General features: G+C 67.3%; 49 protein-coding genes (2 of these 49 only partly in view). 33 read left to right on the top strand and 16 right to left on the bottom strand.

Going from position 1 to position 55,982, the window contains the following annotated elements; genetic code table 11:
- The 3 genes from J7U46_RS21695 to J7U46_RS21685 all read right to left on the bottom strand — a co-directional run.
- Window positions 1-438, bottom strand: partial view of a transporter substrate-binding domain-containing protein gene (locus tag J7U46_RS21695; protein ID WP_282829314.1) — the 5' portion only. The gene continues 324 nt to the left of window position 1, outside the view; the window shows 438 of its 762 coding nt (coding positions 1-438); the start codon lies at window positions 436-438; the stop codon falls past the left edge of the window.
- A 130-nt stretch (window positions 439-568) separates the two neighbouring features.
- Entirely contained in the window at window positions 569-1,495 is a 927-nt protein-coding gene (locus tag J7U46_RS21690) for an MBL fold metallo-hydrolase (RefSeq protein ID WP_282829313.1), read from the bottom strand.
- Between the two features lie 50 nt (window positions 1,496-1,545).
- Complete coding sequence (locus J7U46_RS21685) at window positions 1,546-3,315, bottom strand: DUF885 domain-containing protein (RefSeq protein WP_282829312.1); 1,770 nt, start codon at window positions 3,313-3,315, stop codon at window positions 1,546-1,548.
- Between the two features lie 270 nt (window positions 3,316-3,585).
- Between J7U46_RS21685 and J7U46_RS21680 the strand changes: the two genes are divergently transcribed.
- The 6 genes from J7U46_RS21680 to J7U46_RS21655 are packed head-to-tail and all read left to right on the top strand — an operon-like array spanning window position 3,586 to window position 9,249.
- Window positions 3,586-4,356: an ABC transporter ATP-binding protein gene (locus tag J7U46_RS21680; protein WP_282829311.1), complete on the top strand. Its 771-nt coding sequence runs from the start codon at window positions 3,586-3,588 to the stop codon at window positions 4,354-4,356.
- Window positions 4,356-5,066 carry an ABC transporter ATP-binding protein gene (locus J7U46_RS21675; RefSeq protein ID WP_282829310.1) on the top strand — a complete coding sequence of 237 codons (711 nt, stop codon included), beginning with the start codon at window positions 4,356-4,358 and terminating at the stop codon, window positions 5,064-5,066. The genes J7U46_RS21680 and J7U46_RS21675 overlap by 1 nt, the downstream gene beginning before the upstream one ends.
- 44 nt (window positions 5,067-5,110) lie before the next feature.
- Entirely contained in the window at window positions 5,111-6,331 is a 1,221-nt protein-coding gene (locus J7U46_RS21670) for an ABC transporter substrate-binding protein (RefSeq protein ID WP_282829309.1), read from the top strand.
- Window positions 6,332-6,355: 24 nt separating this feature from the next.
- On the top strand, window positions 6,356-7,243 hold the full coding sequence (locus J7U46_RS21665) for a branched-chain amino acid ABC transporter permease (protein ID WP_282829308.1): 888 nt from the start codon (window positions 6,356-6,358) through the stop codon (window positions 7,241-7,243).
- Window positions 7,240-8,241 carry a branched-chain amino acid ABC transporter permease gene (locus J7U46_RS21660; protein WP_282829307.1) on the top strand — a complete coding sequence of 334 codons (1,002 nt, stop codon included), beginning with the start codon at window positions 7,240-7,242 and terminating at the stop codon, window positions 8,239-8,241. The genes J7U46_RS21665 and J7U46_RS21660 overlap by 4 nt, the downstream gene beginning before the upstream one ends.
- 3 nt (window positions 8,242-8,244) lie before the next feature.
- Window positions 8,245-9,249 (top strand): catalase, encoded by a 1,005-nt coding sequence (locus J7U46_RS21655; RefSeq protein ID WP_282829306.1) that lies wholly within the window; start codon window positions 8,245-8,247, stop codon window positions 9,247-9,249.
- A 30-nt stretch (window positions 9,250-9,279) separates the two neighbouring features.
- Here J7U46_RS21655 and J7U46_RS21650 read toward each other — a convergent pair whose 3' ends face one another.
- The 7 genes from J7U46_RS21650 to dnaA all read right to left on the bottom strand — a co-directional run bounded on the left by J7U46_RS21650 (window position 9,280) and on the right by dnaA (window position 19,701).
- Entirely contained in the window at window positions 9,280-12,342 is a 3,063-nt protein-coding gene (locus tag J7U46_RS21650; protein ID WP_282829305.1) for a ligand-binding sensor domain-containing diguanylate cyclase, read from the bottom strand.
- A gap of 212 nt (window positions 12,343-12,554) precedes the next feature.
- Window positions 12,555-13,427, bottom strand: coding sequence for a hypothetical protein (locus J7U46_RS21645; RefSeq protein ID WP_282829304.1), 873 nt, complete (start codon window positions 13,425-13,427; stop codon window positions 12,555-12,557).
- A 147-nt stretch (window positions 13,428-13,574) separates the two neighbouring features.
- Window positions 13,575-13,814 (bottom strand): hypothetical protein, encoded by a 240-nt coding sequence (locus tag J7U46_RS21640; protein ID WP_282829303.1) that lies wholly within the window; start codon window positions 13,812-13,814, stop codon window positions 13,575-13,577.
- Entirely contained in the window at window positions 13,811-14,155 is a 345-nt protein-coding gene (locus tag J7U46_RS21635) for a hypothetical protein (RefSeq protein ID WP_282829302.1), read from the bottom strand. The genes J7U46_RS21640 and J7U46_RS21635 overlap by 4 nt, the downstream gene beginning before the upstream one ends.
- Window positions 14,156-14,332: 177 nt before the next feature.
- Window positions 14,333-16,885, bottom strand: a complete 2,553-nt coding sequence (gene gyrB, locus J7U46_RS21630; RefSeq protein ID WP_282829301.1) for a DNA topoisomerase (ATP-hydrolyzing) subunit B — start codon at window positions 16,883-16,885, stop codon at window positions 14,333-14,335.
- 107 nt (window positions 16,886-16,992) lie between these two features.
- Window positions 16,993-18,117, bottom strand: a complete 1,125-nt coding sequence (dnaN, locus tag J7U46_RS21625) for a DNA polymerase III subunit beta (RefSeq protein ID WP_282829300.1) — start codon at window positions 18,115-18,117, stop codon at window positions 16,993-16,995.
- Between the two features lie 135 nt (window positions 18,118-18,252).
- Entirely contained in the window at window positions 18,253-19,701 is a 1,449-nt protein-coding gene (gene dnaA / locus J7U46_RS21620) for a chromosomal replication initiator protein DnaA (RefSeq protein ID WP_282829299.1), read from the bottom strand.
- A 371-nt stretch (window positions 19,702-20,072) separates the two neighbouring features.
- Here dnaA and rpmH point away from each other — a divergent pair, with 371 nt between their 5' ends.
- From rpmH to mnmE, 5 genes are all read left to right on the top strand, one after another.
- Window positions 20,073-20,207, top strand: coding sequence for a 50S ribosomal protein L34 (gene rpmH, locus J7U46_RS21615; RefSeq protein WP_054021782.1), 135 nt, complete (start codon window positions 20,073-20,075; stop codon window positions 20,205-20,207).
- Between the two features lie 18 nt (window positions 20,208-20,225).
- A complete protein-coding gene (locus J7U46_RS21610) occupies window positions 20,226-20,732 on the top strand; it encodes a ribonuclease P protein component (protein WP_282829297.1) in 507 nt (168 codons plus the stop codon).
- A 21-nt stretch (window positions 20,733-20,753) separates the two neighbouring features.
- On the top strand, window positions 20,754-21,068 hold the full coding sequence (gene yidD / locus J7U46_RS21605; protein WP_282829296.1) for a membrane protein insertion efficiency factor YidD: 315 nt from the start codon (window positions 20,754-20,756) through the stop codon (window positions 21,066-21,068).
- On the top strand, window positions 21,065-22,759 hold the full coding sequence (gene yidC / locus J7U46_RS21600; RefSeq protein ID WP_282829295.1) for a membrane protein insertase YidC: 1,695 nt from the start codon (window positions 21,065-21,067) through the stop codon (window positions 22,757-22,759). Before yidD ends, yidC begins: the two co-directional genes overlap by 4 nt.
- Before the next feature lie 219 nt (window positions 22,760-22,978).
- A complete protein-coding gene (mnmE, locus tag J7U46_RS21595; RefSeq protein ID WP_282829294.1) occupies window positions 22,979-24,355 on the top strand; it encodes a tRNA uridine-5-carboxymethylaminomethyl(34) synthesis GTPase MnmE in 1,377 nt (458 codons plus the stop codon).
- Between the two features lie 274 nt (window positions 24,356-24,629).
- Here the strand turns inward: mnmE and J7U46_RS21590 are convergent, their stop codons facing one another.
- A complete protein-coding gene (locus J7U46_RS21590) occupies window positions 24,630-27,242 on the bottom strand; it encodes a TonB-dependent receptor (protein ID WP_282829293.1) in 2,613 nt (870 codons plus the stop codon).
- Window positions 27,243-27,477: 235 nt separating this feature from the next.
- Between J7U46_RS21590 and dgoD the strand changes: the two genes are divergently transcribed.
- The 11 genes from dgoD to J7U46_RS21535 all read left to right on the top strand — a co-directional run bounded on the left by dgoD (window position 27,478) and on the right by J7U46_RS21535 (window position 40,176).
- Window positions 27,478-28,626: a galactonate dehydratase gene (gene dgoD, locus J7U46_RS21585; protein ID WP_282829291.1), complete on the top strand. Its 1,149-nt coding sequence runs from the start codon at window positions 27,478-27,480 to the stop codon at window positions 28,624-28,626.
- Between the two features lie 2 nt (window positions 28,627-28,628).
- Window positions 28,629-29,567: a 2-dehydro-3-deoxygalactonokinase gene (locus J7U46_RS21580; RefSeq protein WP_282829290.1), complete on the top strand. Its 939-nt coding sequence runs from the start codon at window positions 28,629-28,631 to the stop codon at window positions 29,565-29,567.
- Complete coding sequence (locus tag J7U46_RS21575) at window positions 29,567-30,193, top strand: 2-dehydro-3-deoxy-6-phosphogalactonate aldolase (protein WP_282829289.1); 627 nt, start codon at window positions 29,567-29,569, stop codon at window positions 30,191-30,193. The genes J7U46_RS21580 and J7U46_RS21575 overlap by 1 nt, the downstream gene beginning before the upstream one ends.
- Before the next feature lie 30 nt (window positions 30,194-30,223).
- Window positions 30,224-32,689 carry a beta-galactosidase gene (locus tag J7U46_RS21570; RefSeq protein WP_282829288.1) on the top strand — a complete coding sequence of 822 codons (2,466 nt, stop codon included), beginning with the start codon at window positions 30,224-30,226 and terminating at the stop codon, window positions 32,687-32,689.
- Window positions 32,690-32,785: 96 nt separating this feature from the next.
- On the top strand, window positions 32,786-33,721 hold the full coding sequence (locus J7U46_RS21565; protein WP_282829287.1) for an SMP-30/gluconolactonase/LRE family protein: 936 nt from the start codon (window positions 32,786-32,788) through the stop codon (window positions 33,719-33,721).
- 25 nt (window positions 33,722-33,746) lie between these two features.
- A complete protein-coding gene (locus J7U46_RS21560) occupies window positions 33,747-34,730 on the top strand; it encodes an arabinose ABC transporter substrate-binding protein (protein WP_282829286.1) in 984 nt (327 codons plus the stop codon).
- Between the two features lies 1 nt (window position 34,731).
- Entirely contained in the window at window positions 34,732-36,234 is a 1,503-nt protein-coding gene (gene araG / locus J7U46_RS21555) for an L-arabinose ABC transporter ATP-binding protein AraG (protein ID WP_282829285.1), read from the top strand.
- A 1-nt stretch (window position 36,235) separates the two neighbouring features.
- Window positions 36,236-37,225 (top strand): L-arabinose ABC transporter permease AraH, encoded by a 990-nt coding sequence (araH, locus tag J7U46_RS21550; RefSeq protein WP_282829284.1) that lies wholly within the window; start codon window positions 36,236-36,238, stop codon window positions 37,223-37,225.
- 106 nt (window positions 37,226-37,331) lie between these two features.
- Window positions 37,332-38,456: a glycosyl hydrolase 53 family protein gene (locus J7U46_RS21545; RefSeq protein ID WP_282829473.1), complete on the top strand. Its 1,125-nt coding sequence runs from the start codon at window positions 37,332-37,334 to the stop codon at window positions 38,454-38,456.
- Window positions 38,453-39,226 (top strand): SDR family oxidoreductase, encoded by a 774-nt coding sequence (locus J7U46_RS21540; protein WP_282829283.1) that lies wholly within the window; start codon window positions 38,453-38,455, stop codon window positions 39,224-39,226. Before J7U46_RS21545 ends, J7U46_RS21540 begins: the two co-directional genes overlap by 4 nt.
- Window positions 39,223-40,176 (top strand): LysR substrate-binding domain-containing protein, encoded by a 954-nt coding sequence (locus tag J7U46_RS21535; protein WP_282829282.1) that lies wholly within the window; start codon window positions 39,223-39,225, stop codon window positions 40,174-40,176. The genes J7U46_RS21540 and J7U46_RS21535 overlap by 4 nt, the downstream gene beginning before the upstream one ends.
- Before the next feature lies 1 nt (window position 40,177).
- Here the strand turns inward: J7U46_RS21535 and J7U46_RS21530 are convergent, their stop codons facing one another.
- From J7U46_RS21530 to J7U46_RS21520, 3 genes are read right to left on the bottom strand one after another with little or no spacing between them, the layout of a single operon-like run.
- The gene (locus J7U46_RS21530) at window positions 40,178-40,648 is read right to left on the bottom strand and encodes an acyl-CoA thioesterase (RefSeq protein ID WP_282829281.1); all 471 of its coding nucleotides are present in this window, start codon (window positions 40,646-40,648) and stop codon (window positions 40,178-40,180) included.
- Window positions 40,649-40,664: 16 nt separating this feature from the next.
- Window positions 40,665-41,711, bottom strand: a complete 1,047-nt coding sequence (locus J7U46_RS21525) for an aldose epimerase family protein (protein WP_282829279.1) — start codon at window positions 41,709-41,711, stop codon at window positions 40,665-40,667.
- Between the two features lie 5 nt (window positions 41,712-41,716).
- Window positions 41,717-42,481: an SDR family oxidoreductase gene (locus J7U46_RS21520; protein WP_282829278.1), complete on the bottom strand. Its 765-nt coding sequence runs from the start codon at window positions 42,479-42,481 to the stop codon at window positions 41,717-41,719.
- Between the two features lie 164 nt (window positions 42,482-42,645).
- Between J7U46_RS21520 and J7U46_RS21515 the strand changes: the two genes are divergently transcribed.
- The 11 genes from J7U46_RS21515 (at window position 42,646) to J7U46_RS21465 (ending at window position 54,907) form a co-directional block, all read left to right on the top strand.
- Window positions 42,646-43,575: a dihydrodipicolinate synthase family protein gene (locus J7U46_RS21515; RefSeq protein WP_282829277.1), complete on the top strand. Its 930-nt coding sequence runs from the start codon at window positions 42,646-42,648 to the stop codon at window positions 43,573-43,575.
- Window positions 43,576-43,585: 10 nt separating this feature from the next.
- Window positions 43,586-44,506, top strand: a complete 921-nt coding sequence (locus J7U46_RS21510) for an arabinan endo-1,5-alpha-L-arabinosidase (protein WP_282829276.1) — start codon at window positions 43,586-43,588, stop codon at window positions 44,504-44,506.
- Between the two features lie 34 nt (window positions 44,507-44,540).
- Complete coding sequence (gene ugpC, locus J7U46_RS21505) at window positions 44,541-45,629, top strand: sn-glycerol-3-phosphate ABC transporter ATP-binding protein UgpC (RefSeq protein WP_282829275.1); 1,089 nt, start codon at window positions 44,541-44,543, stop codon at window positions 45,627-45,629.
- A complete protein-coding gene (locus J7U46_RS21500; protein ID WP_282829274.1) occupies window positions 45,626-46,510 on the top strand; it encodes a sugar ABC transporter permease in 885 nt (294 codons plus the stop codon). The genes ugpC and J7U46_RS21500 overlap by 4 nt, the downstream gene beginning before the upstream one ends.
- A gap of 85 nt (window positions 46,511-46,595) precedes the next feature.
- Window positions 46,596-47,432, top strand: coding sequence for a carbohydrate ABC transporter permease (locus tag J7U46_RS21495; protein ID WP_282829273.1), 837 nt, complete (start codon window positions 46,596-46,598; stop codon window positions 47,430-47,432).
- A complete protein-coding gene (locus tag J7U46_RS21490) occupies window positions 47,429-48,763 on the top strand; it encodes an extracellular solute-binding protein (protein ID WP_282829272.1) in 1,335 nt (444 codons plus the stop codon). The genes J7U46_RS21495 and J7U46_RS21490 overlap by 4 nt, the downstream gene beginning before the upstream one ends.
- A complete protein-coding gene (locus tag J7U46_RS21485; RefSeq protein ID WP_282829271.1) occupies window positions 48,763-50,286 on the top strand; it encodes an alpha-N-arabinofuranosidase in 1,524 nt (507 codons plus the stop codon). Before J7U46_RS21490 ends, J7U46_RS21485 begins: the two co-directional genes overlap by 1 nt.
- Window positions 50,283-51,230: a glycoside hydrolase family 43 protein gene (locus tag J7U46_RS21480; protein ID WP_282829270.1), complete on the top strand. Its 948-nt coding sequence runs from the start codon at window positions 50,283-50,285 to the stop codon at window positions 51,228-51,230. The genes J7U46_RS21485 and J7U46_RS21480 overlap by 4 nt, the downstream gene beginning before the upstream one ends.
- A 3-nt stretch (window positions 51,231-51,233) precedes the next feature.
- On the top strand, window positions 51,234-53,144 hold the full coding sequence (locus J7U46_RS21475) for a glycoside hydrolase family 97 protein (protein ID WP_282829269.1): 1,911 nt from the start codon (window positions 51,234-51,236) through the stop codon (window positions 53,142-53,144).
- 23 nt (window positions 53,145-53,167) lie between these two features.
- A complete protein-coding gene (locus tag J7U46_RS21470) occupies window positions 53,168-53,920 on the top strand; it encodes a FadR/GntR family transcriptional regulator (RefSeq protein ID WP_282829268.1) in 753 nt (250 codons plus the stop codon).
- 9 nt (window positions 53,921-53,929) lie between these two features.
- Window positions 53,930-54,907, top strand: coding sequence for a LysR family transcriptional regulator (locus J7U46_RS21465; RefSeq protein WP_282829267.1), 978 nt, complete (start codon window positions 53,930-53,932; stop codon window positions 54,905-54,907).
- Between the two features lie 7 nt (window positions 54,908-54,914).
- Here the strand turns inward: J7U46_RS21465 and J7U46_RS21460 are convergent, their stop codons facing one another.
- Together J7U46_RS21460 and J7U46_RS21455 are read right to left on the bottom strand one after the other, a co-directional pair.
- A complete protein-coding gene (locus J7U46_RS21460) occupies window positions 54,915-55,460 on the bottom strand; it encodes a PAS domain-containing protein (protein WP_282829266.1) in 546 nt (181 codons plus the stop codon).
- A gap of 97 nt (window positions 55,461-55,557) precedes the next feature.
- Window positions 55,558-55,982, bottom strand: partial view of a methyltransferase domain-containing protein gene (locus J7U46_RS21455; protein ID WP_282829265.1) — the 3' portion only. 361 nt of this gene lie beyond the right edge of the window; only the last 425 of its 786 coding nucleotides appear in the window; its start codon lies off the right edge, out of view — the gene reads right to left on this strand; the stop codon is at window positions 55,558-55,560.

The following is a 55,982-nucleotide window of genomic DNA, read 5'->3' as shown; positions in this document are numbered from 1 at the left end:
CTGGGCCGAAGGCGAGCCGCGCACCGCGCCTATGCGCAGCTGCCGGCTGCTGGCCGCCTTGGGCTCGAACGCGAGGCCGCTGGTGGCCAGTGCCATCACCACGATGTCGCAGTCGTCCACCGGACCGACCCAGCGGTACTGCGACTCGCGCGCTGGCGTGCGCACGGTCACGTAGAGCAGGCTGTTGGGAAGTTGCTGCACCGTCTGCTGCGCGCGGGCCCAGGGTTGCTGGCTGCGTTGCAGGCGCAGACCGGAGCGCTGCGCGATGCGGTCCAGCAGCTCATTTGCGAGGCCGAGGAAGCGGCCGTTGTCGAGGTAGGCGAAGGGCGGCGCGTCTTCGGACACGGCCAGCAACTCGTCGGCAGCGCGCGCCGCCGGCAGCGGCAGGGCGAGAAGCAGCAGCAGGCAGGTCAGGCAGGCCAGGCCGGGACAGCGCATGGCATTCGCTCCAGTGCAAAGGCCCCCCGCGCTGGACCCTGTGCCGGATCCTCGTTGCTGCTTTATCCCGCGCCCGGCAGGCGCAGTCCGTCCCCTGGACCAGGGGACGGACTGCGCCGCCTCTACCAGCTCAAGGCAGTCGCGTGTAATTCACCGGCTGCCACTGGTAGCCCTTGCCCTCGGCCTTCACGCGGCCGATGCCGGGGAAGGAGACGTGGGTGAAGGCCAGGTAGTAGCCGCCGGCAGCGGCCTCGGCGTAGAGCTTCTGGCGCTCGGGCATGGCCTTGCTGGAATCGCTGTCGAAGCTGATGGTCACCGTCGGGTCGGGGAACTGCACCGAGGCGACGTGCATGGAGTCGCCACCGAACACCATCTTCTGGCCCTTGCTTTCGGCCACGTAGACCGTGTGGCCCGGTGTGTGGCCGTAGGCCGGCTGGGCGCGCACGCCGGGCACCAGCTCGGTGGCGCCATCGAAGGGCTTGATGCGGCCGCTGTCCAGGTAGGGCTTGGCGGCGAGCTGCACGCCGTCGGGCGCCTGGCCGGCGGCCGGGGGTGCGCTCAGGTAGTCGGCATCGCGCTTGTCCAGGCGCACGACAGCATTCGGGAACACCGGTTTGCCGCCGACCGTCAGGCCGCCGATGTGGTCGCCATGGCGGTGGGTGATGTAGATCTCGTCGACCTGCTCGGGCGAGTAGCCGGCGGCCTTCAGGTTGGCCAGCACGCGGCCCAGCGTGGGGCCGAAGACGCTGGCGGCGCCGGTGTCGACCATCACCAGCTTGGCGCCGGTGTTGATCAGGTAGGCGTTGACCGAGGTCTCGAGCGGCAGGCCGAGGTGGGCATGCTTCAGCGCCTCGGCCACCTGGCCCGGGCGGTTCTCCTTCAGCAGCTTGTCTACGGCCAAGTCCAACGTGCCGTCGTTGATGGCGGTGACTTCGAAGTCGCCCAGCATCATGCGGAAGACGCCGGGGGCCTGGCTCTTGACGAAGGGGGCGGCAGCTTGTGCGCCGCCCGCCGCGAAGGCCAGGGCAAGACTCAGGGCAAGGGTGGCTCGTTTCATGGCGTGTCTCCAGGTCGGGAAAGGCAGCGCCGCAGGATAGCCGTTGCGCGCTATTTCTGCTGGGCGGCCACCCATTCATCCACGACCTGGCTCAGCACGGCCAGCGGCACATTGCCGGTCTGCAGCACGAGGTTGTGGAACTTCTTCATCTCGAACTTGGCGCCCAGGGCCTTTTGCGCCTTGGTGCGCTCGGCCAGGATGTGCAGCATGCCCATCTTGTAGGCGCAGGCCTGGCCGGGCATCACCACGTAGCGCTCGACCTCGGCCACCGGGATGCCGTAGTCCAGCGCCTGCTGGCGGGTCCACTTCATCGCATGCAGGCCGGTGTCGACCACCAGGCGCTTGGCGCGGAACAACTCGGCATCGAGCTGGCCGAGGCGGCCGGGGACGTCGCCCCCGTTGTCGTCATACCAGCCGTTCTCGACGGCCAGCTGCTCCGAATACAGGGCCCAGCCCTCGGCGTAAGCCGAGCCGCCGGCGAACACCGAGTCGCGGCGGTAGCGCGGCAGGCTCTCGGTCTCTTGCTGCAGGGCGATCTGGAAATGGTGGCCCGGCACGCCCTCGTGGTAGGTCAGCGTGCGCATGTTCGTCATGCGGAACACCGGCCCCGGCAGCGGCGCCCAGAAGATGCCGGGCAGCGTGCCGTCCTTGGCCGGCGCCGAGTAGTGCGCGGCAGCGGTCTTCTCGGTGAAGGGCGGCTCGCGCTTGACCACCACCGGCGCCTTGGGCGTGATGTCGAAGATCAGCTTGGCGCGCTGCTCGGCATCGCGCAGCAGGCTCTCGTAGCGGGCCAGCAGGGCGGGGCGGGGCTCGGCCTCCTTGGGCTGCAGGTCGGCATCGAGCTTGACCATGCGGGCCATCACCGTGCCGTCCTTGTAGCCGATCTGCTTCAGGAGGCCGTCCATCAGGCCCTCGATGCGCGCCACTTCAGCGAGGCCGATGGCATGGATCTGGGCTGGCGTGTAGTCGGTCGTGGTGTTGCGGCGCAGCTCGAAGGCGTAGGCCTTGTCGCCGCCCGGCAGGCGCCACAGGCCGGCATCGTCGGTGGTCTTGGGGAGTTGCTCCTTCAGCAAGGCCTGGGCGCGGCGGAAGGCCGGGATGACGGACTCGGCCGTGATCTTCTCAGCCTCGGCCAGGGCCTTGGCGCGGGCCTCGGGGGCGAGGCCCGACAGCTTCTCGGCGCGCTGCGCCAGCGAGGCCACCAGCACATTGCGGCCGGCCGGGTCAGCGAGGAAGCGCTCGAACTGTCCGAGCGCCGCCTCGGTGATGAAGCGCGGCATCAGGAAGCCACGCCCGGCCGCCTCCTTGGCGCGGGTGATGCCGTTGTCCATCTGGCCAGCCACCTGCTGCAGGCGCGCCAGGTAGTTGGCGATGTCGCGCTCGTTGCGGATCGGGTGGGTCTGGCTCAGGAAGTTCACCAGGCTGACATGCAGGCCGCGGAACTGGCTGAAGACGAAATCGAAGTCGTCAAACGGCGCGCCGTCCACCGTGCTGCGCAGCGACCACTCGACCACCGCCGCCGAGGTGCGCTGCTGGGGCGTGAGCTGGCTGCGGTCGAAGCCCTGGAGCTGCTGCAGCGCGGCCTTGGCCGCTGCGATGCGGGCGGCGCGCTGCTCGGGCGTGTTGGGCGTGAGCTTGGCGTCGAGCTGCTGCTGCTCCGCCTCGGGCAGGTACTGGCGCACGGTGGCCAGCGTGGGCTCGGCGCGCATGCGATCCAGGGCCAGGCCTTCGGCCCAGCGGTCGAAATCGGGGGCGGCCTGGGCGCACAGGGGCAGCAGGGCGAGCAGGGCGAAGCGCTTGAAGGGCAGGGTGGTCGTCATCGGGAAAGGCTCATGACAAGGAGCGCCGATCCTAGGCCGACGCTGACCGCTTGCCAAAGCCCGTGCACGGCTTTTGTGCGCGTGGCAGGCAGCCCGGCCAGTGCAGACAGGCGCAGGCAAGGGCCCTGACACCTGCCTGACAAAACCGCCCGGGGCAAACCCTTGTGCAAATCTACGTAAAGGGAAGGTCCGGGGAGCGGCCGGGCTGAGAGAGTCCTACATTCATCGGCTGCAGTGCGTGCCCATGCACGAGGAAACAAGTCAGAGCCCATGAGCGAACTGATACTCGAGACAAAAGGCCTCAGCAAGGACTTCAAGGGCTTCACCGCCGTGGACGGCGTGAACCTGCAGGTGCGGCGTGGCCACATCCATGCGCTGATCGGCCCCAATGGCGCCGGCAAGACCACCTGCTTCAACCTGCTGACCAAGTTCCTGACGCCCACGCGCGGCAGCATCCATTTCAACGGCGTCGACATCACCGGCGAGAAGCCGGCCGAGATCGCCCGCCGCGGCGTGATCCGCAGCTTCCAGATCTCGGCCGTGTTCCCGCACCTGACGGTGCTGGAGAACGTGCGCATCGGCCTGCAGCGCTTCACCGGCACCAGCTTCCATTTCTGGAAGGGCCTCTCGGGCCTCTCCAAGCTCGACGAGCGCGTGATGGAGCTGCTGGTAGAGGTCGACCTGCAGGACATGGCCCATCTGCGCGCCGGCGACCTGCCCTATGGCCGCAAGCGGGCACTGGAGATCGCCACCACCATGGCCATGGAGCCCGAGCTGATGCTGCTGGACGAGCCCACCCAGGGCATGGGCCACGAGGACGTGGAGCGCGTGACCGACCTGATCAAGCGGGTGGCTCAGGGCCGCACCGTGCTGATGGTGGAGCACAACATGCGCGTGGTCTCCAAGATCGCCGACCGCCTGACCGTGCTGGCGCGTGGCGCCGTGCTGGCCGAGGGCAATTACGCCGAGGTGTCCAAGCATCCGGCCGTGCTCGAGGCCTACATGGGCAGCGAAGCGACCGAACTGCAGGGAGCCCACTGATGTCGGCGGCGCTGGAAATCAAAGACCTGCACGCCTGGTACGGCGAGAGCCACATCCTGCACGGCATCAACCTGACCGTGAACAAGGGTCAGGTCGTGACCCTGCTGGGCCGCAACGGCGCCGGCCGCACCACCACGCTGCGCGCCATCATGGGCCTGACCGGTGCCCGCAAGGGCTCGATCAAGGTCCATGGCACGGAGACGATTGGCCTGCCGACGCACCGCATCGCCCACCTGGGCCTCGGCTACTGCCCGGAGGAGCGCGGCATCTTTGCCTCGCTGACCACCGAGGAGAACCTGCGCCTGCCGCCGCCGCTGAAGAGCCAGCGCGGCAAGCCGATGAGCGAAGCGCAGATCTACGCCATGTTCCCCAACCTGGCCGAGCGCAAGCACAGCCCCGGCACGCGCCTCTCGGGCGGCGAGCAGCAGATGCTGGCCGTGGCGCGCATCCTGCGCACCGGCGCCGACATCCTCTTGCTGGACGAAATCTCCGAGGGCCTGGCCCCGGTCATCGTCCAGGCCCTGGCCCGCATGATCACGGCGCTCAAGGCCGAGGGCTTCACCATCGTGATGGTGGAGCAGAACTTCCGCTTTGCCGCACCGCTGGCCGACCACTTCATCGTCATCGAGCATGGCGAAGTGGTGGAGTCCTTCCCGGCTGCCGAGCTGGCAGCCAAGCAGTCCAAGCTGGACGAGCTGTTGAGTGTTTGACGTTTGTTTGACCGATTGATTGACCACAAAGTAGGAGACCGTCGATGAAGACCAGCAACCTCAAGCGCATCGCCCTGGCCAGTGCACTCGCCTGCGGCAGCCTGACAACGGGCCTTGCCCAGGCGCAAGTCTCGGGCGACGTGATCAAGATCGGCATCATTACCGACATGTCCAGCGTCTATGCCGACATCGACGGCGCCGGTGGCGTCGAGGCGATCCGCATGGCCATTGCCGACATGAAGGGCATGGCCGCCGGAAAGAAGATCGAGCTGCTGTTCGCCGACCACCAGAACAAGGCCGACGTGGCCTCGGCCAAGGCGCGCGAATGGTTCGACACGCAGGGCCTGGACATGCTGGTGGGCGGCACCAACTCCGGCACGGCCCTCGCGATGGCCACGCTGGCGGCCGAACGCAAGAAGCCCTTCATCGTGATCGGCGCCGGCTCGGCCCGCCTCACGAACGACGCCTGCACGCCGTACACCATCCACTACGCCTACGACACCGTGGCCCTGGCCCGCGGCACCGTGAACCCCATGGTCAAGGCCGGTGGCAAGAGCTGGTACTTCATGACGGCCGACTACGCCTTCGGCGCCTCGCTGCAGGGCGATGCCTCCGAGGTGATCACCAAGGCCGGCGGCAAGGTGGTGGGCGCGGTCAAGCATCCGCTGAACGCCAGCGACTTCTCTTCGTTCCTGCTGCAGGCGCAGAGCAGCGGCGCGCAGATCCTCGGCCTGGCGAATGCCGGCGGCGACACGATCAACTCGATCAAGGCCGCCAACGAGTTCGGCATCACCAAGAGCATGAAGCTGGCCGGCCTGCTGATGTTCATCAACGACGTGCATTCGGTGGGCCTGAAGGCTGCCGAGGGCATGTACGTGACCGACAGCTGGTACTGGAACCAGACGCCCGAGGCGCGCGCCTGGAGCCGCCGCTTCTTCGAGAAGATGAAGCGCATGCCCTCCTCGTTGCAGGCGGCCGACTATTCGTCCGTCATGCACTACCTGAAGGCCGTGGATGCGCTCAAGACCGACGACGGCGACAAGGTCATGGCCAAGATGAAGGCCACGCCGGTCAATGACTTCTACAGCAGCGGCACCATCCGCAAGGAAGACGGCCGCTTCGTCCACGACATGTTCCTGATGCAGGTGAAGTCGCAGAAGGAGTCCACCGAGCCCTGGGACTACTACAAGGTCGTCAGCAAGATCCCCGGTGATGAAGCCTTCACCAAGCTGGCGGACAGCAAGTGCCCGATGGTCAAGAAGTAAGCTGAAGCAATCCCGAGCAGTGTCATGACAGAGTTATTCGGTATCCCGCTCCCTGCCCTGCTCGGGCAGCTGTTGCTCGGCCTGGTGAACGGCTCGTTCTACGCGATCCTGTCGCTGGGCCTGGCCGTCATCTTCGGCATGCTCAACATCATCAACTTCGCCCATGGGGCGCTGTACATGATGGGTGCCTTCCTGGCCTGGATGGGCCTCGAGTACCTGGGCCTCTCCTACTGGGCCATGCTGGTGCTGGCGCCGCTGGTGGTGGGCGTCTTCGGCATCGTGATCGAGCGGCTGCTCCTGCAGTGGCTCTACAAGCTCGACCACATCTACGGCCTCTTGCTGACCTTCGGCATCACGCTCGTGATCGAAGGCGTGTTCCGCAGCTTCTACGGCGTCTCGGGCCAGCCTTATCCGGTGCCCGATGCCTTGCAGGGCGCCACCAACCTCGGCTTCATGATCCTGCCCAACTACCGGGCCTGGGTGGTGGTGGCCTCGCTGACCATGTGCTTCGCGGTCTGGGCCCTGATCGAGAAGACCTCGCTCGGCGCCAAGCTGCGCGCCGGCACCGAGAACCCGAAGCTGGTCCAGGCCTTCGGCGTCAATGTGCCGGCCATGGTCACGCTGACCTATGCCGGCGGCGTGGCGCTCGCGGCCTTTGCCGGCGTGCTGGCCGCGCCCATCCTGCAGGTGACCTCGCTGATGGGCAGCAACCTGATCATCGTGGTGTTCGCCGTCGTGGTGATCGGCGGCATGGGCTCCATCATGGGCTCCATCCTCACCGGCCTCGGCCTCGGCCTGATCGAGGGCCTGACCAAGGTCTTCTACCCCGAGGCCTCCAACACCGTGGTGTTCGTGGTGATGGCCCTGGTGCTGCTGCTGCGCCCCGCCGGCCTGTTTGGAAAAGAGAAATGACGACCACGCGCCTCACCCGCAACCCGCTGCCCGGCTACGCGCTGCTGTTCATCGCGATCGCCCTGCTGCCGGCGCTCGGTGCCTATCCGATCTTCGTGATGAAGGTGCTCTGCTATGCGCTGTTCGCCTGCGCCTTCAATTTGCTGGTGGGCTTCACCGGCCTCCTGAGCTTCGGCCATGCGGCCTTCCTCGGCACGGCCGCCTATGCGGCCGGCCATGCGCTCAAGGTCTGGGGCCTGCCGCCGGTGTTCGGCCTCGCCTTCGGCGCGCTGGCGGCGGCCAGCGTGGGCCTGCTCTTCGGTTTGCTGGCAATCAAGCGTTCGGGCATCTACTTCTCGATGATCACGCTCGCGCTGTCGCAGATGCTGTACTTCTTCTTCCTGCAGGCCTCGTTCACCGGCGGTGAAGACGGCCTGCAGTCGGTGCCGCGCGGCAGCCTGTTCGGCCTGCACCTGGAGAGCGACCTGACGCTCTTCTACGTGGTGCTGGCGATCTTCATCGCGGCGTTCTGGCTGATCTACCGCATCGTGCATTCGCCGTTCGGCCAGGTGCTGACCTCGATCCGCGAGAACGAGGCGCGCGCCACCTCGCTCGGCTATGACGTGGACCGCTTCAAGCTGCTGGCCTTTGTGCTGTCGGCCGGCCTCGCGGGCCTGGCCGGCGCCACCAAGACCCTGGTGCTCGGGTTTGCCACGCTGACCGATGCGATCTGGACCACCTCCGGCCTCGTCATCCTGATGACGCTCGTGGGCGGCATGGGCACGCTGACCGGCCCCATGGTCGGCGCGCTCGTGATCATCGCGCTCGAGAACAAGATCGGCGATCTGGGCCAGGCGATTGCCAACATCACCGGCATCAACTGGTTCAACAGCCTTGGCGAGTCGGTCAGCCTCGTGACCGGCCTGATCTTCATCGTGTGCGTGCTCGCGTTCCGGCGCGGCATCGTCGGCGAGGCGCTGGCGCTTTTCGAACGCTTGAGCAGCAGCAAGAGGACCTAGAGTATGACGAACGCTTCTTCCACCCGTTCAGCATCGGCAGCAAGCACAGGGTGGAAGGAGCGGATCGAGCCCGACGAGGCCGAGCGCTTCGCTGGCTATGTGGAGATCTTCCAGGCCATCCAGGCCCGCAAGTCCAAGAAGTACGGCGCCGGCCGCGCCCTGCACCGCAAGCAGCTGGCCACGGCGCGTGGTGAGCTGCAGGTGCTCGAGGGCCTGCCGGACTTTGCCCGCCATGGGCTGTTCGCCGCACCGGGCAGCTTCGCAGCGGTCGTGCGCCTGTCCAATGGCGGCCTCGATCACCAGGCCGACAGCAAGCCCGACATCCGCGGCCTCGCGCTCAAGGTGCTGGGCCTGGCTGGCCCCTCGGCCTTGGGCGAAGGCCTGCAGGCGAACAGCCAGAGCTTTCTGCTGATCAACCAGACGGCGTTCTCGTTCCAGAGCAGCCGCGAGTTCGTGGGCCTCGTGCAGGCCGCCTCGCAGGGCGGTGGCGCGGTGCTGCGCTTCCTGGTCCATCAATACGGCTGGCTGGCCCTGCCGGCCAAGCTCAAGCTGCTGATACAGACCGCGACACGCCCCTTCGGCGGCTTTGCGACCGAGCCGCTGAGCACCGTGCTGCCGCTGGCCTGCGGGCCCTATGCGGTGCGCGTGCGCCTGCTGCCGGCGCCCGCCAATGGCGGCGCAAAGCCGGGCGCCAAGGCGGACTGGGGCGCCGACTTCATGGGGCGGCTGGCCGAGAGCGAGCTGAGCTGGGAGCTGCAGCTGCAGCCCTTCATCAACGAGCAGCGCACGCCGATCGAGAACCCCTCGGTGGACTGGGACTCACCCTGGACCACGGTGGCGCTGCTGCGCCTGCCGCGCCAGGCGCTCGATGCTGCCTTGGTTCGCGAGAGCGAGGCCGGCGTCTTTGATCTGTGGAATGGGCTGGCCGAGCACCGGCCGTTGGGCGAGATTCAGCGCGCCCGCAAGGCCGTCTACTACGCGAGCCAGCAGCAGCGCGGCGCCGTCTGATGATGCTTGGATGAGGGGAGGGCGCTCGCCTCAGCGCACCACGGTCTTGCCACTGATGCGGGCACTCAGGCGCTGCTCGTCGCGCCAGGCTTCCAGGTCGCGGGGCGATTCGCTCGGGCCGAGACCATCGGCGCTGGTGGCGCCCACATAGCCGTCGCGGCCATTGGCCTTGGCGGCGTAGAGCGCCGAATCTGCGAGGCCGAGGCTGGCATGCCAGTCCCAGGCGCGGGGCTGGCGCGGGTCCAGCGGGAAGGCCACGAAGCCGACCGAGGTGGTGACGTGCAGCACCCGGCCCTCGCCGATCTCGAAGGGCTGCTCGCGCACGGCGGCGCAGACACGCGCCGCCAGCTCGGCTGCATCGTCCCGGTTGGTTTCACGCACCAGCACCAGCACCTCCTCGCCGCCCCAGCGCACCAGCGAATCGGTCTCGCGGAACACGCGGCGCAAGCGCTCGGCCAGTTGCACCAGCACGGCATCGCCGGCCGCATGGCCGTGGGCGTCGTTGATGCGCTTGAAGTGGTCCAGGTCCAGCAGCATCAGCAGCAGGTCGCTGTCGGGGCCGGGCAGGGCGGTGGCCTCGAAGCGGCGCGAGCAAAGGCGCAGGTCGTCGCGCAGCCGCAGCTCCAGGTAGCGGCGGTTGCGCAGACCGGTCAGGGTGTCGGTCAGGCTGGCCTCGCGCAGCTCGGCCGTGCGCTCGTCCACCAGAGCCTGCAGCTCGGCCTCGCGGCGGCGCAGCTGGCGGGTGCGCCAGCGTATCCAGCCGGCGATGGCGAGCACGGCCAGCAGCGCGCCGGCCATCTGGGCCCAGGCGGTTTGCCACCACAGAGGCCGCAGCTCGACCGGCAGTTCCAGCTCGGCCATGTGGCCGCCCGAGAGCTGGGCCGAGGCGCGCACCTGCAGCAGGTAGTGGCCGGGCTTGAGCGGGCCGAAGCTGGGGCTGCGGGCGCTGCCGTCGGCCTGCGTCCAGGGGGCGTCGAGGCCGCGCAGCCGGTACTGGTAACGCAGTCGGCCAGGGTCCGCATAGTCCAGGCCGGCGAACTCCACGCCCAGCGTGCGCGTGCCGGCGGGCAGCACCACGCCTTGCTGCAGGCTGTCGGGATGGAAGGTCTGGCCGTCGGCCCGCACCGCGCTGATCACCAGCGGCGGCTTGACGTTCGCCATTGAATAACGCTCAGGTTGAACGCGCAGCAGGCCGCGGCTGCCGCCGAACAGCAGGCTGCCGTCCTGCAGCGTGGTGCTGGCGAAGAACCAGAAGGTGCCAAAGTCGGCGCCCTCGGCCGGGCCGATGCTGTCGAGCTGGTCGGTCTTCGGGTCGTAGACGTTCAGCTGGCTCCAGATGCGGCCTTGCGCGTCTTCATGCAGATTGCCGCCGAACACGCCCTCGGTGCCATGGCGCTCGCCGATCCGCTCGTAGCGCGCGCGGCCCTGCTCGTCCCAGGCATAGAGGCGGTGCAGGCCGGAGGCCGGCGTGTCCACCCAGAGCTTGCCGTCGTGTGCTTGCAGGAGGCCCATGATGATGGGGTTGCCGAGGCTGTCACGCGGCGATTGCGGCACCGCCGCCAGCTGGCCGACGGCGCCGCGGAACATGCCCTGCTGCCCGCCCACCCATAGCATGCCGGCCTGGGCCCGGTCTTCGATCAGGGCATAGATACCGCCATGCAGCGGGCTGCCATCGGCCAGGTGCTGGCGCTCCAGCGCTGTGGCCTTCTCGTTGGCCAGACGGTAGAGGCCTTCCTGCATGCCGAGCAGCACTTCGCCGCTGGCGAGCAGCAGCAGGCGCTGCGCGCGGCCGCCGTCGAGCGGCCAGTCGCGCAGCAGGCGGCCATCGGCCGCGCGGTGCTCGAGCCGGCCGCCGGCTGCCATCCAGAGGCTGGCATCCGGTGCTTCGGCCAGCGCCTCCACCACGCTGGTGCGCTCGCGCGGCCAGCGGCCCAGCGTGGCCAGCTCGGCCCCGGGGCGGCCGTCGAGGCGCACGATGGCGCCTTTCTGCGTGGGGGCCAGCACCTCGCCGTTCTTCAGCCGCAAGAGCACGCGCACGTCGATCTCTGCCAGCGGGCTGGCCGGGTCGGCATCGGGCCCGCGCACCGCCAGGGCCGGATGCTGCTGATGGCGCTGCAGGCCGAGGCCATAGCCGCTCAGCCACAGGGTGCCGGTGTTGTCGCGCAGCAGGCCGCTGATGTCGTTGCCGGCCAGGCCGGTGCGGCGGCGCGGGTCGTGGCGCAGGTGCAGGGCGATGGCGCCACTCGCCATGTCCACCCATAACAGACCTGACTTGGTGCCGACCCAGAGCTGGCCCGGCTCACCCTCGGCCAGGGCCTGGACCGGCAGCTTGAGCTCGTGCACCCAGCGGATGCGGCCCGCCTCGACCACGCCGAGCCGGCCGTCCTGCGTACCCAGCCAGATCCGGCCGTCGGCTGCTTCGGTCAGCGCCAGCACCGGGCTGTCGGCGCCCATGCCGGCCACAGCTTGCCAGCGCCCGCCCTGCCGCACCGACAGGCCGCGCCAATGGCCGGCCCAGACCCTGCCGTCGCGACTCACGCGCAAGGCCAGCACGCGCGACTCCGGCTCGCCCTGCCAGCGCAGGTCCTGCGCTTCAAAACGCCGCGTGGCGGGCAGGTAGCGGAACAGGCCCTGGCCCACGGTGCCCATCCAGACGGCGCCCTCGGCGTCCTCGGCCACGGCGCGCACCGGCGCTTTGGGCCCGTTCTCGCCCAGGGGGCTCCCATGGGCCTGGACCTGGTCGCGCTCCGGGTCGTAGGCCATCAGGCCCATGAATTCCGTGCCTATCCACATGCGGCCATCGCGGGCCGGCGCCAGTGCGCGCACCCAGCCCAGGCTGCGATGGGCGCGGGTCTCGCCTTCCTTCTCGATGGGGCGCAAGCGGTAGCCGTCGTAACGCGTCAGGCCCTTGCTGGTGGCCACCCAGATGAAGCCCGCCTGGTCCTGGGCGATGGCCGGCACCGTGCTCTCGGGCACGCTGATGCTGCGGAACTGCACCTCCAGGGTGTCACCCGGGCGCGCTTGCGCCGCCGCGCAAGACAGCAGCAGACAGGCGGCAAGGCCGAAGGCGTGGAGACGCAGGGAGCGGCGCATGGGCTGGAGGGTGGCCCGGCGAGGCCTGGGAATGCGGAGCGGCTGAGGCCCGCGTCGTGAGCATGACATCTGCAACGGTCGCGGCGAGGGTGGGTCGGCGTCAGCAGCTGGGAAAGTGGGAGCTTGCGAGGAAATTGTTACATGCGGGCCGGCGGGGCTGTGGCGGGATGGCCGTACGGCCGAGCTTTGTACGGTGTTTGCGGTCTGGCGGATCAGGTCGCATGGGCGCGTGGCGACCACCAGAACTCCGGGCGCTGCAGCGGGGTTTCGGCGGGCAGCGAAGGATTCTTGAGCGCGATCACCTGCCGTTGTGCGAGCCCCAGCGCCATCAAGCGTGCGTGGAAGTGGCGGCGGAACACGCGCTCCAGGCTGCCATCGCGCACCAGCGCCTCCAGCGCCTGCGTCAGCGGCGGCGCGAGCTTGCGCAGCTTGGGGCTCAGGAAGGCGTAGCTGGCCGCCGGATAGCGCAGCACGAAGCCGGGCGCCACGACCAGATTCAAGGGCGCATAGCTTTCCAGCTCGCCCTGCACCTCCAGCACCGAGCGTGGGAAGTAGTCGATGCGGCGCCGGTGCAGCATGTCGAGCAACTGCCGGCCGCTCAAGGCCGTGACCACATCCAGGCCATTGGCGCGCAGGATCTCGGTGTCCGGCCAGTGCAGGCCCTGGCCGGCGCGCCGCAGCGCCAGCGCCGCCAGCGTGGGCGGCTTCAGCCACTGCGCCTGGTCCTCCCGGCGTATCAGGGCCACGCGCCAGCCGAGCAGCCCTCGGTCCAGCGGCACCCGCAGCGGCACGATGGCCTGCTCGCGCGAACGGCTGGTCATGCTCCACACCAGGTCCAGCCGCGAGCTCTCCTGCCCCAGTTCCAGCTCGACGCGGCCTTGGCTGATCTGAAAGCTGGGCATTGCCTGCAGCCGATGCGGCAGGCCACTGCGCTGCAGCGCCAGGCCCATCAGCTCGATCACATAGCGGCCGTAGTCGTCGGCGGGGTGGACTTCGAGGTGGCGCAGGACCGGGGGCTGGGCCGGGCTTGGCCCGGCCACCCCTATGGCGGCGCTGGCTAGCAGGCACTGCCGACGGTTCAGCATTGTTGTTGTGCTCCCTGTGATCGCAGCCCGACGTGGCTTGCGCGTCAATGGATTGACGGCGAGGCCCAGGGCGATGCAAGTGCGATGCATGGTAGCGAGAAACGGCAACGCCCGGCGAAGCCGGGCGTTGAGGGGCAGGCGTGAGGCTCAATGCTCGGTGACATCACCGGCTTGGCGTCTCAACTCGGCTGCATTCATGTCCAGCATGGTTGCGTGCTTGCGGAGCAATTCGGGCTTGTCGGCGATCTCGTAATAGGAGAACGACATGCCATTCCCGTAAATGCCACCATTGATCAGCACGATGCAGGACTCGGCCTTCAGCCGATGCAAGAGTTCTTCGCAGATGTCTTCGTACTTGCCGCGCTTGGCTTGACCTGTTTTGCTCATGGCGCGCTTTTGCCGCTCAACGAGATGTCTGGACCAGACAGGGCGCACCACTCAGACCAGTCGACATACCTGACCGAAACACCGCTCATGGGCGTGATGACATCGCGTCGGCCTCGAGGCCTACCGGGAGGCCATTGGCCGAACAAGGCCTGGAGCAATCGCTCGTTGACCTCACCCGGGCTCGTCGCAAGCAAGAGAGGCGGATCCTGCACCGTGGCCGGCAACTTCAGTACATGACCTGACGCGATGTGTCGGGCATGTGCGGCCACCTCCCGGCTGGCATCGCCGCGAAAGAGCGGGATCTTCTCGACAAACTTGGCAGACAACTGGGCGGGATTCATGGCGAAGCTCCAGGCATTTGGGCGTGCCGATGGCTCGCCAGCCCTGAATGTATGAGCCAGCAGGCTCATGGCGTGAGCTACCAATATCTCGTGCTGATGGCCAAAAAGAAACGAGCCCCAAAAGGCTTTCGCCTCTTGGGGCCCCAGACTCTCAGCGTATGGGTGCGTTTGCGACGATCAAACGTCGATATTGCCCGCGCGCAACGCGTTGGTCTCAATGAAGTCCCTCCGCGGCTCCACCTCATCCCCCATCAGCATCGTGAACACCCGATCCGCTTCGATGGCGTCGTCGATCTGCACCTTCAGCAGGCGACGGACGTTGGGGTCCATCGTGGTTTCCCAGAGCTGCTCGGGGTTCATCTCACCGAGGCCCTTGTAGCGCTGGCGGCCGACGGAGTTTTCGGCCAACTGCATCAGCCAGTCCATGGCACCACGGAAGTCCGTGACCTGGGCTTCCTTGGCCTTTTCGCCCTCGCCCTTGCGAACGACAGCGTTCTCGCCGATCAGGCCCTTGAAGGTGATGCCGGCCTGGGCCAGCACTTCGTAATCGGCACCGTGCACGAAGTCGGCGTTGATGATGGACGAGCGGGTGTTGCCGTGGTGCTTGCGGCTGATGCGCAGGAAGAGCTTGTCGGTGCGTGCGTCGTATTCCGCCGAGACCTCGGCGTCGTGCAGGGCCGCCTGCATGGCCACGGCGGCGGCATCGGCCGCTTCCTTGGTGTCGAGGTTGATGGCAAGGCCGCTGGCCAGCACGCGCAGCGCCTCGAAGTCCATCCAGTTGGACAGGCGGCTGATCACGCTTTCGGCCAGCACGTACTGGCGGGCGAGCGTCTCGAACGCTTCGCCGCTCAGCACCGCATCGCCGATACCGGTGTGCAGGTGCGTGTCCTGCAGCGCCACCTTGAGCAGGAAGGCGTCGAGGTCGTGCGCGTCCTTCAAGTACTGCTCGTGCTTGCCGACCTTGACCTTGTACAGCGGCGGCTGCGCGATGTAGATGTGGCCACGTTCCACCAGCTCGGGCATCTGGCGGTAGAAGAAGGTGAGCAGCAGGGTGCGGATGTGGGCGCCGTCCACGTCCGCGTCGGTCATGATGATGATGCGGTGGTAGCGCAGCTTGTCCGGGTTGAAATCATCGCCACCGGCGCCGCGGCCGATGCCGGTGCCGAGCGCCGTGATCAACGTCAGGATTTCGTTGGACGTGAGCAGCTTCTCGTAGCGGGCCTTCTCGACGTTCAGGATCTTGCCGCGCAAGGGCAGGATGGCCTGGAACTTCCGGTCGCGGCCCTGCTTGGCGGAGCCACCGGCGGAGTCGCCCTCCACGATGTAGATCTCGCACATCGCCGGGTCTTTCTCCTGGCAGTCGGCCAGCTTGCCGGGCAGGCCGAGGCCATCAAGCACGCCCTTGCGGCGGGTCATTTCGCGGGCCTTGCGGGCGGCTTCGCGAGCGCGGGCGGCGTCGAGGATCTTGCCGCAGACGATCTTGGCGTCGATCGGGTTCTCGAGCAGCCAATCGGTCAGCTTGCTGGCCACGATTTCCTCCACCGGGCCGCGCACCTCGCTGGAGACCAGCTTGTCCTTGGTCTGGCTGCTGAACTTCGGCTCGGGCACCTTGACCGAGACCACGCAGGCCAGGCCTTCGCGCATGTCGTCGCCGGCGACTTCCACCTTGGCCTTCTTGGCCAGGTCGTTGTCGACGATGTACTTGTTCAGCACGCGGGTCATCGCGGCGCGCAGGCCGGTCAGGTGGGTGCCGCCGTCACGCTGCGGGATGTTGTTGGTGAAGCAGAGGACGTTCTCGTTGAAACCATCGTTCCACTGCATCGACACTTCCACGCCGATGTTGGTGCCCTGGTCCGACATCTTGTCGCCTTGCGCGTGGAAGATGTTGGGGTGCAAGGTGCTCTTGCCCTTGTTGATGAACTCGACGAAGCCGCGCACGCCGCCGGCGTAGGCGAAGTTGTCTTCCTTGTTGTTGCGCTCGTCGACCAGGCGGATCTTCACGCCGTTGTTCAGGAACGAGAGCTCACGCAGGCGCTTGGCCAGGATGTCGTAGTGGAAGTCGTTGTTCTGCTGGAAGATCTCGGTGTCCGGCAGGAAGTGGACCTCGGTGCCGCGCTTGTCGGTGTCGCCGATCACGCGCATGGGGCTGGTCTCCACGCCGTCCACCAGCTCGATCAGGCGGTCCTGCGGGATGCCTTGCTTGAACTCGATCTGGTGCACCTTGCCGTCGCGGCGCACGGTGAGGCGCAGCCACTTCGAGAGGCCGTTCACGCAGGAGACGCCCACGCCGTGCAGGCCGCCCGAGACCTTGTAGCTGTTCTGGTTGAACTTGCCGCCGGCGTGCAGCTCGGTCAGTGCGATCTCGGCGGCCGAGCGCTTGGGCTCGTGCTTGTCGTCCATCTTGACGCCGGTGGGGATGCCGCGGCCGTTGTCGATGACGGAGATGGAGTTGTCGGTGTGGATGGTGACGATGATGTCGTCGCAATGGCCGGCCAGCGACTCGTCGATGGAGTTGTCCACCACTTCGAAGACCAGGTGGTGCAGGCCGGTGCCGTCCGAGGTGTCGCCGATGTACATGCCCGGACGCTTGCGCACGGCTTCCAGGCCTTCGAGGATCTGGATCGAATCCGCGCCGTAGACGGAGCCCGAGGAGGCTTCGGCAGAGACGGCCGCCTGCTGCTTGTCGGTCAGGCCTTCGGGGTTTTGTTCGTTGCTCGGCACATCACTCATCGGGAACTCTCTCTCACTCGCGGGCGGCTTGAGGGCCGCCCTTTAAAAGCATTGAAGCGGGCTGGATGTGAATCCTCGCCCGCTGTCTATCAATCTCTCGTCTGACCTTAGATCCGCATCGGCATCACGACGTACTTGAAACCGGTCTGTTCCGGGATCGTGATCAGCGCGCTGGAGGCGCTGTCGTTCAGGTCGATGTTGACCATGTCCTGGCCCATGTTCGCCAGGGCGTCCATCAGGTAGGTCACGTTGAAGCCGGTTTCGATCAGGTCGCCGCCGTAGTCGATCTCGATCTCTTCTTTGGCCTCCTCCTGCTCGGCGTTGCTGGAGGCAATGGAGAGCAGGCCCGGCTCGAAGGACAGGCGCACGGCCTTGAACTTCTCGCTCGTGAGGATGGCGGCGCGCTGCAGGCTGGCCAGCAGCGGGGCGCGGCCGAGGGTGACGCGGAACTTGTGGTTCTTGGGGATCACGCGGTTGTAGTCGGGGAACTTGCCCTCGACCAGCTTGGTGACGAACTCCATGCCCGAGAACGAGAACTTGGCCTGGTTGCCGGCGAAGCGCATCTCGATGGGCTGGTCGTCCGAGCCGTCCTTGCCACCGTCCTTCAAGAGGCGCATCAGCTCGAGCACCGTCTTGCGGGGCAGGATGACTTCCTGCTTGGGGATGTCGGTTTCCAGCGTGGCCTGGGCCAGCGCGAGGCGGTGGCCGTCCGTCGCCACCAGCGTGAGGCTCTTGCCTTCGGCGACGAAGAGGATGCCGTTCAGGTAGTAGCGGATGTCGTGCACCGCCATCGAGAAGTGCACCTGGTTGATCAGCGCCTTCAGCGTCTTCTGTGGCACGGCGAACACCGGGCCGAAGTCGGCGGCTTCCTGCACCAGCGGGAAGTCGTCGGCCGGCAGGGTCTGCAGCGTGAAGCGGCTCTTGCCGCCTTGCAGGGTCAGCTTGTTCTGGTTGCTGGTCAGCGAGACGACCTGGTCGGCCGGCATGGAGCGCAAGATGTCGATCAGCTTGCGGGCGCCGACGGTGGTCGAGAAGTTGCCGGCGTCGCCGCCCAGCTCGGCCGTGGTGCGCACCTGGATCTCGAGATCGCTGGTGGTCAGCTCGATCTGCGAGCCGGTCTTGCGGATCAGCACGTTGGCCAGGACCGGCAGGGTGTGGCGGCGCTCGACGATGCCGGAAACGGCTTGCAAGGCACCAAGCACCTGGTCCTGGGCGGCTTTCAACACAATCATGTCAACCTCTCTCCACTTGTTCGGCATGGGCTCGGGCGGCGGGTCACACCACTCTGACTAACGCGCGCGCGAGCAACAGCGCGCATTGTCGCCCAGGAATCGGGTTGTTCCCGAGGGTGGAAACCAGAGGAGTTTTTAGCCCTTGAGCGTCTGCTCCAGCACGTGCAGCTGCTGGTTCAGCTCGGTGTTCTTCTGACGTTCGCCACCGATCTTGCGCACGGCGTGCAGCACGGTCGTGTGGTCGCGGCCGCCGAACAACTCGCCGATCTCGGGCAGGCTCTTCTGGGTCAGCTCCTTGGCCAGGTACATGGCAATCTGGCGCGGCCGGGCAATGCTGGCCGGTCGCTTCTTGCTGTACATGTCGGCGATCTTGATCTTGTAGAAGTCGGCCACCGTCTTCTGGATGTTCTCGACCGAGATCTGCCGGTTCTGGATCGAGAGCAGGTCTTTCAGCGCCTCGCGCGCCAGCTGGATGTTGATTTCCTTGTGCGAGAAGCGGCTGTAGGCCAGCACCTTGCGCAGCGCGCCCTCCAGCTCGCGCACATTGGCGCGCACGTTCTTGGCGATGAAGAAGGCCACGTCCTCCGGCATCGGCGTGGCTTCAGCCTCGGCCTTCTTGATCAGAATGGCCACGCGCATCTCGAGCTCGGGCGGCTCGATGGCCACCGTCAGGCCGGCGTCGAAGCGGCTCGTGAGGCGTTCGTCGATGTCCACCAGGCCCTTCGGATACGTGTCCGAGGTCATGATGATGTGGGCGCGCTTGGCCAGCAGCGCCTCGAAGGCGTTGAAGAACTCCTCCTGCGTACGGTCCTTGCCGGCGAAGAACTGCACATCGTCGATCAAGAGCAGGTCCAGCGAGTGGTACTTGGCCTTGAGCTCGTCAAAGGTCTTGCGCTGGTAGTTCTTCACCACGTCGGAGATGAACTGCTCGGCGTGCAGGTAGAGCACGCGGGCGTCCGGCTTGTCCTTCAGGAGGGCATTGCCCACGGCGTGGATCAGATGGGTCTTGCCGAGGCCCACGCCGCCATAAATGAACAGCGGGTTGTACATCGCACCCGGCGCGCCGGCCACGTGCAGGGCCGCCGTGCGGGCCATCTGGTTGGCGCGGCCGGGGACCAGGGTGTCGAAGGTCAGGGCCGGGTTGATGCGATGGCGGGTGGCGCTCGGCGCAGGTGTGGCCGCCACGTCAGCCATGGGTGCGCTGGCCATGCCGGGCAGGGGCTCCTGCACCTTGGCCGCCACGGGCCGCAGGCCGTTGTGCAGCACCTGGCCTACGGCCACCGGCTGGTTGGCCGGCAGGGCGGGGCGGGCCACGCCGGCCTCACGCGCGGCCAGGGCCAGCTCCAGCCTCGCGGGCTTGCCGGCCAGTTCGGTCAGGATGGATTCGATGCGGCCGGCGTACTGGTTGCGGATCCAGTCCAGCTTGAAGCGGTTGGGGACGCGCAGCGAGACGACGATGCCGTCCGCTCCTCCCGCGTCCTGCACCTCGGCCTCCGGCAGGGGCCGGATCCAGGTGTTGAATTGCTGTTCGGGCAGCTCAGCGGCCAGGCGTTCACAGCCGCGCTGCCAGAGGTCTAGGCTCATTGTGGAAAACTTATTCTTGAGCGGCCGGATTGTACGGATTCGAAGCCGGCCAGACCGGGGTTATCCACAGAATTTTTTAGAGGGTCAAGCCCTTGAAATCCCCACCCGGGCCAACCCTCGCATTGACCCTGCCCGCAATCTTTGGTGTAATCGCGGGTTTTCCAGGACGCCGGACGGATTTGCGTGGGCGCGTGGTTTGGCTGAAGGGTCTCTTCATTGGGGCCTCAAGGCCAGTCACCTCAAGCGCCCGTGACCGCTACCCAGCGAACCCATGAGGGGCTTGATGAGCCCTTGAATGATTGGGCGTCCCTTATCCACCGTGCGTCCGCAGGACGTCCCCCTGGGCTTGACAGCCCGCTAGAGGTTGCAAAATGAAGCGTACTTACCAAGCATCGAAGACCCGTCGCGCCCGTACCCACGGCTTCCTGGTCCGCATGAAGACCCGTGGCGGCCGCGCCGTCATCGCTGCGCGCCGCGCCAAGGGCCGCAAGCGCCTGGCCGTCTAAGTCCAAGGGACCAGACAGATGATCGGCCGGATCGTGCGATCGGCCGACTTTGAGCGCGTGCTGGGCACCCCCAGCCGCGCCCGCAGCAGCCACTTCGCAGTCCACCACGTGGCGGCGGAGCCGAGTCTGCCGGCCTATCGCTTATCCACAGCAGCGGCCGACTTATCAACAGCTGCTGCACCGGCTGCCCACAGACCTGTGGACGAAAAGCCGGTGGAGGGCTGCTGGCTGGGCACCGTGGTGCCCAAGCGCCACGCCAAGCGGGCGGTGACTCGCAACCTGTTCAAGCGCCAGATCCGTGCGGTCTTCGAGACCGGTGCCGCCACCCTGCCTCCGGGCCTGTGGGTGGTGCGGCTGCGCGCGCCGTTCGATCGCAAGCAGTTCGTCAGTGCCTCGTCCGATGCGCTGCGCTCTGCCGCGCGCAGCGAGCTGGCACAGCTGGTCAGCCGCGTGGCCAGGCGCCAAGGCGGCGCCCAGGCTGTTGCGGTGCCGGCAGCACCGGCCGCGCCGAGCGCGGCGGCCTGAGCCGGTATTCCCCGAGCGGCCATGGCTTTCTCCCTGCGCAAGCTTCCCCAACAGGCCTTGATCGGCCTGGTGCGGGGCTATCGCCTGCTGCTGAGCCCCTGGCTTGGCGCCTCCTGCCGTTTCTATCCGACCTGCTCGGCCTATTCGATCGAGGCTCTCGAGCGCCATGGCGCCTTGTGGGGCAGCGGTCTGACCGCATATCGGATCCTGCGCTGCAACCCCTGGTGCGAGGGCGGCCATGATGGCGTGCCCGAACATCCCCCCAAGTTGTTCAGCCGGCTGCTGCGCCGGACGGACGATTCCCGATCCCCTACCAATCCTGAAGCCTCCTCATGACTGATATACGCCGCACCGTGCTCTGGGTGGTGTTCACCATGTCGCTCGTCCTGCTCTGGGACGGCTGGCAGAAGCACAACGGTCACCCGTCGATGTTCAGCCCCGCGCCGGTGGCCAAGCAGGCTTCGGCCGCTGGCAGCGCCGCCAGCGTGCCGGTCGCTGCGGCGGCCTCTGGCGCCATTGCGGCAGCTCCGGGCGTAGCCCCGGCAGCCTCGGCCGCCGTGGTGGGTGAGAAGTTTGAAATCAGCACCGACCTGATCAAGGCCACGCTGGACACCCAGGGCGGCAGCCTGGTCCGCGTCGAGCTGCTGAAGCACAAGGACAGCGCTGACCGCAGCGGCCACGTGGTCGTGCTGGACGACGCCAACGGCCGCTTCTACAAGGCCGAGACCGGCCTGACCGGCGTGGCCGACGCGCCCTCGCACCTGACGCTGATGAGCGTGCAGCCCGGCGAGCGCGAGCTGAAGGACGGTGCCAACGCGCTGAGCGTGCGTTTCGAGTCGCCCGAGGCTGGCGGCCTGAAGCTGGTCAAGACCTACACCTTCAAGCGCGGCGAGTACGTGGTGACGGTCAAGCACGAGGTGCAGAACACCTCGGCCGCCGCCGTGACGCCGCAGCTCTACGTGCAGTTGCGCCGCGATGGCCATGTCGAGGCCAAGGCCTCGTCGATGGCGCCCAACTCCTTCACCGGCCCGGCGGTCTACACGGACAAGTCCAAGTTCCAGAAGATCGAGTTCGCCGACATCGACAAGGGCAAGGCCACCTTCGAGACCCGCGCCGAAGACGGCTGGGTCGCCATGGTCCAGCATTACTTCACCAGCGCCTGGCTGCGCAATGCCAAGGGCGACCGCGGCTTCTTCGTGCGCAAGCAGCCCGACGTGGCCACGCCGCAGTACGCGGTGGGCATGGTGTTCCCGCTGAGCCAGCTGGCTCCGGGCGCCTCGGCCACCACCGAAGACCAGCTCTTCGTCGGCCCGCAGGAAGAAAACAAGCTGGCCGAGCTGGCACCGGGCCTGCAACTGGTCAAGGACTACGGCATCTTCAAGGCGCTGTCGCAGCCGCTGTTCTGGCTGCTGGACCAGCTGCACAAGATCATCGGCAACTGGGGCTGGGCCATCGTCGTGCTGGTGGTGCTCTTGAAGATCGCCTTCTACTGGCTGAACGCCAGCGCCTACCGCAGCATGGCCAAGATGAAGGCCGTGGGCCCGCGCATCCAGGAGCTGCGCGAGCGCCTGAAGGACAAGCCGCAGCAGATGCAGCAGGAGATGATGCGCATCTACAAGGAAGAGAAGGTCAACCCCATCGGTGGCTGCCTGCCGATCTTCCTGCAGATGCCGTTCTTCCTGGCCCTGTACTGGGTGCTGCTGTCCAGCGTCGAGATGCGCGGTGCGCCGTGGATCCTGTGGATCACCGACCTCTCGCAGCCTGACAGCCTGTTCGGCCACTTCCTGGGCGCGCCCATCGGCCTGCTGCCCATCCTGATGACCGCGACCAGCGTGCTGCAAGTTGCGCTGAACCCCAAGGCACCGGACCCGATGCAGCAGAAGATGATGTGGATCATGCCGCTGGCCTTTGGCGTGATGTTCTTCTTCTTCCCGGCCGGCCTGGTGCTGTACTGGCTGGTCAATAACGTCCTGTCGATCGCCCAGCAATGGATGATCAACAAGCAGCTGGGCGTCTCCAACAAGTAAGCCTGCCGCCGGCAATAAGCCACGAAGCCCCCAGCGCACCCCGCGTCTGGGGGCTTTTTTCTTGACCGGCCGCCGCCTTTAATAGGGCTCATGCGGGGCGCGAATTCCGGGCGGCGACAGCCAATCTGAATCGAAGGCGCGAGTTCAGAGCTTACGAAAGCAACTGATCCGGCCTCCCCCGCGCCATATTCAAAAGACAGCATCGGGGACAATCGCCCGATGCTTGCTCGCCACCAAGACCCCATCGCCGCCATCGCCACCGCCCCCGGGCGCGGGGCTGTCGGCATCGTGCGGGTCTCGTCGCCGCAAGACCTGACCCCCCTCGTCGAAGCGATCTGCGGCCGGCCGCTCAAGGCGCGCGAGGCGAGCTACCTCCCTTTCCGTTCGGCCGCTGGCGATGCCATCGACCAGGGTCTGGCCCTGCTGTTCCCGGCGCCGCACTCCTACACCGGCGAGCATGTGCTGGAGCTGCAGGCGCATGGCGGCCCCGTCGTGCTGCAGCTGCTGCTGGCACGCTGCATGGAAGCCGGCGCTGAGATGCGGGTGCGCCTGGCTGAGCCCGGCGAGTTCACGCAGCGGGCCTTCCTGAACGGCAAGCTGGATCTGGCGCAAGCCGAGGCCGTGGCCGACCTGATCGATGCCAGCACCGAGGCCGCCGCACGCAGCGCCAGCCGCGCCTTGTCGGGCGCCTTATCCGATGAAGTCGGCAAGCTGCGCGACGCCTTGATCAACCTGCGCATGCTGGTCGAGGCCACGCTGGACTTCCCGGAAGAAGAAATCGACTTCCTCGAGCAGGCCGATGCCCTCGGCCGCCTCGCCCGCCTCTCCGCACAACTCGACCGCGTGCTGGATCGCACCCAGCAAGGCGCGCTCCTGCGCGAAGGCATCAAGGTCGTGCTCGCCGGCCAACCCAACGTCGGCAAGAGCTCGCTCCTGAACGCGCTGGCCGGCGCCGAGCTGGCCATCGTCACACCCATCCCGGGCACCACGCGCGACAAGGTCAGCCAGACCATACAGATCGAGGGCGTGCCCCTGCACATCAGCGACACCGCCGGCCTGCGCGAGACCGAGGACGAGGTCGAGCGCATCGGTGTGGCGCGCAGCTGGGAGGCAATCAGCGATGCAGACGTGGTGCTCTTCCTGCACGACCTCGGCCGCCTGGGCCAGAGCAACTACGAAGCCGAAGACAAGCTGATTGCAGAGCGCCTCGCTGGCGTCGATCCGAGCCGCATCCTGCAGGTCTACAACAAGGCTGACGTTCCACATGGGCGTGACCTGCCCGCGACAGCGCTCACCCTGTCCGCGAAGACCGGTGCGGGCCTGGACGCGCTGCGCCAGCGCTTGCTCCAGCAAGTCGGCTGGCACGCGACGCCCGAGGGCCTCTTCATCGCCCGCGAGCGCCATGTGCAGGCCTTGCGCCGCACGCAGGAGCATCTGGCCATGGCCCATGCCGTTTCGGTGCAAAAGCCTCCCGCCCTGGACCTGCTTGCTGAAGAGCTGCGCCTCGCGCACGACGCCCTCGGCGAGATCACCGGCGCCTTCACCGCCGACGAGCTGCTGGGCGTCATCTTCAGCAGTTTTTGCATAGGCAAATAGTCCCGGCCCTTCGCGGGTTTCAGCCCCACAACTCCACCGGACTGGCGATGCAGCCTGCCTCGTAGCGCACCGCCGGCTCGCAGTCGCGGGCCAGCCAATATTCCCCCGGCAGCCTGCGCGTGAATCTCGCCGAGCTGCCTTACCGGCATCTGAAGCGGCCGCTGTGGCCGCTGGATCTTCAGGGCTGAGCAGCCAAGGTTGGCAAGAAAAAGAAGCGGCGCGAGCGATTAACTGGTCACTCGCGCCGCTCACAAAGCCCCTCGCGGGGCCCGACTCACAGCTTGTAGCTGATCCCCACATTGAAGCGCCGGCCGAACTCGGTCACTTCCTGCTGGTAGCGGTTGTTGCCGCTGGTGTAGACGGCCTTCTGATTGGTGAGGTTGTCGACGCCGAAGCGCAGTTGCAGCTGGCTGCTCAGTTGCTTGGACAGGTTGAGCGTCACATAGGTTTCGGCACCGTTGACGATCAGCTGGCCCGAGGTCCAGGTGGGGTTGCGCACGAACTCGCTGTGGTAGTTGGCCGAGAGGCGCGCCTCGAAGCCGTCTTTGGCGTACCAGAGCGTCAGGCCGCCGTTGTGCTTCATCAAGCCTTCAATGGGGAAGGGGTTCACCGCCGGCATGTTCTCCTTCACGTTGCTGTGCGTGTAGGCGTAGTTGCTGTAGATGCCGAAATCGTTGAACGGCGCCGGCAGCGGGCTTTGGTAGACCAGCTCGATGCCGTCCACGTTGCCACCCTTGCCGTTGACCGAGCGCGTGATGTTGGCGGCGCGGCCATCGATGCTGGTGGCATCTGAGGTGATGCCGATGTAGCGACTTAGCTTCTTGTAGAACAGGCCGGCCGAGAGCAGGGAGCTCTTGGCGAAGTACCACTGGTAGGCCACGTCCAGCTGGTCGGCCAGCATGGGCTTGAGCCCGGGGTTGCCGGCGCTGCCGGTGATGGGCATGGCGGGGTTGGTGTCGATGTTGAGGTTGCGCGAGCCGCGCATTTCGTCCAGCGGCGCGCGCGTCATCGCGCGGGCCAGGCCCACGCGGATCTGGCGCTCCTGGTTGGCATCGAGGCCGAAGATCAGGTTCAGGCTGGGCAGTACCTCGGTGTAGCTGGTGCCGCCCTGCGTGGCCGTGGGCGCGGCGCCGTTGAGCGACTGCATGCCGGCGCCGGTCTGGCGGGTGTGCACCAGGCGCAGGCCCAGGTTGCCGCGGTAGGGCAGGCCGGCGAAGTCGCCGTCCAGGTCGGCCTGGGCATAGGCCGAGCTGCTGCGCTCGGTCACCTTCCAGCCGGCCAGCAGGTCCCATTGCGTGGGCGCGCGGCCGGCGGCGCTGAAGGCATCGGCGCCGAAGACGGAGGCCGTCGTGCCCTCGAAATCCTTCAAGGCGATGAAGGGCGCGAGGCCGCTGACGTTGACCGTCTCGAAGGCCGAGTTGGCGACCGTGCTCTTCGGGTCCACGCTCCAGGTGGTCTGGTGGTAGCGCTTCTCGCGGTCGCTGAAGCGGGCGCCGAGCTTGAGGCTTTTGAAGTCGCCGAACTTCAGCGCAGTGGAGGCGCTCAGTGCCAGCGCATCGAGCCGGTCCTTGATGTGGCCGTCGGTGTCCACGTAGAGCGTGGGCTGGCTGAAGGTGGCGGGGTTGCCGGAGTCCTGGCCGATCTTGAAGTTCTGCACCTCGTTGCCGGTGAAGGACCAGGTCAAGGTGGCGCCGCTGTTGGCCCATTGGCGCACGTCGCGCCACTGGCTGGCCCGCGAGGCCTGCGAGGTCGAGAGGTCGGCCTCCAGCTTCCACTCGCCGGCGTTCAGCTTGGCGTTGATGCCGCCGGCCGTGGTCTTGTTGTCCTGCACCCAGACGTAGTCATTGGTGGTCAGGCCCACGTCCTTGACGGTGGCGCCCACTACATAGCCGTCGCGGATGTCGACGTTGCTGTAGTTGCCCTTTTGCCAGCCGTCCCAGTTGCCCACATCGCCGGTCCAGTGCTGCAGGCCGGGCTCGTAGATCGCGGCCTTGGCGAAGTAGGCGTCGGCGGTGACGAAGAGCTCGGGCGTGGCCTTCAGCTCCACCTTGCCGAGCAGGCTCGTGCGCTTGTCGGTGCCGCGCTTGACGTCGGTGCCGAAGCCCCAGGGCGTCTTGTCGACCTTGCCGTCGCCGTTCAGGTCGCCGGAATGGTCTTCGTTGAAGCCCCAGTGCTTGACGTTCTTCTGCAGCGAGGGCTGGTCCTGGTAGCTGAAGGCCAGCGCGACGCCCAGCGTCCGGTTGTTGAACTGGTCGACGTAGATGCCGCCGAGGCGCGGCGCGGTCTTCTTGGCGCCGGCGATGTCGGTGGCGAGCTGGTAGTAGAGGCCGTCCAGCTTGACCGAGGCCTGGCGCTCGCGGAAGTTCAGGGGCGAGACGGTCTGCAGGTCGATGGTGGTGGCCACGCCGCCTTCGGCCAGCTCGGCCGATTGCGTCTTGTAGACGGTGGCGCCGCTGATTGACTCCGACGGGAACTGCTCGAATCGCACCGCGCGGCCCGGCTCGCTGGAGGCGAGCTCGCGGCCGTTCAAGGTGGCGCCGATGAAGCGCGGGCCGAGGCCGCGCGCAATCACCTGGCTCGCGTTGCCACGGTCGAGGCCCGAGGAGAGGCCGGGCAGGCGGGCCAGGGTTTCGGCGATGGTGGTGTCGGGCAGCTTGCCGATGTCTTCCGAGGCGATCACCTCGACCATGCTGTTGGAGGCTTCCTTCGCATCCAGCGCCTGGCGCACCGAGGCGCGGATGCCGGTCACGACCACGGTTTCCAGGTCGGCCTTGGGGGCCGAGGCGGGCGTGGCCGGCGTGGCAGGGACAGGCGCGGTCTGGGCCAGGGCCACGGCCGGCAGCATGAACATCGCCTGGATCAGCGAGGCGAGGGGTTTCTTGCGCATGGTGTCTCCATCTTGTTGATTTGCTTCAGGCATCCCGACGGACTTGCCTTGCGTTCATGCTACGAAGCCGGCGAGATGCCGAGATATCAATTAATTGCTCACGTCTATGCGCATTTCGCAAGCCTCCGATCCAACCCGCTTGCTATGTGAAGACGAGATAGCTGACGATCAACAAAGCATATTTCGCAGCTAGGTTCCAACCCTAAGCTGGCGCCATCACTGCACCGCTGGCCCCATGAAGATCACCAAGCTCACCACCTACCGTCTGGCCCCACGCTGGATGTTCCTGAAGATCGAGACCGATGCCGGCATCACCGGCTGGGGCGAGCCCGTGATCGAGGGCAAGGCCCGCACGGTCGAGGCGGCGGTGCATGAGTTTGAGCCCTATCTGATCGGCCAGGACCCGAGCCGCATCAACGACCTCTGGCAGGTGATGTACCGCGGCGGCTTCTACCGCGGCGGCGCCATCCTGATGAGCGCCATCGCCGGCATCGACCAGGCGCTGTGGGACATCAAGGGCAAGGCGCTCGGCGTGCCGGTCTACGAGCTGCTCGGCGGCCTGGTGCGCGACAAGATGAAGGTCTATTCCTGGGTCGGCGGCGACCGCCCGGCCGATGTGATCGCCGATATCAAGCGCCTGCGCGAAGGCGGCTTCGACACCTTCAAGATGAATGGCAGCGAGGAGATGGGCCTGATCGACAGTGCCGCCAAGGTCGACGCGGCCGTGGGCCGCATCGCCGAGATTCGCGCCGCCTTTGGCCACGAGATCGAGTTCGGCATCGACTTCCACGGCCGCATCGCCGCGCCCATGGCCAAGGTGATGCTGCGCGCGCTGGAGCCCTACCGGCCGCTGTTCGTCGAGGAGCCGGTGCTGGCAGAGCAGGACGAGACCTATGCCCGCCTGGCCGAGCACACGGCCATTCCGCTGGCGGCCGGCGAGCGCATGTACTCGCGCTTCGAGTTCAAGCGGGTGTTCCAGGGCGGTGGCCTCTCCATCGTTCAGCCCGACCTCTCGCATGCTGGCGGCATCACCGAATGCCTGAAGATCGCCAGCATGGCCGAGGCCTATGACGTGGCGCTCGCCCCGCATTGCCCGCTCGGCCCCATCGCCCTGGCCGCCTGCCTGCAGGTGGACTTCGTCTCGCACAACGCTGTGCTGCAGGAGCAGAGCATGGGCATCCACTACAACAAGGGTGGCGAGCTGCTCGACTACGTGCTGAACAAGGACGATTTCCATATCGAGAACGGCTACATCAAGCCGCTGACCAAGCCGGGCCTGGGCGTCGAAGTGGATGAAGCGCGCGTGATCGAGGCCAGCAAGACGGCGCCCGATTGGCGCAATCCCTTGTGGCGCCATGCGGACGGCAGCGTCGCGGAATGGTGAGCGTGACCTCCTTTCCCCGCGAGACGCGCCTGATCGGCCTGGACTGGGGCAGCTCCAGCCTGCGTGCCATGCTGATCGATGGCGAGGGCCAGGTCTTGCTCTCGCGCCAATCGACGCAAGGTGCGTCCACGCTGCACGGCGGCCCGGCCGCCTTCAGCGCGGCACTCGATGAACTGATCGGCGACTGGCATGCGACGGGCCAGCCGCTGCTCGCCTGCGGCATGGTCGGCAGCCAGCATGGCTGGCGCGAGGTGCCCTATGCAGCCTGCCCGGCCGATGCAAGAGCCCTGGCGACCGGTGCCCTGGCGGTGGACTGGCGCGGCCGCTCGGTGCGCCTGCTGCCGGGCCTGCGCTGCGACACCGAAGCCGGCCCGCCCGACGTGATGCGCGGCGAAGAAACGCAGGTGCTCGGAGCGCTGGAGCTGCTGCCCGAGCTGGCCGCGCGCAGCTGCATCGTCATGCCCGGCACGCACAGCAAGTGGGCGCAGGTGGTCGACGGCACCGTGCGCAGCTTCGCCACGCAAATGACCGGCGAGCTCTATGCCGTGATGCGCCAGCATTCGGTGCTGGGCCGTTTGATGCTGGCCGATCCGCAGCCCGACCTGCTCGCCTTTGCCGAGGGCGTGCGCGCCGCGCGAGACCATGGCGAGCTGGGTCTGCCGCACCAGTTGTTTGCGGTGCGCACCCTGGGCCTCACGGGCCGCCTGGCGCACGAAGCCCTGCCCGACTATCTCTCCGGTCTCTTGATCGGCCACGAGCTGCGCGCCGGCCTGCAGGCCCGTGACGCCAGCGCGCCGCTGGTGCTGCTGGGCGAACCGGCCCTGTGCCAGCGCTATGTCAAGGCGCTGGACCTGTTCGGGGTGGGCGAAGTGCAGGTCCTGCCCAATACCGCCGCCGCCGGCCTGTGGCGCATCGCCCAGGTGGCGCGAGGAGTGCTCTGATGTTGCAAGACAAATTCGACGCGGCCTTTGCCGCCTTGCCCCTGGTCGCCATCCTGCGCGGCATCAAGCCGACCGAGGTCGAGGCGATTGCGATGAGCCTCTACGAAGAAGGCTTTCGTCTCATCGAGGTGCCGCTGAACTCGCCGCAGGCCTTTGATTCGATCACCAAGCTCGCCCGCTGCCTGCCCGCCGATGCGGTGATGGGCGCCGGCACGGTGCTGAGCACCGGCGCGGCCGACAAGGTGCGTGATGCCGGCGGCCAGCTGGTGGTGATGCCGCATGCCGACACCCGCGTGGTCTCGCATGTCAAGGCGCAGGGCCTCTTGTGCGTGCCCGGCGCCGCCACGCCCACCGAGGCCTTTGCCTGCGTGGAGGCGGGGGCCGATGCGGTCAAGCTGTTCCCGGCCGAGCTGGTCACGCCGCAGGTGGTGAAAGCCATGCGCGCGGTGCTGCCCGCCAGCCTGAAGCTGCTGCCGGTGGGTGGCATCACGCCCGAGACCATGGGTGCTTTCCGCGCTGCGGGTGCTGCGGGCTTCGGCCTCGGTGGCGCCTTGTATGCGCCGGGTTTCAGTGCGGGCGATGTGGCCCAGCGGGCGCGCGCCTTTGTGACGGCCTGGCGCGGCTGAAGACGAGCCAAGAAAAACAGGAGACAAGCGATGAAGAAGAGAGAGACCGCGGGCGCCATCGCCCTGGCGGCAGCGCTGTGCTGCTTGCCGCTCCATGCCGAGACCTTGCTGCAGGTCGACGCCAGCGCGCCCGTGGCCGCGCCCACCACCGGCCACCTGAAGCTCGGCAGCTCGGTGTCTCCGAAAGGCGAGCGCCTCGCCGTCAACAACCAGTACCTCAGCCTCAACGGCCAGCCCTGGCTGCCGGTGATGGGCGAGTTCCACTACACGCGCAGCCCGGCCGAGAGCTGGGAGGCCGAGCTGAACAAGATGAAGGCGGCCGGCATCGACATCGTGGCCAGCTATGTGATCTGGAACCACCATGAGCTGAATGAAGGCCAGTTCAACTGGCAGGGCAACCGTGACCTGCGCCGCTTTGTGCAGTTGGCCGCCAAGGCAGGCCTGAAGGCCGTGGTGCGCATCGGCCCCTGGTCGCATGCCGAGGTGAGATTCGGCGGCATCCCGGACTGGGTGGTCAACACCATGCCCACGCGCAGCAACGACGCGCAGTACCTGCGCCATGTCGAGCGTCTCTATGCGCAGATCGGCCAGCAGATCAAGGGCTTGCTCTGGAAGGACGGCGGCCCGGTGGTGGCGATCCAGATCGAGAACGAATACAACCTCACCGGCTCGGGCAAGGGCGCCGAGCACATCTCCACCTTGAAGCAGCTGGCGCTGAAGGCCGGCATGGATGTGCCGCTCTACACCGTGACCGGCTGGGACGGCACGGTCTACCCGTCCGGTGAAGTAACGCCGGTGTTCGGTGGCTACCCTGACGAGCCCTGGGGCCTGCCGACCACGGAGCTGCCGCCCAAGGAGACGCATGCCTTCCGCTTCGACAGCCGCGTCTCCGGCGACCTGGGTGCCCAGACCGCCGCCACCGCGCGCGGCACGGCCGAAACCGACATCGCGCTCACGCCCTTCCTCGGCGCGGAATACGGCGCCGGCCTGCCGGCCATGTACCGCCGCCGCACTCTGGTCTCGCCGGACGACATCGCGTCCATGCTGCCGGTGCAGCTGGGTTCCGGCGTCAACCTGCTGGGCTACTACATGTTCCACGGCGGCCGCAACCCGCTGGGCGAGCACTCGCTGGAAGAAAGCACGGCCAGCGGCGGCTACAACGACACGCCGAAGATCAACTACGACTTTCAGGCACCGCTGGGCCCGGACGGCCAGCAGCGGGAGGTGCTGACGAGGTTGCGGCCCTTCCACTTGTTCCTGCAGTCCTACGGCGCGCAGCTCGCCACCATGACGGTGCGCAAGCCCGCCGTCGTGCCGCCGCATCCCACCGAGCTGACGACGCCGCGCTATGCCGTGCGCGCCAAGGGCGACAGCGCCTTCCTCTTCGTCAACAACCATGTGCGGCAGTACGCGATGCCGCAGTTCGCCGACGTGCGCTTCTCGGTCCAGCTGCCGGGCGGCACGCTCACGTTCCCGCAGCAGGCGTTGACGATCAAGAACGGCGACTACTTCGTCTGGCCGATCAACCTGGACCTCGATGGCACGCGCCTCAGCTATGCCACGGCCCAGCCGGTGACGCGCTTCGACGCGGGCAGCGAGGGCCTCCTCCATGTGTTCAGCGCGGCCGCCGCCCAGCCGGTGGAGCTGGCCTTCAGCGCGGCCGATGCGGCCTTTGTCGAAGCACCGGGCGCCACGCGCCGCGAGGTGACCGGCGAGGACCGGGTGGTGTTCGGCGGCTTCAAGCCGGGCACGGCGCCAGCACTCACGATCAAGAAGCCCGGCCGGCGCCCGGTGCAGCTGCTCGTGCTGACGGCGGCGCAAAGCCAGCAGCTGGTGCGCGGTGAGTTCGCCGGCCAGCCGCGCCTGCTGCTGTCCGCGCAGCAGCTGTGGACGCAGGGCGGAAAGCTGGAGCTGCGCAGCAGCGGCGAGGCGCGCCTGCGTTTCGCCATCTACCCGGCGCTGGCCAAGGCGCCGCAGGCCAATCTCGCGCTGAAGCCGGCCGGCCGCGACGGCCTGTTCCAGGTCTACGAGGCCGAGGCCCCGGCGCGCACGCTCGCCGCCAGCTTCACCCAGACCCGTGCCGCCCAGGCCGCCCCGCCCATCATGAAGGGCGGCCTCGCCAAGGCGGCGCTGCAGCCCATCCCCGAGGCCTTTGCGGCCGCCGCCAGCTGGCAGCTCACACTGCCCGCCGATGCGCTGAAGGGTCTGGACGACGTGCTGCTGGAGGCCGACATCGTCGGCGACATTGGCCGCCTCTACAGCGGCACCCGCATGCTGGACGACTGGTACTACTTCGGCCCCACCTGGCAGATCGGCCTGAAGTCGCTGGGCAAGGCCGCCGCCGGGCCGCTGAGCCTCTCGGTGCTGCCGCTGCGTGCCGATGCGCCCATCTACCTGCCGCGCGAACACCGCCCGGACTTCGCCGGCCAAAAGCAGATCGCCGCGCTGCGGGGGCTGACGCTGACGCCGGTCTATCGCCTGACGGTGGCCCCCTGAGCTATACGACTTCTGGATAGATAAGCCGCAACAAGCGATTGGTCGGATATGTTCCGACCCGGTAACTTCTCATTCTTGAGAGACGGAGACATCAGCGTGCCCTCGGAAGCTTTGAGCGTTAACAACCTGCAGCTGGCCCACGCCCACAGCGCCACGCTGGGAGAGGGCATCCAGTGGCATGGCGCGAGCCGGCGCTGGTGGTGGACCGACATCGAGGGCGCCCAGCTTCATGCCTGGTCGGCCGACACCGGCGCGGCCCTGAGCTGCCGCCTGCCCGACCGCCTGGGCTGCTTTGCCCACACCCGCTCCGGCAAGCTGATCCTCGGCCTGGCCAAGCGCCTGTGCCTGGGCTCCCTGACCGACCCGCTGGCCCAGGGTGCCATCAACATGGCGCTGCAGCAGCTGGCGGCGGTGGACCCGGCCGAGAGCCGCACCCGCGTCAACGACGGCCGCTGCGACCGGCGCGGTTACTTCGTTTTCGGCACCATGAACGAGGCACCGGAGAGAAGGCCCATCGGCAGCTTCTACCAATACTCGCTGAAGCATGGCCTGCGCCGCCTGGCCCTGCCGGCGGTGGCGATTGCCAACAGCGTGTGCTTCAGCCTCGACGGCCGCACGATGTACTTCTGCGACACGCTAAGCCGCGTGATCCAGCAATGCGATTACGACGCTGAAGCCGCGCAGGTCAGCAACATCCGTCCCTTCGTGGCGGTGAGCGACCCGCATGCCTGGCCCGACGGCTCGGCCATCGACGCCGAGGGCTGTTTGTGGAACGCGCAATGGGGCGCCGGCCAGGTCGTCCGCTATTCGCCAGCGGGCGAGTTGTTGCAGCGCTTTGGCGGTGCTGCGCCGCACAGCAGCTGCCCGGCCCTCGGCGGCCCCAACGGCGATGAGCTGATGCTTACCACCGCCCGTGCCGACCTGAACCGCGAGGCCCTGGCCGCCGCGCCGCAATCCGGCAGCCTGTTCGGCCTGCGCCTGCCGCAGCCACTCGCCGTAACCGAAACCTTGTTTGACGACGAGCCGGTCTGAGCTCGCGAAATCGGAGACAACGCCCATGATCCAACGCAGAACCCTCGCCCTCGCCACGCTGGCCGCCCTGGCCTCGTTCACGGCCCACGCAGCCGAGCCCATCAAGATCGGCTTCCTCGTGAAACAGGCCGAGGAACCCTGGTTCCAGGATGAATGGCGCTTTGCCGAGCAAGCCGCCAAGGAGAAGGGCTTCACCCTCGTGAAGATCGGCATCCCCAATGGCGAGAAGATGATGGCCGCCATCGACAACCTGGCCGCGCAGAAGGTGCAGGGCTTCGTCATCTGCGCGCCCGACGTGAAGCTGGGCGCCGCCGTCTCGCGCGCCGCCAAGCGCCACAAGCTCAAGGTGATGTCGGTGGACGACCAGCTGGTGGACGGCGCTGGCAAGCCGATTGCCGACATCCCGCACATGGGCATCTCCGGCTACGAGATCGGCAAGCAGGTGGGCCAGGGCCTCGCGGAGGAGATCAAGGCGCGCGGCTGGAACCTCGCCGAGGTCGGCGCACTGCGCATCGCCTTCGACCAGCTGCCCACCGCGCGCGAGCGCACGCAGGGCGCGCTCGATGCGCTGAAGGCCGCTGGCCTGCCGGCCGCCAACCTCGTCGATGCGCCGCAAGCCAAGACCGACACCGAGAGCGCCTTCAACGCTGCCAACATCGCCTTCACCAAGAACGCCAAGTTCAAGCACTGGGTGGCCTTTGGCCTCAACGACGAAGCGGTGCTCGGTGCCGTGCGCGCGGGCGAGGGCCGTGGCCTGAAGCAGGACGCGATGCTCGGCATCGGCATCGGCGGCAGCCAGACGGCGCTGAACGAGTTCTCCAAGCCCACGCCCACGGCCTTCTTCGGCACGGTCCTGATCAGCCCCAAGCGCCATGGCTACGAGACGGCGCTGAACGTCTATCAATGGGTGGCTGAGAACAAGCAGCCGGCTGCGCTGACGCTGACCAGTGGCACCCTCATGACGCGCAAGAACCAAGCCGAAGTCCGCAAGCAGATGGGACTGCAGTGAGATGACCCCCGTCCTGCAGTTCGAGAACGTCACCAAGACCTTCCCCGGCGTCAAGGCGCTGAACGGGGTCAGCTTCGAGGCGCGGGCGGGCCAGGTCCATGGCCTGCTGGGCGAGAACGGTGCCGGCAAGAGCACGCTTCTCAAGATCCTCGGTGGCCAGTACCGCCCGGATGGTGGTCGCCTGCTCCTGAATGGCAAGCCCTGCGACTTCTATTCGGCCGGTGATGCCATCGCCGCCGGCATTGCGGTGATCCATCAGGAGCTGCAGTACGTGGCCGAGCTGACCGTGGCTGAGAACGTCTTGCTGGGCCGCTTGCCAACACGCTTCGGTCTCGTGGACCACGCCGCCGCACGCAAGCTGGTGGCCGAGAAGCTGGCCAGCATCGGCGTCGATCTGGACCCGGCGGCCAGGCTGTCGGAGCTGTCGATCGCGCAGCGCCAGATGGTCGAGATCTGCAAGGCCGTGATGCAGGATGCCCAGGTCATCGCCTTCGACGAGCCGACCAGCAGCCTCTCGCACCGCGAGAGCGAGATCCTGTTCCGCCTGGTGCGTTCGCTGCGCGCCGAGGGTCGGACCCTGATCTACATCTCGCACCGGCTCGAGGAGCTGTACGCGCTTTGCGATGCCTGCACCATCTTCCGCGACGGCCGCAAGGTGGCCACGCATCCGGTGATGGCCGAGGTCTCCCGCGAGCGCCTGATCGCCGACATGGTGGGCCGCGAGCTGCAGGACATTTATGACTACCGCGAGCGCCCGGCCAAGGAGGAGCGCCTGCAGGTGAAGGATTTGCGCAGCAAGGAGCTGCCGCATGGCTTGTCCTTCAAGGTGCGTGGCGGCGAAGTGCTGGGCTTCTTCGGCCTCGTGGGCGCCGGCCGCAGCGAGCTGATGCGCCTGCTCTACGGCGCGGACAAACGCACCGGGGGCCAGGTCTTGCTCGATGGCAAGCCGGTCAACGCATCCGGTCCGGCTGCGGCCATCGCCGCCGGCATCGTGCTGTGCCCCGAGGACCGCAAGGAGCAGGGCATCCTGGCCCAGAGCTCGGTGGCCGAGAACATCAACATCAGCTGCCGCCGCCATGGCTTGCTCGGCGGCATCTTCCTGCGCCACCGCCGCGAGGCCGAGCTGGCCGATGCCTTCATCAAGCGCCTGCGCATCAAGACCCCGAACCGCGAGCAGGAGATCCGCCTGCTCTCCGGCGGCAACCAGCAGAAGGTCATCCTGGCGCGCTGGCTGGCCGAGCCGGGGCTGAAAGTCCTGATCCTGGACGAGCCCACGCGCGGCATCGACGTGGGCGCCAAGAACGAGATCTACGGCCTGATCCACGAGGTGGCGGCCAGCGGCTGCTGTGTGATCGTGATCTCCAGCGAGCTGCCCGAGGTGCTGGGCATCTCGGACCGATTGATCGTCATGCGCGAGGGCCGCATCAGCGGCGAGCTCTCCCGCGCCGAAGCGAATGAAACCGCCGCCCTCGCGCTGGCCCTGCCCGACGAAGTCACCGCCTGACATGACTACCGCAACGAATACCTCTTCCCCGGCTACCGCCATGAATGCCAACCGAACCAAGGCCCTCCTGAAAGAGCACAGCATGACGCTGGGCTATGGCCTGCTCTTCATCGTGCTTGCCGCCACGGTGGAGAACTTCTTCTCGGCCGCCAACATCGTGGGCCTGATGCTCTCGGTGGCGCAGATCGGCATGGTGGCCTGCACCATGATGCTGTGCCTGGCCTCGCGCGACTTCGACCTCTCGGTGGGCTCCACCATCGCCTTTGCCGGCGTCCTGGGCGCCATCATTCTGGAGCGCACCGGCAGCACGGGCCTGGCCGTTGGCGGCGGGCTGCTGGCGGGCGCGCTGATCGGCGCTGGCAACGGCGTGCTGATTGCCTACCTGCGAGTCAATGCCTTGATCGCCACGCTGGCCACCATGCTGATGGTGCGCGGCCTGGCCTTCATCGTCTCCAAGGGCCAGGCGGTGGGCATTGCCGACGAGGGCTTCATCAGCTTCGGCGACACGCTCGTGTTCGGCCTGCCGCTGCCGGTGTGGCTGACCGCCGCCTGCTTCCTCGTGTTCGGCGTGCTGCTCAACCACACCGTGTTCGGGCGCAACACGCTCGCCATCGGCGGCAACCCCGAGGCTGCGCGCCTGGCGGGTGTGCGGGTCGAGCGGCTGCGTGTGTGGATCTTCCTGCTGCAGGGCCTGGTCACGGCCATGGCCGGCCTGGTGCTGGCCTCGCGCATCACCAGCGGCCAGCCGAATGCCGCCACCGGCTTCGAGCTGGACGTGATCTCGGCCTGCGTGCTGGGCGGCGTCTCGCTGCAGGGCGGCAAGGCGCGCATCTTCGGCGTGGTGATCGGCGTGCTGATCATGGGCACGGTCGAGAACGTGATGAACCTGATGAACGTGGACGCGTTTTATCAGTACCTGATGCGCGGCATCATCCTGCTGGCGGCCGTCTTGCTCGATCAACTCAAGACCCGAGGCGAGCGCCGTGTTTGATGGGCCCACCCCCGTACCGGCTTCGCCGGCCCCCTCAAGGGGGCACGCCCGACGGCCCGGCAAAGCCGGATCCTCGGGCGCCGCTTGGCTCGGGTTGTTGTTCGCGATGGTGTGTGGTGCTGCCCAGGCGCAGTTCCTCGCTGGCGGCGACATCTCCACGCTGAGCTGGATGGAGCGCGCCGGTGCCCGCTACAGCGACCGCCAGGGCAGGCCCGGCGACACGCTGGAGATCTTGAAGCGCTACGGCCACAACATCGCCCGCATCCGCCTCTACGACCAGACCGGCCCGGGCACCGGCGCCGAGGGCTGGCACTGGCCCCAGGCCTCGATGGACCTGCCCGATGTGCTGGCGCTGTCCAGGCGCGCTGCAGCGCAGGGCATGCAGATCCAGCTGACCCTTCACTACAGCGACTTCTGGACCAACTCCAAGACGCAGGACCTGCCGCATGCCTGGCAGCGCGAGCTGAAGAAATTGCCCGACGAGGGGGCACGCATGGCGCGGCTCACCGAGCTGGTGGGCGAGCGCACGCGCGAGGTGATGCAGGCCATGGTCAAGCAGGGCACGCCGCCGCAGTTCGTCTCGCTGGGCAACGAGATCGAGCACGGCATGCTCTATCCCTATGGCAAGGCCACCCCGGAGAACTGGCCGCGCCTGGCCCAGCTTCTGAAAGCCGGCCATGCGGCCGTCAAGCAAGTGAACCCAGCAAGCAAGGTCGTGCTGCACATCGATGACGGTGGCAACGAGGCCAAGTACCTCGACTGGTTCGGCCAGGCCCGCAAGCACGGCGTGCTGTGGGACGTGATCGGCTCTTCCTACTACCCCTTCTGGACCAAGAAGAACGTGACGCAGATGGTGGCTTTCAGCAAGACCATCACCGAACACTTCGACAGCGACCTGCTGGTGATGGAAGCCGGCTTCAACTTCGCGCCGACCAAGCCCGACGGCTGGCCCGGCCAGCTGGAGCACAACGGCCCGTATCCCGCCTCGATGAGCAGCCCGCAAGGCCAGCGCGACTTCATGGCCGAGCTGATGGGCGCGCTGAAGCAGACGCCACGCGTCATCGGCGTCCTCTACTGGGACCCGATCATGATCGCCACGCCCGGCGTGGGCTGGGCCGTGCGCGAGGGCTTGGGCGAGGCCGGCCCCAATGTGGTGAGCAACACCACGCTGTTCGACTTCAAGGGCCGGGCGCTGCCCGTGCTCGACATCTGGAAGCAATACACGCAATGAGCGGAACGAAAAGACTGCAAGGCAAGGTCGCGCTGGTGACCGGATCAACGTCGGGCATCGGCCGCGCCATCGTTCGGCGCTTCCTGGCGGAGGGCGCGCAGGTCGTCTTCAACAACCACCGCGACGATGAGACGGCGGCTTCTTCACGTGCCGAGTTCGGCGATGCGAATGCGCTGTTCGTCGAAGCCGACGTGGCCGATGCGGCCGCCGTGCAGCGCATGGTGGCGCAGGGCATCGAACGCTTCGGCCGCATTGACGTGCTGGTCAACAACGCCGGTGTGGACGTGTTTTCAGATCCCTTGAAGATGACGAGCGAGCAGTGGCAGCGCTGCTTCAGCATCGACCTCGAAGGCGTCTGGAACAACTGCCGCGCCGTGCTGCCCGGCATGCTGGAGCGTGGCGCAGGCAGCATCGTCAACATCGCCTCGGTCCATGGCCACAAGATCATTCCGGGCGCGTTTCCGTATCCGGTAGCCAAGCATGCCTTGATCGGCCTGACGCGTTCGCTGGGCATCGAGTACGCGGCATGCGGCGTGCGTGTGAACTCGATCTCGCCGGGGTTGATCATGAGCGAACGGGTGCAGGTGTGGCTCGATTCGCTGCCTGCAGAACAGCGGCAGCGCCAGGTCGACATCCTGCCCTGCAAGCGCGTCGGCGAGCCCGATGAAGTTGCCTACACTGCGCTCTTCCTGGCCAGTGATGAGGCGCGCTTCATCAATGCCACCGATATCCTGATCGACGGCGGCCGTTCCCAGCTTTATCACGAATGACCGACCCCCGCGCCAATCGCTTCGTCCGCTCGCACCTGAAGACCCGTCATCTGGTGCTGCTGGTCGAGCTCGGCCGGCATCGCTCCATCCTGCATGCGGCCCAGGCCGCCAACCTCACGCAGCCGGCGGCGTCCAAGCTGCTCGGCGAGCTGGAGCATGCGCTCGGCGTGCCGCTGTTCGAGCGCCTGCCGCGCGGCGTGCAGCCCACGCGCTATGGCGAGGTGATGATCCGCCGCGCCGGTGCGGCGCTGGCCGAGATGGACGCGGCGCACCAGGAGGTGATGGAGCTGCTGTCGGGCCTCTCGGGCCGCGTGGCCGTGGGCAGCGTGATGACGCCATCGAGCGGCCTCGTGCCTGAGGCCGTGCAGCGCCTGAAGCAGGAGCACAGCAAGGTGCAGGTGGCCATCACCGTGGACACCAGCAAGATCCTGATCCAGCGCCTGCGCGAGGGCCAGCTGGACCTGGTGATCGGCCGCATTCTCGACAGCGAATCGGCCGCCGAATTGAACTTCGAGCCCTTGACCGACGAGCCGCACAGCCTGGTCGTGCGCGCCGGCCATCCGCTGCTGGAACGCCAAGGCCTCACGCTCACGGACCTGGCCCGCGAGGGCTGGATACTGCCGCCGCCCGGCAGCATCCTGCGCGACCGCATCACGGCGCTCTTCCTCTCCCAGGGCCTGGACCAGCCGCAGGAGACGGTGGAGACCATCTCGCTGCCGGTGATCAGCAAGCTCCTGATCGGCACCGACATGCTGGCGCCGCTGCCCGAAGAGATGGTGCAGCCTTATCTGGACACCGGCCTGCTGGCCGTCCTGCCCTTCGAGCTGGGCCTGCGCATGGATGCCTACGGCATCGTCACCCGCAAGCAGCACCAGCTCTCGCCGGGCGCCGAGGCGCTGCTGCAGACGCTGCGCGAGGTGGCCTGGCAGCGCTACGGGCGGCGCAAGTAGCTCAGGCGTCGGCCGCGCGCGGTTCCAGCGAGGCGCGCGCTTGCTTGCGCGCAATGGCCGCCTCGTAGCGGCGCCGCTCATCCGGCGTGAAGGGCCGCAGCGGCGGCACGGCCACGGGCTTGTTGGCATCGTCCACGGCCACCATCGTGAAATAGCAGCTGTTCACGTGGCGGGACTCCTGCGTGCGGATGTTCTCGGCCACGACCTTGATGCCGACCTCCATCGACGAGGTGCCCGTGTGGTTGATGCTGGCGAGGAAGCTCACCAGTTCGCCCACGTGCACCGGCTGCCGGAAGATCACGCGGTCCACCGAAAGGGTCACCACATAGCGCCCGGCATAGCGGCTGGCGCAGGCATAGGCCACCTGGTCCAGCAACTTCAGGATGTTGCCGCCATGCACATTGCCGGCGAAGTTGGCGGTGTCCGGTGTCATCAGCACCGTCATCGTCAGTTGGTGGGCGGGCAGGTCCATGGCGGTCTGGCCTCTCTCAATAGAAGCGATGCACGGTCGTGCTGCGGTAGACCTCGCCGGGGCGCAGCACGGTGGAGGGCCAATCATCGTCCACCGCGTGATTGGGCGAATCAGGGCTGTGCTGGGTTTCCAGGCACAGGCCGTCGCCTTGGCGGTAGGCCTGGCCGCTCGGCCCGACCAGGCTGCCGTCGAGGAAGTTGCCGGAGTAGAACTGGATGGCCGGTTCGGTCGTGTGGACCTCCATGCGTCGGCCCGAGGCCGGGTCTTCCAGGCACGCGGCCAGGCGCAGGCCGCCGTCGACGGGCGCGTCCAACACCCAGTTGTGGTCATAGCCCTTGGCCATCACGATCTGCGGATGGGCTTCGCGGATGTGCGTGACGATGGCCTTGGGCGCGCGGAAGTCGAAGGGCGTTCCCGCCACGCTCGCGTGGTCGGTAGGGATGCGCACCGCATCAACCTCGGTGTAGCGGCTGGCGGGGATGGTGAGGCGGTGGCGCAGCACCGAGCCTTGCCCTGTGAGGTTGAAGTAGTCGTGGTGGGTCAGGTTGACGACGGTGGCCGCGTCGCACGTGGCTTCGTAGTCAATGCGCCAGCTGCGCTCGTTGGCCGCCAGGCTGTAGCGCACGCGGGCCTGCAGGCGGCCGGGGAAGCCCTGGTCGCCGTCTGCGCTGTCCAGCGTGAAGAGCAGCGAGTCGCCCTCGATCTGCGCCTCCCAGCAGCGCGTGCCAAAACCGCGGCTGCCACCGTGCAAGGTGTTCGGCCCATCGTTGAGGTCGAGCTGGTACGGCTTGCCCTCGAGCTCGAAGCGGCCCCGCGCAATGCGGTTGCCGTAGCGGCCGACGATCACGCCGAAGTGCGGGTTGCGCTGCACATAGTCGTCCAGATTGTCAAAACCCAGCACCACATTGGCGCTCGCACCTTGCGCATCCGGCACCCACAGGCCGGTGACGATGCCGCCCAGGTTGATGGCGGTGAGGGTCAGGCCTTGCCCGTTGTCGAGCCGGTACTCGTGGACGATGCGGCCATCGGCCAGGCGTCCGTATTCGCGCTCGGTGATCGCCATGGCGCTCAGACCCAGCCGCCGTCGACGATGAAGTCCTGCGCGGTGCACATGGCGCTGTCGTCCGCGGCGAGGAACAAGGCCATGGCGGCGATGTGCTCGGCCAGCAGGGGCTTGTTGATGCACTGGCCCTTGGCGATTTCTTCCCGGGCCTTGTCATCCACCCAGAGCTTGATCTGCTTGTCGGTCATCACCCAGCCTGGCACCAGCGTGTTGACGCGGATGCCATGCGGCCCGAAGTCGCGTGCCAGGCTGCGCGTGAGGCCCTGTACGGCAGACTTGCTTGACGTGTACGCCGGCATGCCGCCCTGCTTGAGCATCCAGCTGATCGAGCCGAAGTTGATGATGGAGCCGGCGCCAGCCGCCTTCATGTCGGGCAGCACCGCCTGGGCGGCGAAGAACTGGTGCTTCAGGTTGACGGCGAGGCCGGCGTCCCAGGATTCCGGCGTGGTCTCTTCGACCTTGTGGCGCCTGTCGTTTGCGGCATTGTTGAGCAGCACGCTGATCGGGCCGATGCGGCCGCGCAGCGTGGCAATGGCTTCACGCAGTGCGGCGATGTCGGTCAGGTCGGCGGCCACGAACTGTGGCGCATGTGCACTGGCCTTGAGCCTTTCGGCCAATGCCGTGCCGTCCGCAACGGCGAGGTCGATGAACCCCACCTTGGCGCCCTGCGCCACGAAGGCTTCGACCAGCGTGGCGCCTATGCCGGTGGCACCGCCGGTGATCAGGACGGCCCGGTCTTTCAGGCTGGGATAGGACGCGGACAGGCTCATCTCATGGTCTCCGGGACAGGGGCTGGGTTCGAATTATTAGTCATACTATTTAAATTGAAAAGCCGGCAATCAACGGGTTAACCCGCATGACAAGCATTTAATAGTCATACTTTAATGGCGGCAAAGCGATCAAACCCATCCCACCGAGACAAGGGAACCTCCTCATGAGCCAGCTGGCCTCCCGCCCCTACAAGGGCGTCTTCCCGGTCGTGCCGACCATCTTCGACGAGACCGGCAACCTCGACCTGCCCGGCCAGCTGCGCTGCATCGATTTCATGATCGACGCAGGCTCCACGGGCCTGTGCATCCTCGCCAACTTTTCCGAGCAGTTCGTGCTCTCGGATGCCGAGCGCGAAACGCTGACCCGCGCCATCCTTGCCCATGTGGCCGGCCGCGTGCCGGTGATCGTGACCACTACGCACTACAGCACCCAGATCTGCATAGCCCGCAGCCAGCAGGCCCAGGAGCTCGGCGCCGCCATGGTGATGGTGATGCCGCCGTACCACGGCGCCACCCTCCGCGTGTCCGAGCCGCAGATCGAGGCCTTCTACCGGCGCCTGTCCGATGCGATCAGCATCCCCATCATGATCCAGGACGCACCGGTGGCCGGCACGCCGCTGTCGGTCTCGCTGCTGGCGCGCATGGCGCAGAACATCGAGCACGTGAAGTACTTCAAGCTGGAGATGCCGCAGGCCGCCAGCAAGATGCGCGAGCTGATACGCGTCGGCGGTGCCGCCATCGAAGGCCCCTGGGACGGCGAAGAGGCGATCACGCTGCTGGCCGACCTCGATGCCGGTGCGACCGGTGCGATGACCGGCGGCGCCTACCCCGATGGCATCCGCCAGATCGTCGACGCCTACCACGCGGGTAACCGCGAAGAGGCTGTGGCCCAGTACGCGCGCTGGCTGCCGCTGATCAACTACGAGAACCGCCAGGGCGGCATCCTTACCGCCAAGGCCTTGATGAAGGCCGGCGGCGTGATCCGCTGCGATGCGCCGCGCCACCCGTTCCCGGAGATGCTGCCCGAGGTGCGCGCCGGCCTGCTCGATGCGGCGAAGCGGCTCGACCCGCTGGTCCTGCGCTGGGGCCGCTGAGGCCATCGCCATGAAGGCCTTGTTGCTTGCCTCGGCGCTGCTGCTTGCCGCCACGCTGTCGAACGCCGCCGAGCCGCAGGGCGACACGCGCGCCCACGACCCCACGCTGCTGATCGGCGAGGGCAGCGTTCAGCATGTGTTCACCACCGGCGCCGGCCTGCAAAGGCTCAAGTCGGTCGACGCAGGCAAGACCTGGCACCGCGAGGCGCCGGTCTTCAGCGAGGCCAGCAAGCCGGCCTGGTGGGCGCAGGCCGTGCCGGCGCACCAGGGCCTGGACGTCTGGGCGCCCAAGCTGTTTCGCCATGCGGGCAAGGTCTGGGTGCTGTACTCGATCTCCACCTTCGGCAAGAACACCTCGGCCATCGGCCTGGCGAGCGCTGCCAGCCCAGACGCCGCCGAGTGGAAGGACGAAGGCCTCGTCGTGGCCAGCCAGCCGAGCGACAACTTCAATGCCATCGATCCCGACCTGCTGATCGACGGCGGCAAGCTCTGGCTCAGCTACGGCTCCTTCTGGGGCGGCATCCGCCTGACCGAGCTGGACGGCCAGACCCTGCGCCCCACCGGCGAGACGCGCTTCATCGCACGCCGCAAGGGCGGCATCGAGGCACCAACGATTGTTCGTCGCGGCGAGTGGTACTACCTCTTCGTTTCGCACGACCTCTGCTGCCGTGGTGTGGAGAGCACCTACAACATCCGCGTCGGCCGCGCGAAGAGCGTGTGGGGACCCTACCTCGACAAGGACGGCGTGGACATGATGGAACGCGGCGGCACGCTGATCGAAGAAGGCGGGCCGCGCTGGAAGGGCCCGGGACACCAGGACGTGGTCGGCGACCTGATCGTGCGCCACGCCTACGATGCCGAAGACGGCGGCAAGCCGCATCTGCGCCTCGGCAGCTTGCGCTGGGCGCCGGACGGCTGGCCCTCGCTCTGAAACAGAACAGAACAAGACGAGACTGGAGACATCAGTGGCTGGCTTGAAGCTCGAGCAGGTGAGCAAGCGCTATGGCGCGGTGCATGTGATTGATCAGCTCTCGCTGGACGTGGCGGAGGGCGAGTTCCTCGTCTTCCTCGGCCCCTCGGGCTGTGGCAAGACCAGCCTCTTGCGCATGATCGCGGGCCTGGAAGAGGTGAGCGCCGGCCGCATCCTGATCGGCGACCGCGACGTGACCGAGGCCGCACCGGGCCAGCGCAACCTGGCCATGGTGTTCCAGCACTACGCGCTCTACCCGCACATGACGGTGCGCGAGAACCTGGCCTTCGGCCTCAAGAACATCAATCTCGCGGCCGACGAGATCGCCCGCCGCATCCAGGAATCCAGCCGCATGCTGGAGCTGGACAAGCTGCTGGACCGCAAGCCCGGCCAGCTCAGCGGCGGCCAGCGCCAGCGCGTGGCCATAGGCCGGGCGGTGGTCAAGGAGCCGGGCCTGTTCCTCTTTGATGAGCCGCTCTCCAATCTCGATGCCGCCTTGCGCGGCCGCACGCGGCTGGAGCTGGCGCAGCTGCACCGGCGCCTGGGCGCGACGATGATTTTCGTGACCCACGACCAGATCGAGGCCATGACCCTGGCCACGCGCATCGTGGTGATGAACGGCGGCGTGATCGAGCAGGTGGCCTCGCCGGCCGAGGTCTACCGCCGGCCGGCCACGCGCTTCGTGGCCAGCTTCATAGGCACGCCGGGCATGGGCTTTGTGCCGGTGCGGCGCGCACAGGACGAAGAGGGCCGGGCCGTGGTGCGCCTGCCGGGCGCCGGCCTCTTGAAGACGCAGGTCGCGGCGGCCGGCCTGCAGGGACAGGTACTGAGCCTCGGCCTGCGCCCCGAGAACCTGCGGCCCAGCGCCGAGGGCGCGCTGCGCGGCCAGGTCGAGATGGTGGAGTTCCTCGGCGAGCGCACGCTGGCCCATCTGAAGCTGGTTGATGGCTCGCCCTTGACGATCACCGTAGCGGGCAACGCGCCGCAGATCGGTGATCACATCGGCGTCGAGATCGACCTGGCCGAGGCCCATCTGTTCGATGCCGAGGGCAGGGCCCATCACGCGCAGGAGTCGCTTGCATGAGCGCGGTGGGGCTCAGGGCCTCGCGGCCGGCCTACGTGCTTTTCGTGCTGCCCTTCGTGGCGGTCTATGCGCTGCTGCTGCTCTGGCCGCTGGCCAATGGCATGTGGATCAGCCTGCACGACCACGACCTCCTGTCCAACGACAGCTTCTGGGTGGGCCTCGACAACTACCGCCAGCTGATGGAAGACGAGGTCTTCGCCCAGGTGGTGTGGAACACGGTGCGCTTCGTCGCCATCAGCACGCCGATCTTTGTCGTGCTCTCGCTGGCCCTCGCGCTGGCGCTGAACCGGCCCGGCAAGCTCGGTGCCGTGCTGCGCGCCACCTTCTTCGGCGCCTCGGTGTTCTCGGTCACCCTGATCACCCTGGTGTGGAAGCTGGCGCTGATGCCGGACCGCGGCCTCGTGGCCCAGCTGCTGGCCTCGATGGGCCTGCCCGAGATCCCGCTGCTGACCAGCGATGCGCTGGCCCTCTTGACCGTGGCGCTGGTCACCGTCTGGTGGATCATCGGCCTGCCGATGATCCTGTTCCTCTCGGCGCTGCAGCAGATCCCGTCTGACATCTACGAGGCCGCCGCGCTGGACAACACCAGCCGCTGGCGCGTGCTGACCCGCATCACGCTGCCCAGCCTCAAGCGGACCATCGTGCTGGTGGCGCTGATCGAGATGATCCGGCAGTTCCAGGTCTTCCCGCAGATCATGCTGATGACCAATGGCGGGCCCAACAACACGACCCGGCCCATCGTGCAATTCATCTACGAGCAGGCCTTCATGCAGCTCTCGCTGGGTTATGCGGCCGCGGCCTCGCAGATCCTGCTGGCCATCATGCTGATCGGCGTGTCGGCCCAGCTGTGGCTGGAACGAGACGGGAAGGTGCAGCGATGACGCGGGCCGAGCGCAGGGCCGCTCCCAAGCCGGCCCGCATCCCCTTGGGGGATCGGCCGGCGTACTCGACGGACGAGGGGCTCACATGAACGCTCAGTTGAGAAAGGGCTGGTTTGACCGATTGCTGATGGCCGGCCTCAGCCTGCTGGCCCTGGCCTGGGTGGCGCCGCTTTTGTGGGTGCTGGCGCTCTCGTTCAAGCCCAACGAGTTCCTGCTCACGCACACCGACGTCTTCCTGGCGCCGCCCTACACGCTGGCCAACTACCTGGACATCTTGCAGACGTCCTCCGTGTTCCGCTGGCTCGGCAACAGCGCCCTGGTGGCGCTCTTGCAGACGCTGGGCGTGCTGGTGCTCTCATCCCTCGCAGGCTACGGCTTCGCGCGCTGCGAGTTCCCGGGCCGCAAGATCCTCTTTGCCGTCGTGATGTTCGGCCTCGCCGTGCCGGCGCAGTCCACTTTCATCCCGCTGCACCATCTGTTCTCGGACTGGAACCTGCAGAACACCCATGCGGGCCTGATCCTGCCGGGCCTGGCTGCGCCCTTCGGCGTCTACCTGATGACGCAGTACTTCAAGGCCGTGCCCATCGACCTGGAAGAGGCGGCGATGCTGGACAACGCCTCGCGGCTCAAGACCTTCCTGCTGGTGATCCTGCCCTTGAGCCTGCCGGCGCAGGCGACGCTGGGCATCTTCACCTTCCTCGGCTGCTGGAACGACTACCTCTGGCCCCTGGTGATCGCCACCAAGCCGGAGATGTACACGCTGACGCGCGGCCTCGCCTCGACGCAGACCAACTTCGCGCAGTCCGAGGGCCTCGGGTTCCTGATGGCGCAGGCGGTGTTCGCGGGAGCGCCGGTGCTGATGCTCTATCTTTTCTTCCAGAAGCACCTGATCACCGCCGTGGCAGGGACAGGACGGCAATGATCAAGCGCAGCATTTCCATCCTGAGCCTGGCGCTGCTGGCCAGCTGCGGCCAGAGCGCGCGTGACGACGGCAAGACCGAGATCACGCTGATGCGCTTCTTCGGCAGCTGCGAGGCGAAGTTCGGCCAGGTCGTGAAGGCCTCGGAAGGCGTGGGCGAGTGCGGGATCATCACCACGCTGGTCAACGAGTTCAACGCAACCAACACAGATGGCATCGTGGTGCGCACCCAGATCGGCGAATGGGGCCCGTACTACGACCAGCTGACCGCGCGCCTGGTGGCCAAGGATGTGCCCACCGTGGCGGTGATGCATGAATCGGCCCTGGGCGACTATGTGCGGCGCAAGCTGGTGTTGCCGCTGGATGCCGACTTCGAGCGCGTGGGCATAGACGTGAGCGACTTCACCGAGCATGCGAAGCGAGGCACCACGTTCGAGGGCAGCCGCTATGCCTTGCCCTTCGACACCTGGGCCTGGCTCTGGCACATCAACACCACGCTCATGAAGAAGGCCGGCTTGATGGGCGCAAACGGCCAGCCGCTGCTGCCGCGTTCGCCGGAAGAGCTGCTGGCCCAGGCCCGGCGCTTCAAGGAGCGCACCGGCAAGCCCCTGTTCGCCTGGGCTGTGGCCAACGAGACGGCGGCCAACAACCGCACCTTCCTGACCTTGGTGGCGCAGCAGAACGCCACCCTGTTCGCTCCAAACGGCAAAACCATCCACATGCAGCAGCCGGCCGTCACCCAGGCCTTGAGCCTGATGCAGCAGCTGTATGCGGAAGGGCATATCAAGCCCAACCTCGACTACGCCGCCGCCAACCAGGCTTTCCTGAACGGCGAGGCCGGCGTGGTGGTGGTGGGCACCTGGACCATCGACCAGTTCCTGCGCGAATCGCAGAAGGCCGATTCGCCGCTGCAGGGCGGCTATGCGGTCCTGCCTTTCCCGCAGCTCTTCGAGCGCAAGGCGGTGTTCGCCGACGGCCACGCCTGGGCCTTGTTCAAGGGTGGCGCGGTGGACGAGAAGGCCCACGAGGCCAGCCTCAAGTTCCTGAAGTTCATCTGGGAGCACAGCGCCGAATGGTCGCGCACCGGCCACCTGCCGGTCAGCCAGAAGGTCGCCGAGAGCGAGGCCTTCCGCCGCTTGCCGCTGCGCGAAGGCCTGGCCGAGATCACGGCCACCGGCACGGGCATGCCCGGCAATGTGCCGACGCAGCGCGCCATCGAGCTGCTGATCGGTGAGGACGTGGCCAATCTGATGATCTCGGCCAAGCCGGTGAGCGAGGTGCAGGCCAGCGTCGAGAAGCGCGTCAATCTCGCCTTGAAGAAAGCCCGTCGCTGATGTTTTCTGCCCAACTCACGGTCGACCGCGACTTCCCCGTCGCGCCGCTGGACCGTCGCCTCTTCGGCGTGTTCGTCGAGCATCTGGGCCGCTGCGTCTACACCGGCATCTACGAGCCTGGCCACCCGACGGCCGAAGAGCAGGGCTTTCGCGGCGACGTGATGGCGCTCACCAAGGAGCTCGGTGCCACCATCGTTCGCTACCCCGGCGGCAACTTCATGTCGGGCTACAACTGGGAAGATGGCGTCGGCCCCAAAGAGCAACGCCCGCGCCGGCTGGACCTCGCCTGGTTCTCGACCGAGACCAACCAGGTCGGCACGAACGAGTTCGTCGATTGGTGCGGCAAGGTCGGCATAGCACCGATGTATGGCGTCAACCTGGGCACGCGCGGCCCGGATGAAGCGCGCCATTACCTCGAGTACTGCAACCACCCGAGCGGCACGGCGCTCTCGGACCTGCGGCGCAGCCATGGCTACGAGCAGCCGCACGGCATCAGGTTCTGGTGCCTGGGCAACGAGATGGACGGCCCCTGGCAGATCTGCCGCAAGACGCCCGACGAGTACGGCCGCCTCGCGCAGGAGACGGCCAAGCTGATGAAGATGGTGGACCCCACGGTCGAGCTGGCCGCCTGCGGTTCCTCGGCCTACGACATGCCCACCTACGGCGTCTGGGAAGACCGGGTGCTGGAGCATTGCTTCGAGCAGGTGGACTACCTCTCCTTGCACAGCTACTTCGTCAAGCCGCCAACCGACACCAGCAGCGAGAGCTTCTTCGCCCAGATCGAGACCAATGCCCGCTATATCGAGGACACCATTGCGGTGGCCGATGCGGTGGCGGCACGCAAGCGTTCGAGCAAGCGATTGATGCTCAGCTTCGACGAGTGGAACGTCTGGTACCGCGCCCGCCATGGCGAGCACATGAAGCGCGAGGGCTGGCCCGAGGCGCCGCGCCTGCTGGAGGAGGTCTACACCGCCGAGGACGCGCTGCTGATCGGCGGCATGCTGACCATGATGATGAACCATGCCGACCGCCTGAAGGTCGCCTGCCTGGCCCAGCTGGTCAACGTGATCGGCCCCATCATGACCGAGCCCGGCGGCCCGGCCTGGCGGCAGACCATCTTTCATCCGTTCGCGCAGGCGGCAAGGTGGGCGCGGGGCACCGTGCTGCGGCCGGCCATCCAGTCGCCTGGTTATGCGAACGAGAAGTACGGCGAGCTGCCTTACTTGTGCGCCAGCGTGGTGGACGACCGGGCCACGGGCACGACGGCGGTGTTCCTTCTCAACCGGCATCTCAGTGACGCGATGAACCTTTGCATCACGCTGCGCGGCCTCGGCGGCGAGCGCGAGCTGGTGGCGGCCAAGCAGCTGCATCATGCCGACCTGGAGGCCGCGAACACGGCGGCCGAACCCGACAAGGTGGCGCCCACGGCGCTGGGCGGTGTCGTCATTGACGGCGAGCAATTGCAAGTGCGGCTGCTGCCGGCTTCCTGGAATGTGGTCGTGACGAGGGTGGCGCGCTCATGAGCAGCTGGAACAACCCCTTGATACCGCAGCGCGCGGACCCGCATCTCTCCCTGGTCGATGGCCGCTACTGGTTCACCGCCTCGGTGCCGAGCTACGACGCCATCGAGCTGCGCTGCGCCGATGAGATTGCAGAGCTCGCGACGGCCGAGCCGGTGATCGTCTGGCGCAAGCACGAGTCCGGTGCCATGAGCCAGCACGTCTGGGCCCCCGAACTGCATAGGATCGAAGGCCGCTGGTTCATCTACTTCGCCGCCAGCGAGGTGGACGACATCTGGAAGCTGCGCATCTACGTGCTGGAATGCCTGGGCGACAACCCGCTGCGTGACGCCTGGGTCGAGCGCGGCCAGGTGCGCACGCATGCCGAAGGCTTCTCCCTCGACGCAACGACGTTTGAGCACGCTGGCCGCCGCTACCTCTGCTGGGCGCAGAAAGACCCAGCCACCGAAAGCAATCTCTACATCGCCGAGCTGTCCAACCCCTGGACGCTCGCGACAGCGCCGGTGCTGATCACCCGCCCGGACCTCGACTGGGAGCGCATCGGCTTCCTGGTCAACGAGGGACCGGCCGTCCTGAAGCGTCATGGCCGCGTGTTCATCGCCTACTCGGCCAGCGCCACCGACGCCAACTACTGCATGGGCTTGCTCTGGGCCGATGAGAACGCCGACCTGCTGGATGCAGCCAGCTGGCAGAAGTCGCCGCAGCCGGTGTTCAAGACCGACGAGTCGGTGGGCCAGTTCGGCCCCGGGCACAACAGCTTCACGACGACGCGCGACGGCCAGGTCGACCTGCTGGTCTATCACGCGCGCAACTACCGCGACATCGTGGGCGACCCCCTGAACGACCCCAACCGCCATGCGCGCGTCCAGCCCTTCGGCTGGGACGCGGCCGGCTTCCCCGTCTTCGGCACGCCCGTGGCCGATGGCCCCTGCTCGATGGAAAGCTGAGCCATGCGCCGCTTGCTGATGCTGCTTCCCCTGCTGGCCGCCAGCGCCTTTGCCGCGCCGCTCACCAGCCCCGACCAACAACTGGCCGTCGAGCTGCGCGTCAACGAGCAGCAGCAGCTGGTCTACACGGTGCAGCGCGCCGGCCAGCCGGTGCTGCTCGCTTCACGCCTCGGCCTGATGCTGGAGGGCGCCGACCTGGGCTCGCAGCTCGCGCTGGTGTCGAGCTCGCCGGTGCTGCCGCACAGTGAGCGCTACGAGATGGCGGTGGGCAAGCGCAGCCAGATCCACTACCAGGCCAACGAGCAGACCTTCACCGTCAAAAACCCGGCCGGCCAGCAGATGCAGCTCATCTTCCGCGCCTCGAACGATGGCGTGGCCTTTCGCTATGTGGTGGCCGAGCCGTCGCTTGCGCGCAAGAGCTTCCGCGAGGAGCTGAGCAGCTTCCGTTTCGCGCCCACGGCCCGCGCCTGGCTGCAGCCCATGTCGGTGGCGCAGACGGGCTGGAGCCGCGTCAACCCGGCCTATGAAGAGCATTACGTGATGGACATGCCGGCGGGCACGGCCTCGCCGTCGCCGGCGGGCTGGGTGTTCCCGGCGCTGTTCAAGACGGGCGACACCTGGGTGGCGCTGACCGAGGCCAACATGGACGGCAGCTTCCACGCCTCGCGCCTGCGCGCCGAATCTTCGGGCGGCGAGTACCAACTCGGCACGCCGATGCCGGCCGAGGTCTTCACCGGGGGTGGCCTGCTGGCCAACGTCGAAGGAACACTGACATCGCCCTGGCGCGTGCTCGCCATCGGCTCGCTGAAGACGGTGATGGAGTCCACGCTCGGCACCGACCTGGCCGCGCCGGCCGTCGCCTTCGACAAGGCCAAGCTGCAACCCGGCCACGCGTCCTGGAGCTGGGCCCTTCTGAAGGACGACGCGACGGTCTTCGAGGTGCAGAAGCGCTTCGTCGACTACGCCGCCGACATGCACTGGAACTACACGCTCGTCGACGCCGACTGGGACCTGAAGATCGGCGACGCCAAGATGAAGGAGCTGGTCGACTACGCCGCTGCCAAGGGCGTGGCCATCCTCGTTTGGTACAACAGCTCGGGCCCCTGGAACGACACCAAGATGACGCCCAAGAGCGCGCTCCTGAGCAAGGAGCAACGCGCCCGCGAGTTCGCCCGCGTCAAGGCGCTGGGCATCCAGGGCCTGAAGATCGACTTCTTCAACGGTGACGGCCAGTCGATGATCGCCTACTACGTGGACCTCCTGAAAGAGACGGCCGCCGCCGGCCTCTTGGTCAATTTCCACGGTGCCACCTTGCCGCGCGGCTGGACCCGCACCTACCCCAACCTGATGACGGCCGAGGGCGTCAAGGGCTTCGAGTTCGCCACCTTCGAGCAGCAGGACCAGGACAAGGTCGGGCCGCATCTGGCCATGCTGACCTTCGCACGCAATCTTTTCGACCCGATGGACTTCACGCCCCTGGTGTTCGGCGACATTCCCAAGATCAAGCGCAGCACGCGCAACGGCTTCGAGCTGGCCCAGGCCGTGCTGCTGCTCTCGGGCATCCAGCACTTCGCCGAGGTGCCCGAGGGCATGGCGACCGTGCCGCCGCAGGTCAAGGCCTTGCTGCAGGCGCTGCCGCGCCGCTGGGACGAAGTGAGGTTCCTGGCCGGCGAGCCGGGCAAGCACCTGGTGCTGGCGCGCCGCGCCGGCCAGCAGTGGTTTGTGGCCGGCTTCAATGCGGAGACTTCGGACAAGACCGTGACGCTGGACTTGAGCTTCCTGAAAGGCCGCGAGGCCGAGCTGATTGGCGATGGAGACGGCCCGCGCGACTTCAAGATCCAAGGTCTCAAGGCCGCAGCCCGAACCGCGTTGACGATGAAGCCCAATGGCGGCTTCGTGGCCCGATTCAAGTGAAGCCCTGTGATAGCGTGCCGCCCATGAAATCCCGCGCCGACCACAGCACCTACAGCTTGAAGCCCGAAGGCAAGAGCATGCACGGCCGCATCGTCGGCGAGCTGGGCGGCGCCATCGTCGGCGGCGAGTTCAAGCCTGGCGACAAGCTGCCCGCCGAGGCCGAGCTGCTGGAGCGCTACGCGGTCAGCCGGCCGGTGCTGCGCGAGGCGGTGCGCGTGCTGGTGGCCAAGGGCCTGGTGGTGTCGCGCCAGCGGGCCGGCGCCATCGTGCGGCCGCGCAATGAATGGCATCTGCTGGACCCCGACGTGCTCTATTGGCTGATCCAGGCCAAGCCGCAGCGCGAGTTCGTGCAGACCCTGCTGGAAGTGCGCCGCATCTTCGAGCCGGCCGCCGCTGCCCTGGCCGCGCGTGCCGCTACCGAGCCGCAGCTGAAGTCGATCGAGCAGGCCTTCGAGGGCATGGCCGCCGCCACCACGACCGAAGAGCTGCTGGAGCCCGACCTGGCCTTCCACCGCCGCATCGCCGAGGCCACCGGCAACGACCTGCTGGCCTACATCGGCAACATGCTGTCGCTGGCGCTGCGCGAGTCCATCATCCTCAGCAGCCAGCTGCCCAACACGCACGCGCTCTCGCTGCCGCGCCACAAGGCCATCCTGACCGCGCTGCAGAACCGCGACCCGCTGGGCGCACGCCAGGCCACGCTGGTGCAGCTGGAAGAAACCAGCGACGACCTCTCGACCATCCTGGCCAGCAATGGCAGCGTCAATCTCGCCTGAGGCCCGGCCATGGACGACGACGACCTCGACAGCAGCGCCGGCACCGACCACATCCCCAATCCGAACTGGTTCCTGCGCGCGCGGCTGAAGACCCGCCAGCTGCTGCTCCTGATCGCGCTGGACGAGCAGCGCAACATCCACCGCGCTTCCGAGGCCCTGTGCATGACCCAGCCGGCTGCCTCCAAGCAGCTGAAGGACCTGGAGGACATGCTGGAGGTGAAGCTCTTCGAGCGCCACCCGCGGGGCATGGAGCCCACGCTCTACGGCGAGACCATGATCCGCCACGCCCGCATGGCGCTGACCAGCCTGTCGCTTGCGCATGAAGACATCGTCGCCCTGAAGAACGGCCTCGCTGGCCAGGTCGAGGTGGGCGTGATCATGACGCCGGCCATGGGCCTCCTGCCGCGCGCCATCTCGCGCATCAAGCTGAAGGCGCCGATGCTGCGGATCGGCGTGCAGATGGAAACCAGCAAGGTGCTGGTCGACATGCTGCAAAAGGGCAAGCTCGACTTCATGATCGGCCGCATCGTCGAGGAGGAGGGCGCGGCCGGGCTGCACTACGAGGAGCTGACGGTGGAGCCGGCCTGCGCCGTGGCGCGCATCGGCCATCCGCTCCTGAAGGAAGACAACCTCAAGCTCGCCGACCTGGCGAACCAGCCCTGGATCCTGCCGCCGCCCGGCAGCGTCTTGCGCCACCGCTGGGAGCTGATGTTCCGCCGCGCCGCGCTGGAGCCGCCGGGCAATGCGGTGGACACGACGGCCCTGCTCCTGATCACGGCCTTGCTGCAGCAGACTGATTCGCTGCACGTGATGCCGGTGGAGGTGGCGCGCTACTACGCCTCGCTGAAGGTGCTGGCCATCCTGCCCATCGACCTGCCTTGCAAGATGGACGCCTTCGGCATCATCACCCGCGAGGGCCATCTGCTGTCACCCGGTGCGCGCCAGCTGCTGCAGGAGGTGAGGGTGGCGGCGCGGGAGCTGTACTGAGGTCGGCTCAGGCCGGGCCCGGCGCCTGGCGCAGCGAGAGGTCCAGCAGTTCGCCGAATTGGCTTGCGATGCCAGACGGCACTGGGTTGTTCAGCAGCGTCCAGGGCGCCTGCGCAGCAAGGCTGGCGGCCTCTTGGTCGTTGTCCAGTGGCTCATCGAGCGGCATGCCGGGCCGATCCGTCAGGTCGACCATGGTGCCCACCATGCGCAGCGCCTGGCCTCGTGCATCGCGTTCCACCACCAGGCCGCGCGACAGCATCAGCCGGTAGCCCGAGCCATTGCTGCGGATGCGGAACCGCGCTTCGTAGCTGGTGCGGAACCCATCCAGGTGCGAGCGCAGGGCCTTGAGCATGGGTGTCAGGTCGGCCGGATGCACGCGGCAGCGCCAGAACGAGGTGCTGTCGGCGGCTTCTATGCCGGTAAAGCCCAGGTGCGCCATCCAGCGTGGCGAGTAGCGCACGGTGTCCAGCCGGGGATCCAGGTCCCAGACGCCGAAGCGGCCTTGCTCCACGGCGGTTCGCCAGCGCAGTTCCTCGGTATCAAGCATTCCCATGGTGTGATCTTCGGTGCATGGCGCGACGGCCGTGTTGCCTTGCTGCTTCAAGTTGGCAACTTCCTCACGCTTCGGCCCGCGCAGGACGGGGCGTTGCTCAGGGTTTGAGGCCGCAGACCGCGTTGGCACGCGCGCTCACGGTCAGCGGGCCATCGCCCGCCTGCAGCCGCTGCCGCACATGGCGCTTCAGCTGCTCCAGCTGCTCGGCCGAGAAGGCTTCGAACATCGGCCGCATGGCATTGCTGCTGGCGGCGCTGTGCCAGTAGGCATCGAAGCTGTCGAACTGGCGCTCCACGGTGAACTGCGTGGTCCGCAACTGCTGCAGGCCGGCCTCCCGCCACAGGGCGAGCGAGGCCTCCAGCGTCGAGGCCTGCACGCTGGGCGGCAGGCGCGGCGGCACGCCCAGCTTCTGCATCTCGGCGCCGATGGCGGCCAGCGGGAAGCCGCCATTCAGGATGTCCCAGTGGTAGGCCGCCGCCACGCCACCCGGGCGCAGCACGCGGCACATCTCGGCGAGCCCGA

Origin of the sequence: Pelomonas sp. V22 (assembly GCF_030014915.1) — a bacterium.
In the GTDB taxonomy this organism is placed as follows: Bacteria; Pseudomonadota; Gammaproteobacteria; order Burkholderiales; family Burkholderiaceae_C; genus JAUASW01.
The sequence above is the reverse complement of the archived record's forward strand: the minus strand, read 5'-3'. Positions and strand labels throughout refer to the sequence as shown.

Bases quoted from the DNA above. Each gene is read 5' to 3' on its own strand.
- J7U46_RS21690 (WP_282829313.1), bottom strand. From the start codon at position 1,495: ATGAAACGAGCCACCCTTGCCCTGAGTCTTGCCCTGGCCTTCGCGGCG.
- J7U46_RS21685 (WP_282829312.1), bottom strand. From the start codon at position 3,315: ATGACGACCACCCTGCCCTTCAAGCGCTTCGCCCTGCTCGCCCTGCTG.
- J7U46_RS21680 (WP_282829311.1), top strand. From the start codon at position 3,586: ATGAGCGAACTGATACTCGAGACAAAAGGCCTCAGCAAGGACTTCAAG.
- J7U46_RS21675 (WP_282829310.1), top strand. From the start codon at position 4,356: ATGTCGGCGGCGCTGGAAATCAAAGACCTGCACGCCTGGTACGGCGAG.
- J7U46_RS21670 (WP_282829309.1), top strand. From the start codon at position 5,111: ATGAAGACCAGCAACCTCAAGCGCATCGCCCTGGCCAGTGCACTCGCC.
- J7U46_RS21665 (WP_282829308.1), top strand. From the start codon at position 6,356: ATGACAGAGTTATTCGGTATCCCGCTCCCTGCCCTGCTCGGGCAGCTG.
- J7U46_RS21660 (WP_282829307.1), top strand. From the start codon at position 7,240: ATGACGACCACGCGCCTCACCCGCAACCCGCTGCCCGGCTACGCGCTG.
- J7U46_RS21655 (WP_282829306.1), top strand. From the start codon at position 8,245: ATGACGAACGCTTCTTCCACCCGTTCAGCATCGGCAGCAAGCACAGGG.
- J7U46_RS21650 (WP_282829305.1), bottom strand. From the start codon at position 12,342: ATGCGCCGCTCCCTGCGTCTCCACGCCTTCGGCCTTGCCGCCTGTCTG.
- J7U46_RS21645 (WP_282829304.1), bottom strand. From the start codon at position 13,427: ATGCTGAACCGTCGGCAGTGCCTGCTAGCCAGCGCCGCCATAGGGGTG.
- J7U46_RS21640 (WP_282829303.1), bottom strand. From the start codon at position 13,814: ATGAGCAAAACAGGTCAAGCCAAGCGCGGCAAGTACGAAGACATCTGC.
- J7U46_RS21635 (WP_282829302.1), bottom strand. From the start codon at position 14,155: ATGAATCCCGCCCAGTTGTCTGCCAAGTTTGTCGAGAAGATCCCGCTC.
- gyrB (WP_282829301.1), bottom strand. From the start codon at position 16,885: ATGAGTGATGTGCCGAGCAACGAACAAAACCCCGAAGGCCTGACCGAC.
- dnaN (WP_282829300.1), bottom strand. From the start codon at position 18,117: ATGATTGTGTTGAAAGCCGCCCAGGACCAGGTGCTTGGTGCCTTGCAA.
- dnaA (WP_282829299.1), bottom strand. From the start codon at position 19,701: ATGAGCCTAGACCTCTGGCAGCGCGGCTGTGAACGCCTGGCCGCTGAG.
- rpmH (WP_054021782.1), top strand. From the start codon at position 20,073: ATGAAGCGTACTTACCAAGCATCGAAGACCCGTCGCGCCCGTACCCAC.
- J7U46_RS21610 (WP_282829297.1), top strand. From the start codon at position 20,226: ATGATCGGCCGGATCGTGCGATCGGCCGACTTTGAGCGCGTGCTGGGC.
- yidD (WP_282829296.1), top strand. From the start codon at position 20,754: ATGGCTTTCTCCCTGCGCAAGCTTCCCCAACAGGCCTTGATCGGCCTG.
- yidC (WP_282829295.1), top strand. From the start codon at position 21,065: ATGACTGATATACGCCGCACCGTGCTCTGGGTGGTGTTCACCATGTCG.
- mnmE (WP_282829294.1), top strand. From the start codon at position 22,979: ATGCTTGCTCGCCACCAAGACCCCATCGCCGCCATCGCCACCGCCCCC.
- J7U46_RS21590 (WP_282829293.1), bottom strand. From the start codon at position 27,242: ATGCGCAAGAAACCCCTCGCCTCGCTGATCCAGGCGATGTTCATGCTG.
- dgoD (WP_282829291.1), top strand. From the start codon at position 27,478: ATGAAGATCACCAAGCTCACCACCTACCGTCTGGCCCCACGCTGGATG.
- J7U46_RS21575 (WP_282829289.1), top strand. From the start codon at position 29,567: ATGTTGCAAGACAAATTCGACGCGGCCTTTGCCGCCTTGCCCCTGGTC.
- J7U46_RS21570 (WP_282829288.1), top strand. From the start codon at position 30,224: ATGAAGAAGAGAGAGACCGCGGGCGCCATCGCCCTGGCGGCAGCGCTG.
- J7U46_RS21560 (WP_282829286.1), top strand. From the start codon at position 33,747: ATGATCCAACGCAGAACCCTCGCCCTCGCCACGCTGGCCGCCCTGGCC.
- araG (WP_282829285.1), top strand. From the start codon at position 34,732: ATGACCCCCGTCCTGCAGTTCGAGAACGTCACCAAGACCTTCCCCGGC.
- araH (WP_282829284.1), top strand. From the start codon at position 36,236: ATGACTACCGCAACGAATACCTCTTCCCCGGCTACCGCCATGAATGCC.
- J7U46_RS21545 (WP_282829473.1), top strand. From the start codon at position 37,332: ATGGTGTGTGGTGCTGCCCAGGCGCAGTTCCTCGCTGGCGGCGACATC.
- J7U46_RS21540 (WP_282829283.1), top strand. From the start codon at position 38,453: ATGAGCGGAACGAAAAGACTGCAAGGCAAGGTCGCGCTGGTGACCGGA.
- J7U46_RS21535 (WP_282829282.1), top strand. From the start codon at position 39,223: ATGACCGACCCCCGCGCCAATCGCTTCGTCCGCTCGCACCTGAAGACC.
- J7U46_RS21530 (WP_282829281.1), bottom strand. From the start codon at position 40,648: ATGGACCTGCCCGCCCACCAACTGACGATGACGGTGCTGATGACACCG.
- J7U46_RS21525 (WP_282829279.1), bottom strand. From the start codon at position 41,711: ATGGCGATCACCGAGCGCGAATACGGACGCCTGGCCGATGGCCGCATC.
- J7U46_RS21520 (WP_282829278.1), bottom strand. From the start codon at position 42,481: ATGAGCCTGTCCGCGTCCTATCCCAGCCTGAAAGACCGGGCCGTCCTG.
- J7U46_RS21515 (WP_282829277.1), top strand. From the start codon at position 42,646: ATGAGCCAGCTGGCCTCCCGCCCCTACAAGGGCGTCTTCCCGGTCGTG.
- J7U46_RS21510 (WP_282829276.1), top strand. From the start codon at position 43,586: ATGAAGGCCTTGTTGCTTGCCTCGGCGCTGCTGCTTGCCGCCACGCTG.
- J7U46_RS21500 (WP_282829274.1), top strand. From the start codon at position 45,626: ATGAGCGCGGTGGGGCTCAGGGCCTCGCGGCCGGCCTACGTGCTTTTC.
- J7U46_RS21495 (WP_282829273.1), top strand. From the start codon at position 46,596: ATGAACGCTCAGTTGAGAAAGGGCTGGTTTGACCGATTGCTGATGGCC.
- J7U46_RS21490 (WP_282829272.1), top strand. From the start codon at position 47,429: ATGATCAAGCGCAGCATTTCCATCCTGAGCCTGGCGCTGCTGGCCAGC.
- J7U46_RS21485 (WP_282829271.1), top strand. From the start codon at position 48,763: ATGTTTTCTGCCCAACTCACGGTCGACCGCGACTTCCCCGTCGCGCCG.
- J7U46_RS21480 (WP_282829270.1), top strand. From the start codon at position 50,283: ATGAGCAGCTGGAACAACCCCTTGATACCGCAGCGCGCGGACCCGCAT.
- J7U46_RS21475 (WP_282829269.1), top strand. From the start codon at position 51,234: ATGCGCCGCTTGCTGATGCTGCTTCCCCTGCTGGCCGCCAGCGCCTTT.
- J7U46_RS21470 (WP_282829268.1), top strand. From the start codon at position 53,168: ATGAAATCCCGCGCCGACCACAGCACCTACAGCTTGAAGCCCGAAGGC.
- J7U46_RS21465 (WP_282829267.1), top strand. From the start codon at position 53,930: ATGGACGACGACGACCTCGACAGCAGCGCCGGCACCGACCACATCCCC.
- J7U46_RS21460 (WP_282829266.1), bottom strand. From the start codon at position 55,460: ATGGGAATGCTTGATACCGAGGAACTGCGCTGGCGAACCGCCGTGGAG.